Here is a 57,671-nt window from a genome sequence, read left to right on the forward strand (position 1 = left end):
GAAATGCTGGCGGATGCGGCTGCAGCGAGCGCAAGACGCGCATCCATCCAGCTCTTGAAGGAGCTTTCGGCGGCTGGTGAATCGCTCGTCCCCGAGTCCGTCTTCTCCTGAAGAAGCGGAGCGGAAGTGAGGCGGGGGCACCGAAATCATCAACCGGCTCTTACAAAGGAGAGAAAGGGGGCTTCTCATGGGAAATGCCTCATTCACGGATCAAATGTACGCTTCCTACAAGACCTTGCTGTTCACATTGGCCTACCGCATGCTGGGAAGTGTCATGGACGCGGAGGACATTGTGCATGAAGCGTTTCTGTCGTATAACGCCGCAGATTCCGAACGGATTCATAATATAAAATCGTATCTGTGCAAAATTGTAACAAACCGCTGCATCGACCGTCTCCGTTCCTCCCAGAAGAAGCGGGAGCTTTATGTCGGCACATGGCTGCCTGAGCCGCTCGTCACCGGGCAGAGCGGCAGTGAGGATCCCTATGATGCTTACGCCCGGCAGGAATCCTTGTCCATGGCCTATCTTTTATTGCTGCAGCAGCTGTCCTGGGTGGAGCGGGCAGTCTTCCTGCTGCGGGAGGTGCTGCAGTATGAATACGATGAAATCGCGGAGATCGTAGGCAAAAGCCCGGCGAACTGCCGGCAGATTTTCCACCGCGCCAGGCGCAGCATTAAACCACCATCAACGCAGCAGGAGATGGGAAGTTCTGCGGCAGACCGGCTGCCCAAGCCGCAGAATGATCAATTAGCGGACATGGTCAATCAGTTTGTATCGGCATTGACCAAAGGCGACGTCGGCCAGTTAATGCATGCCTTGTCCCATGACGCAGCTCTTTACACGGACGGCGGGGGCAAAGTATCCGCCGCGGTCCTGCCTATCCTGGGTCCCGATCGGATATCCCGTTTCTTTGCCGGTGTATTGAAGAAACTGCAGCCCGGCTTCTCCTACAAAACCGCAATGGTTAATGGTCAACCCGGAATCGTTACGTACGAACATGACAGTCCCGCCAGTGTTTTCACCTTTCTTATCGAGGATATGCGCATTTCCGCCATTTATATCGTCGTTAATCCGGATAAGCTCAGACATATCAGATAGCTTGCTTCGCGGGAAGCCTGGAGCTCCTTCGCCCTCCCGGGATCACAGCCGCCAGTCTATAATTGCTGGAGCATGGCAAGCGGCGGGAAAATCATCTACAATAAGAAAAAAACCATCGTGAAGACTATGGTTTTTTTCTGCAGCCAAGGAGTGAAAATATCCCATGACGATTTCAGGCAGCAATGACAAACGCACAGCAGGCAATCCGATTTTCCCGGGCTGGTATGCCGATCCGGAAGCCCGTATTTTTGAAGGAAGCTACTGGATTTATCCTACCTACTCTGCCCCGTATGGGGAACAGGCCTTCTTCGACGCCTTTTATTCCAAGGATCTGGCAGAGTGGACGAAGGTTGACGGAATTCTCAAAATGGCCGATATTTCCTGGGCGTGGCGCGCTATGTGGGCGCCTTCCCCGATTGAACGCGGGGGCAAATATTATTACTATTTTGCCGCCAACGACATTCAGAGCGATGACGAATTGGGCGGGATTGGCGTTGCCGTAGCCGATAAGCCGGAAGGACCGTTCCGCGATGCGATCGGCCGGCCGCTGATCGATAAATTCCATCACGGCGCGCAGCCGATCGATCCCCATGTCTTTATCGATGAGGATGGCAGCGCCTATCTGTATTATGGAGGCTGGGGACGCTGCAATGTGGTCAAGCTGAACGAGGATATGATCAGTCTGGATACATTCGGGGATGGAGAGGTGTACAAGGAAATAACGCCGGAATTGTTCGTCGAAGGGCCGTGCATGATCAAGAGGAACGGCAGCTATTATTTCATGTGGGCGGAGGGCGGCTGGGGACAGCCGGACTATTCGGTCGCTTATGCGGTCTCGTCATCCCCGACCGGCCCGTTCGAGCGCGTAGGGAAGATTTTGCAGCAGAATCCCGATGTCGCAACAAGCGCAGGGCATCATGGGATGATCCAGATTCCAGGGCAGGATGAATGGTACATCGTTTACCATCGGAGACCGCTGACGGAGACCGACGCCAATCACCGGGTCGTCTGCATCGACCGGATGTATTTCAACGAGGACGGCACCATCCAGCCGGTCGCGATTACCTTCGAAGGGGTTCAAGCCCGTCCTTTGCCGGAAGATTAATAGCGTACTCCTGACAAACCCATAGGAAACGGAGATCAAGCCTAATGACCCCAATGACAGACCAGCAGTTTACGCGGATATCCCGTGCTCTTGCGGAGCCGCGGCGTTATCAGATGCTCAGGGAAATCGGAGCCAGCAGCGTCCCGTTACCCTGCAGCGACCTGCACGAAACCCACCGTGTCAGCGCCGCGACGATCTCTCATCATATTAAGGAGCTTGAGACGGCTGGCCTGGTGGAGATCATCCGCGAAGGCAAGTTTATGAATCTCGTTCTCCAGCGCCATGTGCTGAGAGATTATTTGGAGCGGTTGTCGGAGATATAGATGCATGAAACGGCATCCCTTGGGAGAGACCTTGGACAATCTGTCCGATGAACTTCCAAGGGGTGCATTTTTATGGCGAGGAGCCAAGAGGGGTTACAATTTATGGGCAAAATCGTTTAAGCGGTTTGTCATTTCCTGGATTTCTCTGATAAACGCCGATATTTCCTCTGTCGATACTGCCTGCTCCTGGCTGATGGAAGCCACCTGGCTGATAGCGTCCCCGATCTGCTGTGTCACTTCCTTCAGGGACAGCAGCGTTTGGCGGATATTCCTGGTCGAATCAATCGTTTCCTGGGACAGCTTGCGGATCTCGCCGGCGACGATGCCAAAGCCCCTCCCCTTGTCCCCCGCATGCGCTGCTTCAATCGAAGCGTTCAAGCCGAGCAAATTCGACTGATCGGCGACATTTTTAATAATCGACACGACCTGATCCGTCTTCTCCACATTCTGGCTCCCCTGCTGCGACAGCACAAGCAGCTGACGGTTGAGATCGGCTATGATGTTGGAGCCGCTGACAGCCTTGGCGATTCTTTCGTTCGCTTGGGACAGGGCAACCACGATATGGTTCGAGAGTTCGATCAATTCGCTGTGCCGTCGAATTTGGACGGCCAGTCCGCCGATAACGACGCCTTCGTCATTGTGAACCGGAAGAGCCGTGCCGGTGAACTCGAAGCCGTAGAAGCTGGCCGGGACATCTCCCTCGAAATATTTGTTTTCCAGAATGGCGGCCGCAAGCGGCTCATCCGGATTCAATTGCTGACCGACGCCGATATGGAGGTCGATATTTTCCCCGGGATAGTAGGCAATGAATTTTGTAAGATCGCATACTGCGATAGACATATCCGCGGGCACGGCGGCCTGTATGACAGGCAGCAGCGCAACGAGGCTTTCCAGCGAGTTGACTTTGTTGTTCATCTATTCAGTTCCTCTCTTTTCTAAACCGCATCTCATTCTTCCATTAATTAATATCGTCGGGAACCCTCTCAAACATAATACAGCCTCTCGGAATTTCCCGCAGTCTCCTAACTAATGCTTTTGGACCTATACATTGATGATATTTTCCGCCAAATCAGGCCCTCAAGATCCATTGATCTTGGGGGCCTTTTATTCCTAATAAATAAAACACAATGCGTTGACGGTCAATTAATGCTTTGGACCTATAATTTTGAAGGAGGACATCTATGCCAAATGGTTCATTCTGAAAGGATGCAGAGGAGATGCGTATGAATTTTATAAAAAAGATTTTCCTGAAACGGCTGCAAACCAAGCTGATGGTGCTGGCTTTACCGGTCCTGCTGCTCATCACCCTCTCCTTGTCGTGGATCAGTTACACCTTCGCCAAGTCTATGATTGTGAACGAAATCGAAAGCAATATGGACAGCCGTCTCGAGGAAACGATGCAGGGGATTGAGAGCAAGCTCACAGCTCATATCCGAATTCCGCAAACGTTGGCCCGCATCGTGGAAGCGAACGGCACGGATATGACGGAGGAGGCCTATCGCAGCATTCTGCTGAATTTGCCGGATCTGAATACGGACACGCTTGGCGTCGGCGTATGGTACGAGCCGAATCGGTACAAGGCCGGTAGGGAATATTTTGGGCCGTATGCTTACAAGGATGGCGATCAGACGGTATATACGGAGGAATATATGAATGCGGACTATGATTACCCGCATTGGGAATGGTATCAGAACGCGACCGATACAAAGGAGAGCGTTGTATTCACGGACCCGTATTATGATGAGACGACGGACACGACGATGTTCACAGCGACCGTACCTTTCTATGACAGGCAAAAAAAGCTGCTTGGGGTCACCACCGGGGATATCAGTCTGAACAGTATGCAGGCGATGATCCGGGATATCCGCGTAGGCAGCAGCGGGCAGGCGTTTCTGGTGGACAAGCAGGGAAATCTCATTGCCGGTCGTAAAGAAGGCGGCACGATGCAATCGGATAATATCGATAACGCCAATTCTACTTTCGCCCAATTAAGGCTGGAAATAACTGAACGCATGTCTCAGCGGGATCACGACGGTGTATATCAGGGGACATTCGAAGAGGGAGAAGGACCCGTTGCGGTCTATTACAAGCAAATTCCGGAAACCGGCTGGATACTGGCACTGGCAGCCCCGGAGCGGGAATTGTATGCGCCGCTGAAGGAACTCCTGAACAGGATGCTGATTGTCATCGCCATTGCGCTGCTGGTGATGGGCGGCGCGGTTATTTGGTTCAGCCGCTATATGACCAAGCATATCGGGCAGATGAACCGGCTCTCGTCCAGATTATCGGCCGGTGATTTTACCATGCGGCTGGACATCCGCACGGGAGACGAGCTGGAGCAGATGGGGGATAATTTCAACCGGATGGTGGCGTCGCTCAAGGAAACGATGCAGAGCATTACGCGAAGCTCGGGCGAAGTGGCCATTCATGCGGAACAACTGCATGCGGGAGCAGCGGAAACGGTCAAAGCAACCTTCGAAATATCCGGCTCCATCACCGAGGTTGCGGAAGGAACGGAGCAGGAAGCCTTGATCATCCGGCAATTGAAGGATATGTCCGATGAGATCGCAGGCGGCATGGGGCAAATTGCCCGAAGCGTGGAGGAAGTCAGCGCTTCGGCAGATACGGCATACCATACAGCGGCAAAGGGCAACGAAGGCGCCTACGAGCTGATCCGTCATATGCAGCGCATCCATATCGCTGTGGATGCTTCCGCAGGGAATGTTGCCCGGCTTGAGGAGAAATCGAAGCGGGTGGAAGAGGTCGCTTCCCTGATTGCCTCAATTGCCGGGCAAACCAGCCTGCTGTCGCTGAATGCGGCAATCGAAGCGGCGCGCGCCGGCGAGGCGGGCCGGGGCTTCGGCGTTGTCGCCAGTGAGGTGCGCAAGCTGGCGGACCAGGTGGCAGACGCAGCGGTGCAAATCGGGACAACCATCATGGAAATCCGGATGACAGTTGCCGAAACGTCCGCATCCATGAAGGATAGCGTTGCGCTTGTAAATGCCGGATTGACAACGGCAGGTTATACGGGACAGTCATTCGATCACATTACGGAGTCGGTGGAAGTCGTGAACCGGCAAACCCTTGAGGTATCCGCCGCAGTGGAGCAGATGTATTCCGCCATGGGAAGTATGACCGCATCGATGGACCAAATGAACGGCTTGACCCAGGGGACAGCCGCCCGCTCCGGCAATGTGGCCGCGGCTGCGGAGCAGCAGTATGCCACGATGGAGCAGATGTCCGCATCGGCGGATATCATTTCGCGGCAGGCGCAGGAGCTGAGGGAACTTGTGATGCAGTTTTCATTCGAGTGATTCCCATACAGAGCATGATGAGGCGGGGCCTCTGCTGCTCTGTATTTTTTTATGTATAAGCTTCACTCACTCTTGTTCATGTCTATAAAAGCGAAGAAACGAGCTGCGCCGCTGCAGGAACGCGACAGCCGTTCTTCTTGTTGTTGATTTTCAATCCAAATAGTCATTGGGATTTATTATGGCTAAAACCTGATGGTCTTCCCATTTTCCATTTATCCTGACATTTTTTTGAGCGATTCCTTCTTTATGAAAACCTGCTTTTTCTAATACCCGAATGGATGCCATATTATGGGGCATGGCACCTGCTTCTATCCGATGCAGCTTTAAGTCATGGAATGCATATTCAACAATTAATTGAACAGCTTCCGTAGTATAGCCCTTGCCGTTATGCTTTTTGTCTAAATAATAACCGACAAAGGCACTCTGAAGAGCACCTCGAAGCACCTGAAAGAGGCTAATTGTGCCAATCAGCGTATCGTCATTATTCCTGAAGATTCCAAAGAAATACTCTTCGTCTTTATGCCTATTTTCAGCATATTTTTCGATCTTCCTGATTTGACCTTCTATCGTATAAAAATCACGATCACGAGGCATGGAGAATTTTTCGAAGAAATCACGATTATCCATTTGTAATCTAAGGCTTTCTGCCGCATCATCCGTATTTAGCGGTGTCTGATATAAACGTTATCGCCTTTCGTCATGAAATCATCTCCCAAATTTTGATTATCAGGATGCGTAATTCAACTCTTCTAAATTTATATTCGAGATTATGATCCGCTGCCCTGCACATAAATAGAATGGACTGCCTTGGCTGCATCCCGGGGCTTCACATAATATTAACATATAAATCCTCGACATTATGCAACACTTGGCGCCTGCACAACGTTTGAGTCTATGAAACGTTCCATAAATTAGAAGAGGTGATAGAGATGACATCCAAGAAAAAAATGCTGGGTCTTTCCGCAGCCGTCGTGCTTTCGTTGTCTTTTGCCGGACAAAGCTTTGCCGCATCGACAACCTTTACCGATCTGGATAAGGTAGCTGCCAAGGATAAAATCATTTCCCTGCAGGCAGGCGGATTCGTATCGGGCGTGAGCAGCGACCAGTTTCTTCCCGCCGCTACGCTGACGGCTTCGCAAGGTATTCAAATGATCGTCAAAGCGTTTGATTTGAATATCGATACCCTTCGTTTCGTCAAAATGCCGCTGGCAACCGACTACTACAAAAATGCGAAAAATGATGCCTGGTACGCCGATACTTTGATTATCGCGGCAAACAGCGGCTTCGATCTGCCGGCCGATCTCGATCCGAGCAAGAAATGGACGAAAGAGGAATTCGCCCACCAGCTGATGCTGGCGATGGAAGGGCATTTCCCGCTGCCGATGATCAATGTCAAAACTGTCGATATCAAGGACCAGGACGATTTCACCGTAGAATATAACGGACCGATCCAGCGTTCAATCGTTCTCGGCATTACGTCGCTGGATGCAGAGGGGAACTTCCATCCCAAAGCGGAAATCACGCGCGCTGAATCCGCTGAGATGATTTATAACGCGATTGAATACGTTAAAGCTCATCCGGCCCCGGCGCAGCCCGAAACTTCGGCCCAGATGGAAACGCCAAACGAAGGATAATACACGCCGGGAGTTACCTGTCCAGGTCTCCCCGAACCATGAAGCAAACCCATAAGCAGGCAGGAAATCTCCCCGGGGATTTCCTGCCTTTTCAATTTACACTGCCGTTTTTTATGCTCCCCAAAGCACTGATAAAGTCGGGAAATCATATGCTGATGGTATATGAAGGGGAAGGCGATTATCATGGGGAAGGTGGAGGAGCGCGAGTGATCCATTATGCCGCAATCGGGGATTCACTGACTGCCGGAGTGGGGGGACTGTTAGGCGGTGGTTTTGTTCCGAAATATGGATGGCTGATTCAGGAGAGATTGGGACAGCCCGTTTATTACGACAAAATGGGAATATCGGGAGCAAGGATGCCGCGTATTCTATCGGTTGTAAGACACGATCCCAAGGCGAGGGCCATCCTGGGGAACGCTGATATCATCACTCTGACAGTCGGAGGCAATGATATGGTCGATGCAGCCAGAGCTTTCGCAGTCCACCGGAACGAAGAGGTGTTCAGTGAGGCCCTGACGAGCTGCCGGAAGAATTTTGCGGGTATTCTCGCGGTCATCAGGCAGCTGAAGTCCGGCTCCAAGCCTTATCTGATCCGCGCGGTCGATCTGTATAATCCCACACCCTCCCAGCCCGAAGCAGGGCTGTGGGTCAGGCGCTTCAACAGCCAGCTCGAAAGCTTCGAGGACGGGAATCTCAAGGTCGCGAATATTTACAACTCGTTTCTGGGAAGGGAGCGGGAGCTCTTATGGCTGGATCATTTTCATCCCAACGGGCGGGGCTACAGCGTAATCGCGGAGGAGTTGGATAAGCAGGGGTATGGGCCGTTAGCATGAACGGAGTCCCTTTGGGGGACTCCGTTGTCATTACGATTTCCCCCAACACCCAGCTGGAGGCCGCCACAATTTGGAAGCGGTTTCAGCTGGATGCCGCTGCCGCGAAGCTGACGATCGTTTATTTCTTTGTGATGGCGGATTCCTAATTCTGCAGCCCTCCCGCCGGTTTGCTGTAAACCGTTCGTATGACCAGTTCGGCCAGCAACAGCAATAGCACAATAGATCCGTAGACGCTGACCGTATAGCTCTTCTCGTAAGCGAGACCGAATCCCTTGGTGCCAATGAAGGTAAACAGGTGGATAAACATATTGGTAAAGCAGAAGGAGTAGCTTCTGCACATCCACTTCCGGTGTTTGTCGACCCGCATTCTTCTGATCTGAACCACCGCCGTGACCGTCATGGCCGGCCACAGGACGTTCAGGAGGTTGAAGGCCATGCTGGCCGCCTTGCCTCCTGTCGCTGCCGGAGCCATATAGCCGGAAGTGATCACGACGGCAAAAACGGCGATCAAGTAGAAGTACCCGTTGAATCTATGGAGCCTCCTGTGCTTGTACACGATTCCCTGCGAGAAGTTGATGGCTCCCGACACCATGGCCGCGCACGCGAATGCCACATGAACATACAAGACGTTTAACCAGACCGAAACGTTAATGGGATGCTTGAGATTTGTTTTATGGCTTAGAAAGGATTCTGCCCGGGGATCAGCAATGAAATTGACGTACAGAACGTACGCGATAAAGCCTGCCGCCACAATCAGCATGAGCCGGTACAATCGCTTCGTATTGGGCATTCCGGACACCTCTGTGCTATTATTTAGGGAAACAGTCTGCATCGTGAAAGGGTATGAGCCATGCGCAAGGGCGAACAAACAAGGCTCCGGATCATCATGAAGTCCGCCGAGCTTTTCAACCGGAAAGGATACGCGGCTACGACCATGCAGGATATCATGGACGAGACCGGCCTGACCAAGGGCGGGCTGTACCGCAGCTTCTCCGGCAAGGATGACATTGCCGTTGCTGCGTTTCAATACGCGGGCGAGGTGCTCTGGCGGCTGTTCTCCCAGGCGACCGAGAACTGCGAGACGGCAACAGAGAAGATTATCGCGATGTGCAACGTATACAGCGACACCGTGAACAATCCTCCTCTGCAGGGAGGCTGCCCGTTTCTGAACACCGCCGTTGAGGCCGATCATTCTTTTCCCCTGCTGCGGGACCATGCGATCGATGCATACGGGCATACCCAATCCTTTATGCAAGGCGTTCTGGAGCAGGGGGTATCTGCCGGAGAATTCCAGCCGGATATGGATACCGAGGCACTCGCCTCCTTCATCTTCTCGGCGATCGAAGGCGCCATAATGGCGAGCCGGCTGACCCGGGACAACAAGCATGTCGCCTTCGCGACGAAACAGATCGAAAGCACACTGCGCTCCTGCGCCCGGACGTGAACCATACGGCATAACCGTAACGGCGGCGGTCCAGGGCTTCTGAATACGCTGCTGCTATTCCTTAGGGAAGAAAGAAACATGGAGAAGCCGCCAACTTCCGGCGTCAGCCGGTTCTTAGTGGCCGGTTCTGCGGATTCGTTCAGTTCGCTGCCGTACGCTTGCCCGATACCTTGGAAGCAGGCAGCAGGCCGGCCCTGGCTCTGCCCGACATTTCGTCCCCCAGCACGGTCACCTCGAATTTCAAGTTCAAACGCATCGGCTTCTTCACTTTCAGCGACCAGCTTAAGAGGCTGCCAGCCACGACGGGATCGATGAACTCGACTCTCTCATCGCCCTGCACGGCCGTTCCGCTCACACGTCCACTGTCCCCGGAGATGTTCAACGTGACCGGGAGCTTTCCGATTGGCGTGGCAACGATTACCTCCCACCTCCCGACAAACACGGTTATTCCGGCATTCTCACGGGCAGTTGGCCCGTTTGTGGAGATGATCCCGTCTCCGGTATCGAGAATGCCGGACGTATTTTCCGGCTCCCGCTCATCCGCCCCGAATGCCGCTGCTTCGAAATCCGAAGATTCCATAATGGGCTGCATGCCGACCGGGCGCCAGACCGTCCCTCGCTTCTCGTATTCGAACATTTTCTCCACTTCGTGTGCGATTTGCGGCCCCAGCTCGCGCTCGACGATGTACAGCGCCACATCGAGACCCGAAGTCACGCCTCCGCCCGATACAAGATTGCCGTCATCGACGACGCGGGCATGCACGGGGATAGCTCCCGTCGCTCCCAGCGCCGCCATGCCCAGATGGTGGGTTGCGGCACGGCGGCCCTCAAGCAGCCCCTGCATGGCGAGCAGCAGCGAACCTCCGCACACTGCTGCGACTGTCAGTCCCGGAACCGACAAGGCAGCTTCTATCTTGGGGACCAGCTCCGTCTGCGACGCCCTTCGCAGCAGAGAGACGATTGATTCGTCCCCTTCCCCATACACAGGCCCGGCCGCTCCGGGGACAACGATTATCGCCGCGGCTGTCGGATCGATCGCCCCGGATGCGGAAATTTGCAGGCCGTTGATCCCGCTGGGAACGGATCTCGGGCCTTCAGCCGACACCAGCTCGGCGCGAATCGCGCCTCCCGTGTACCTTCCTGCTTCGGTAAATACCTCGTAAGGCGCCAATGCATCCAGCAGGTCAAATCCGTCAAACAACACAATTTGCACAAGCATTTGTATCCCCTCCGACTAATTTTGGGACCGGACGGTACGGTCTCTTTTTAGACTACGCCATTTTGACATCATTGGCAATCGCTTCGCGCTGCATTTGTATGGACATTTGATGACATGGGTTGATGTTGAAAAGCCAAGGAAGATCGGAGGGGTTGGCGTTGTGCAGCAGCGATGACGGCAAGAGTCCGGGGTGAAAAATCGTTGATCGTAACTTTCTAAACTGTTTGAAGATATTATTCAATTGTTTTTAATTGCGCAGGGACTATGATTAGGATATAAACACCATAGGAGGGTGTGTTGCAATGAACAGAATCATTTTAGAAAAGGAAAGGATGAGGGTCACTATCGCTGACGGACTGGCTCGCGTATCCGATGTTGTAAGCGATAACAAATGATTGAACGTGAAAGCGCTTCATTCAGTTTCATCAGTGAACGGAAGTCCCGGCAGGGATAATTTAAAAACAAAGATGATCATACAGGGAGGCTTTTGGCCCATGAAGTTTTATAAGAATAGAAAAGTAAAGAAATCTTTCCTTTCGCTAGTTGTCTTATCCCTTGCGATATCTTCCAGCCTGATACCGGGCGTGGCGGGGGCGGCGGACAATACGGCGTCTGAAGCTTTCAACACAAGCACGGGCACGCTCGATGTGGACTATGCTTCATACTTGTCCAAGCACGATGTGGTATACAATGCGCCGATCACCGATCCCAAAGGGGCTTTGACCGTAGGGAACGGCAAGGTGGGCGGAATGGTCTGGGATACAGCCAACGGACTTACGATGCAGGTTTCGGGAGTGGACGCTTCGCAGGAAGGCTTCGCTTCGCAAGGCCTGGTTAATTTATATACGAATCCCGGTTTGAATACGGGCTACTCTGCGTATAAACAGAGACTTTCCTTGTATGACGGCCTCTTGACGACCGAGTACGATTCCAACCGCAAGATTACGATCATGGGATCGCCGAATTCCGAGGTGATGGGCATCCATGTCGAAGACAGCCGTGTGGGCCTGGCCAGCGTTTCGCTGGATCTGAGCCTGTGGGATGTCAGCAACTTCGGCGGAGGCGACGTGAAGAATATCAACGCATGGAGAACGGTCACGACCTTCGCCGATCCGACTGTCGTCGGGTTCAGCAGAGGGCAGGCCGACCCGGATCATTTTGGCTACACGATGGCTGCGACGGTCGAAGGGGCGGACTTCACGACCCAGACTGTGAATGGCAGCAAGGTAAGGCTGAACATTAAGCCTACATCGAGCTATACGATCTGGATTTCCACGGCCAGCCGGCTCAATGCCCCGGAGTATGACTCGATTGCCGAAGCCAAGAAACAGTTAACCACGGTCAAGGCTGCCGGGTACGATACCACCTTGGCCAGCTACAAGGACTGGTGGCATGATTTCTGGTCCAAATCCTTCGTCCAGTATTCCAACGCTTCAGGCGATGCCGATTATATGGAAAGCTTTTATTATCTGAGCACGTATATCATCGCCGCAGGCGCATTCGGCAACTATCCGTTCCACTTTATCAACGGCGTATTCAGCGCCGTGGAAGACAGCGACAGCGGAAAGTGGAGCAACGCGTACTGGTACTGGAATCAGAGGGATATTTACCATTCTTTCCTCGCCTCCAACCATGCGGATATGGTGGAAGTCTTCAACAATTTATACAGCCGCAATTTCGATACGCTGAAGGCATACACGCAGACCAGGTACGGCATCGACGGCATCTGGGTTCCGGAGACGATGGGCTGGAACGCAAGTGCCGCAGGCACGATCAACAGCGACTACACGCAGGATACGCTATCGACCGCATCGGAAGCGGCGATGAATATGTATGCGCAGTACAAGTATACGAATGATACCGATTACTTGAAGAATATCGCGTATCCGTTCATGCGGGAGGCGGCCAAATTCTATGCGGCCAAGCTCTCATTCGACGAAACAACGGGCCAATACTTTATGGAGTCCTCAAATGTGCATGAGCAGCATTGGGACGTGAAGAATGCCATTACCGACCTGGCGGCTGTACGGGATCTGTTCCCGGCGGCAATCAAGACGAGCGAGGATTTGCAGCTGGATGCGGATCTCCGCCTCAAGTGGCAGGACGTTCTGGATAATCTTGTCCCATACCCGCTCGATCCGAACGACCCCAACCAGTATTTGCCGCATGCTCCGCCGTTGTCCCAGAACCGGAACAATGAGAATTCCATATTGGAGCTGGCGTGGCCTTATAACGTAAGCGGCATCGGCTATCCGGACTATCAGAAGCTGCTCAACGGATATAATAACCGTCCATACAAGTACACGTCGAACAACGTTTGGGATCCGGCCCCCATCCAGGCAGCCCGGCTCGGATTGGGAGACGAAGCTTATTTGGGTATGAGAATGATGCTTCAACGGTACCAGCAGTATCCGAACGGACGCACGACGAATACCAACGGCGAGTATGAGTACATGGGCGTGCACCTTTTGGCCATGAACGAATCGCTGCTGCAAAGCTATAACGACAAGATCAGAGTTTTCCCTGCTCTGCCGACCGACGCTGCTTTTGTCAGCAAGTTTACATTGTCGGCCAGCGGCGGGTTCCAGGTAAGCTCCGAGAAGGATAGCGACGAGATCAAATATGTCGGGATCAAAAGCCTGTACGGCAACCCGGCAACTGTAGTCAATCCTTGGGGCACGGAAGCGGTGCAGGTCAGAAAGGTTTCCGACAATTCTGTCGTCACGACCTCGTCAAGCGGTGAATTTACGTTCAATACGGATGCGGACACCGTATATGTGGTAGAACGCACCGCCAAGCCTTTGAGCAATTATACACATGCCAAACTGACTGGGACTGCCAATGAAGGCGTAAAATCCTTAAGCGGCACAAGCTCCAAGCTGGGGCTTAGCGCTGCGGGAGGCCGCGTTGCCATTACGACTTTTTATGCGGACGGCTCTTACGGAGGAACAGATGAGACATTGGCGCCGGGGAGCTACACGACAGCACAGCTGATGACGGCGAACATACCGAATAACTGGGCGTCATCGGTACGGGTAACGGCCGGCTACACGGTTGCTGTGTACGACAATGACAACTTTACAGGAACCAAGTGGCTGTTCACCTCGGATACGGATTTTCCGTCCGGAACCAATCCGAATGCCAACGATAAGATGTCATCGGTGAAAATCTATCTTAGCGACGGCAGCACAAAGGTTGAAGCCGAGAGCGGCACATTAAGCAATCCCGCGAACAAATATGCGGATGCTGCGGCTTCGGACGGCCATGCGGTAAAATTCGAGGAGACCGGCGATTCGTTAACCTTCGAGAACTCCGGTTCGGCCTCCAAGATCATATTTACGTATGCCACAGCCAGCGACCCTGGACAGATCAGCCTCTATATTAATGGTGTCTTCAGCAAGCCTATCAGCTTCCCGACGAACGGCGTATGGCAGGGAGGTTATCCTTCCTTGACGGTGCCGGTAAATATTCCGGGAGGCGCAACCGTCAAATTCCAGCTGGATGACGGGGACAGCGCTGTCAATCTCGATTCCCTCTCCTACATATCCATGGATTTGAGCGGGGTAGGCGTGGATGTAGCTTCCAATCTGATAACAGGCACTACGGTCGATATGCAGTACAGCCTTGATTCCACGGATGGTCTCAATGGCACATGGACGACGGCTACGGCCGGCAGCACGACGGTTATGTTCCTGGGAGGAAAAGTATATATCAGGGATATAAGCGATCCGGGACATTTTGCCCTGATTGCAACGGTACCGCCGTTCAGCGGACCGAAGTACGAAGCCGAGAGCGGCGCAAGAACCGGTTCGACCAACGTAGCCTCGGATTCCAAAGCTTCCGAAGGCAAAGTCGTGGATCACTTCTCCAATAACGGAGATTCCGTATCCTTGTCCAATGTTGCGACGGGCTCGCGGCTGATTATTGCGTACTGCACGGACAATAATCCGGGCAGGCTCAGCTTGTACATCAATGGAGTGGACAGCGGGAATATCACTTTCCCGACTACCCACGGCTGGAATACCAACTATTCCACGGTCACGGTCACCAAAGCCATTCCAGCGGGCGCAACGGTCAAGCTGCAGCTGGACAGCGGAGATTCGGGAGCCAATATTGACTATATGATTGTGCAATCGCAGGATTTGACCGGCGTAAGCCTGAACACGGCGACCAGTCAAATTACAGGCACGAATACGTTCCTGGAGTACAGCGTGAACTCGACCGACGGCAGGAACGGCACATGGACCGCGGCCAAGGCGGACAATACGCCGGTTGTCATGGCGCCGGGCAAGATTTTTGTCAGAGAAGCGGCTAACCCGAACAACTATAAGCTGCTGCAGACCATTATCGGACAAATGTACGAGGCGGAGAACACCACATTAACCAAAGTAGACGCTTCTTCGGATGGAGCGGCTTCCGGCGGCAAAGCGGTTACCGGCTTGTCCACACCGGGCAGTTCTTCCATGGTCTTCACGAGCACGGCCAAGGGCGGGCAATTGGTTATCGGATATACGACAGCCAATGCGAACAGCAAGCTGAGCCTCTATGTCGACGACAAGCTCATCAAGAGCGTCGGCTTCCCTACCACCGGCGTCTGGAGCGGAGCGTATGCCGTCGTGAAGACGAATGTCAGCATTCCGGCTGGATCAGCGGTTAAATTGATGCTCAATAACGGAGATTCCGGATCGAACATCGACTATTTTATCGTTCAGCCTCTGGATAATTTCAACGGTGTGAGCGTAAATGTGGGGGCAGGTCAAATTTCCGGCACAACTGAGGATATGGAATACAGCCTGGATTCCACAGACGGCAGCGACGGCAGCTGGGCTGCGGCAGGTACGGGAACTACGCCGGTTGCATTCGTCCCGGGCAAGATTTATCTGCGAGTAGTGGACAATCACAGCATCAACAGCCTGCTGGCAACAGTGGCAGCGCCGGCTCCCGCACCGACAGTAACAGCCAATGTTTACTACGGCATGGAGCAAGTCAAGCTGGTGGGAGCAGCGACAACGATGCAGTACAGTCTGGATGGAGGCTCTAACTGGTCCAATGTTACGGCTCCGATTGCTGCAGGCACGGCTACGCTTGATTTGTCCGCAGCGCCGAATGACGATCTCCGCGTCCGGACAGCAGCGACATCAAGCGCTCTTCCTTCGCTGCCGACCGGAAAGCTGAACATACCGGTAGATCTGGCGCTGTTGAATGTGAAAATCGCCAATGCCGATTCACTGGTATCCGCAGCTTCGGTCGGAACGCTGTGGGGTCAATATTCGCAGGGAGCAGTTGATGCCCTCCTGCTGGAGATCGCGAATGCCAAAGCGGCGGCTGCGAGCGTGGACGCCACCCAGGAGCTGGCGGATCAGGCAGCCAATGCACTGGATACCGCCGTGCAGACTTTCACGGCAGCCGTGAACACGACGGCATCTATTGAGGATCTTGCCCTGTTGGGAATGAAATATGGCCTAACATCCGCAAGTCCTGACTGGCAGCTGGTCAACAGGTACGATTGGAACAGCGATCATAAAATCACGATTGTTGATCTTGCGGTACTGGCCTCCAAGATCGGGCAATAACAGCAGTTGTTACAGCTTGGGGAAGCGGCCAAGCATGACGCTTCCCCGGGCTATCTTTCCGCGAGAGGATGAATCTTAGTTCATGACATATAAATTGCGATCCATAAGTATGCTCTTCATTCTGCTGGTTTCCCTGGTAAGCCCGGGTATCGCGCTGGCGGACAGCACACCATCGTTTTCGCTTGCGATTACAAATGAAAGCCCGGCTCTGCAGGAGGAATTCCAAGTCAGCGTAGCGGCAAGCCAGGTCACCGATATGTACGGTTATGAGATCAATGTAAGCTATAACCCCGCTCTTCTGGAGTTCAAAGGCGTGGAGCCATTGGCTGGAGGCTACTCCATTACACCGATTGTCAGCGGCAGTACGATTCAAATCGCGCATACGGAAACAGGAAGCACGCCGGGGCAATCCGGCAATCCGACGCTGGCCAGGCTGACTTTCAAAGCGATTGGCACAGGGTCCGCCCAAATCGGTCTTGCGGGCTTGACGCTGGTGGATTCACAATTTGCCTCGTCCGAGTTTACAAGCGATGCCCAAGTGGTTGCCGTTATCAACGATCCGTCGACTCCAACGGACCCGACAGATCCAACAGATCCAACAGATCCAACGGACCCGACCGTTCCGGATACAACGGATCCGGGGGACTCAACAGATTCGCCGGCCAGTGCACCTAATTTGATCAAGCCGGTATCTGTACTGGATAAGGCTACGGGCATCGCGAGCTCTTCCGTCGATGCGGAAGCCTTGAATAAAGCGATTGCGGCCGCAAAAGCCGACACAACCGGCAAAACTCCGGTAAGCATCGTGCTAAATGCGGAAGGCGCTCAAGGCTATGTGCAAACCCTGCCGGTCTCCTCGCTGTCCAACGAGTCGAATCCCGTCTCGATCGAAATCAGTACCCCTCTGGCGACGCTTGTTGTTCCAAGCAGCCTGTTCCAGGGAAGCGCGCTGACTTCCGGTGACGTAGAGTTTCATCTGGGCCAGCCTGCTGATGGGCAATTGAATGACAGCATCAAGCAGCAGATCGGCGGTCGTCCGGCAATTGAATTGAAGGTCCTGTCCGGCGGCGAGACCGCTGAATGGAATCATTCGCAGACGCCGGTTACCGTGCGCATTCCTTACAAGCCAAGCGCGGAAGAACTGAAGAATCCCGAGCATATCGTCGTCTGGTCTATCGATGATGCAGGCCGGACTCAACCTGTAACCAGCGGAAGGTATGACCCCGAATCCGGGCAGGTCACCTTCACCGCTGCACAATCGGGTACGTATGCCGTGGCATTTGTGCAGAAAACATTTGGCGATATCGCTGCTCTGGATTGGGCGAAAACGCAGATTGAAGTGCTGGCCTCAAAAGGCATTGTCAACGGATTCCCGGATGAATCGTTCGAACCGGACAAACCGGTTACCCGCGCAGACTTCCTGGTGCTGCTGATGCGGATGCTGGAGCTGACAGGGCAAACAGGAGCTTCATTTGCCGATGTGCCCGAGAGCGCTTATTATAGTGAAGCCCTGCTGACGGCCAGAGCACTCGGCATTGCCGACGGCACCGGCGATAATCTGTTCCAGCCCATGAATCCGATCACCCGGGAAGATATGGCGGTATTGACGGAGAAGGCGCTGAAAGCGGCGAACAAACTCCTGAAAGAAACGACGGCGACAGGCCTGGATGACTACCAGGATAAAGATGCCGCCGCCACTTACGCCAAGGAAAGCTTCGAGTATCTGATCAAGAGCGGAATCATTCACGGCTATAACAATCAAATTCAACCCAAATCGGCAACAACCCGCGCGGAAGCGGCGGTCATGCTGTACAACATTTATAACGCAGTGCAATAATTGCGCCGATAGAGCGGGATTATCGTAAGCGTACGAAGAGAGAAGAGGATGTTGCGCTCTTCTCTTTTTTCGTTAGTGATTGGGCATTCGGATCTTCCAGGGCTCCGGGAGATCCGTTTTCCACGTTCATTTTCGCGCGCAGCGGGGTTGATATGCCCGGTTTGGATCTTGCGGCGCGATCAGAAAATAATTCGACTAAAAAGCGATAATTATACATGTGCTAATGTCGGGGACGGCTGTATAATAGGCGTAGCCGGAAGCTTTAGAAAGACAAAGGCAGGAAGCCTGAGGCAATATTGAAAGCGGATTCAAATCCGAATATGAGCTCAATTGCGGGAGAGGGTCGATTGACTATGATTAAACCGATTAAAGTGAGGAATGCGAATGATATCGAACAAATCAACCGCATCGTGTCCAGGTATCCGTTTGATATTTGGATACACAGCAAAAGCGGCATGGCTGACGCCAAATCGCTGCTGGGCATGTATGTGCTGAAAATCAACGAGCCGTTATTCCTCGTCGTTCCGGACGAGGCGGAGGTTGGGCCGTTGTTCGCGGAGCTGGAGCCTTATATTGCGTTTGATTGACGGGACAGCAGTGGACTCGTCGGTCAGGCACAATTCGATTCTGGAACGCATCTCCAATCTTGGCATTTTACGTTTTTCCACGATTCAAGTGAGGTTGACCCTCTTTTTCACTCTTATCCTGTTTGCCTCCATCGCGACTGTCGGTGTGGTGAATTACCGGCAATCCAGCGCAGCGCTCAATGGCAAAATCGAGCTGTATTCCAGGCAGGTGATCGGACAGATCGGCGCAAATCTTGATCTGGAGCTGCAGCATATCCAGTTTGTCATGGAGGATATTATATCGGGCGAAGATGTGCAAAGCGGCTTGGCCGGCCTGAAGACATCCGGCGGTCAGCAGTACACGCTGACCAATGCCATCAACAAGACGATTTCCCACAAGCTGTCCATGCTCACTTACATCTCCAGCGTCACAATTCGCGTAAACCGGCAGACGACGCTGGGTACATACAATTCCCTGGATAAGGAGCAGCTGGATTCGATTATTCAAAGGACTGAAGGCGGTACAGACTATCGCTACTTTCTCATAGACGACAAGGTGAAAGGAAAAGCGTTTCTCTCCATAAGCAAGCCGATCCGATCGGCAGTCAACGGGGAATCGCTTGGCGTTATCGTCATCACGCTGGAGGAAAATCATATCGCCAGGCTTTATGAAGGGACCGATCTGGGCCAATCGGCAGAGATTTTTATTCTGGATGATCAGGGCAGCGTCATATCAAGCAGAAACAAGGCCCGATACCCGGTCAACCGTCCGCTCCGGGATCGGGAATTGGCGCAGCGGGTGGCAGGCGGAAGCTCGCCGGACGGCGAGGCTTACTTCGGAGAAGCATCGGGCGTCGAATCGCTTGTTGCGTATACGCCTGTGGCGGCCAGCGGCTGGAAGGTGGCGGCTGTCATTCCGAAATCGTTCATTCAGGCGGAAATCAATGATCTGAGAATAACGATGCTGCTGATCGGCGCAGCCTGCCTGCTCCTATCCGCGCTGATCGCTTATCTGATTTCGCTGGGCGTATCCATTCCCGGACGAATGCTCAGGGCGCAGATGAAACGGGTGAACGACGGAGACTTGAATCTGGCCTGGGCGGATCCGCACAAAGACGAAATGGGCGCAATCTCGGCAGGCTTCAATGAAATGGCCGGAACGCTGAGGACGCTGCTTGCGCGGGTGGCGGCATCTTCGGATTATTTGCGGGAGCAGTCAGGGATCGTCTCAGCCGTATCCGGCAGATTCAGAGGAAATCAGCAGCAGTTCGTCGAGGTGATCAAGCAAATTGCTGACGGATCCAATCAGCAGGCGGGCGATGCTGCGGCCAGCGCGGAGAGTATGAACGATTTGTCCGGAAATATCAGTGATATCGGGGAAGGAATCGATACGATTTCCGAATCGATCGCCGATATCGACGCCATCTGCGCCGGTGCCCAGCAGTCGGTAAGCCGGCTGAACGATAAAGCGGCCGCTTCCCATTCCGCCCTGCTGCTTGTGCATCAGGACATTGGTTCGCTGGACGCGGAGCTCGGCCAAATTAACGAAATTACCCGGCTTATTACCGGTATCTCGAAGAAAACGAATATATTGGCTATCAATGCCTCCATCGAAGCCGCGCGGGCCGGGAGCGCGGGCCGGGGCTTCGCCGTTGTGGCGGAGGAGGTCAGGCAGCTGGCCGGGCAGTCGCGGATCGCGTCGGAACAAATCGGCGACATGGTTTCCGCAGTTTTGAACCGCTCTCAAGCAACCGTCAGGGAGGCCGGTCGGTCGGTGAATATGATGAAAGAACAGCTTGAGGCTGTTGAGGAAACGGACCGCAGCTTCGTCCTGGTCAAGCGGCAGCTGGAGCAAATGCTGTCACATGCGGCGAATGTCCGCACCGCTTCCGGGCGGCTGCAGCATTCGCGGGATGGCGCGCTGCATGCCATTGGAAGCATCGCGTCCATTGCCCAGGAAACGGCGGCGGCTTCCGGGGAAGCATACGCCTCCTCGGAAGAGCAGATGCATCAGACGGAGACGCTCGCCAATATGGCGCAGGAATTGGAACAAGCCTCTGTAAAACTTGCCGAAGCGATCGTGAAATTTCAAATACCGCAGGACAACGAGGTGAAACTCCATGTATAAGCTGCTGATTGTGGACGATGAAGCGCTGGTTCGCGAAGCGATCCAGGATGGCATGAACTGGGAGGCCATGGGACTTGAATGCGTAGGGTCCTGCGAGGACGGCATCGAAGCGCTCGAGTTCGTCGAGCGGGAGAATCCGGATATCGTGATGACCGATATCGGGATGCCGTTCATGAACGGCATCGAGCTGACGCGCGAGCTCTCCGTGCGTTACCCGGATGTGAAAGTGATCATCCTGACCGGGTACGATGAATTCGAATATGCCCAGCAGGCGCTGAAGATGCAGGTTGCGGACTATATACTGAAACCGGTTACAGCCGCCGAGATGGAGGAAATTCTGCTGCGGCTTGGCGAGCAGCTGGACAATGAGAACCGGCATAAGCGGGACTACGAGAAGCTGAAGCGCCAGTTGAAGGAAAGCATGCCGCTGCTCAAGGAGCGGTTTCTGGAGCGGCTCGTCACTTCATCGATGACGGCGAAGCAAAAACGCGAAAGCTGCAGTTATTTTCAAATCGTCTGGGACCAGTCATTCCTGATCGAGCTTGCGATCGATGTCGACGAGCTTATTTTGAAGCATCCGGCTACTCCGTCCGACGATGAGCTGTTCCGGTTTGCCATTTATAACATCGCCAAAGAATTAACGGAGAAGAGTGCCGGTGCGGAGGTGTTCCGCGACAGGGAAAACCGCGTGCTCATCCTGCTGTCCGGCACCGATCCCGAAGCGCTGTGCGAGGCAGCCGGGGCAGCGGCGGAGGAAATCCACACTGCGGTCACCACCTATTTGCCCGTGAAGGCTTCTATTGGAATCGGCCATACCTGCAGGCTTGAGGATCATGTCGCCCTGGTTCACCGGTCGGCGTTGTCCGCTCTGGATTACCGCTATGTTATCGGCACCAATGAAATTATCCGCATCTCCGATATGGAACGGCGCAAGCGCCCGGAACTGCTGTCCGCGGTCACCTGGGAGCATGAGCTGATCACGAAGCTGAAGACGGGTACGCCGCAGGAAATGGACGAATGGATCGCCAAGCTGTTTTCGACCTTCCGCAAGCAGCTTGTCCCCATAGATGTCTGCTATATCTACCTGCAGCGGTATGTTCTTACCTTGATGCATACGCTGTATGAAATGGAGAGCGATACCGGCAGGGTGTTCGGGGAAGCGGCCAATCCGGTGGCGGAAATCAGCAGGCTCGCGGCATTGGACGAAATCGAAATCTGGATGAAAGAGCTGTGCGGCAAAGCGGTGACGGTCATCCGGGGCATGCGGGAGGATCACAGCGTGCTGCAGATCGAGAAGGCGATGGCCTATGTCAGGCAGCATTATACAGACCCGGATCTGTCGCTGAAAACCGTATGCAAGCATGTGTCCATGAGCGCCAGCTACTTCAGCACCCTGTTCAGGATGAATACCGGCCGGACCTTCGTGGAATATGTGATTCACGAGCGGATGGAGAAGGCGAAGGAGCTGCTGAAGCTGACCTCCATGCGAAGCTACGAAATCGCTTACGCCGTCGGCTACAGCGATCCGCAGTATTTCAGCAGCGCATTCAAGAAGCATGCCGGGGACACGCCGACGGACTTCCGCTTCAAAATGACGGGGAATGAGGGATGAAGCTGGGCCTCTTCTCGCGATTCCGCAGCATCCAGACGAACATGGTGCTGGCCTTTGTCCTGCTTATCCTGATGACGATTCTGATTATGAGCGTCGTCTCTTATTATTTGTCCAAGGACGCCGTGCAGTCCAACGCGCAGACTTATACGACGGAGCTTGTGAAGCAAGTGAACAACAATATCAAGTCTTATGTGAACGGGATGAAATATATTTCCGATATGGTGGACGGCAACCCGTATGTGCAGCAATATTTGTCGCAATTCAAATACGAAAGCCTGACAGAGGAGCAGAAAAGCAAACAGGCCGTTGCGGACTTTCTGGAATCGATGGCCGTATCGCGCGCCGACATTTCTTCGGTGAGCCTGTTTGGCTACAACGGGCAGTTCGTGACGGGAAGCAAAGGGCTGGAATTGAACCCGTTCATCGATATTACGAGCCTCAGCTGGTACCGTGGCGCCCGGGAGGCGGGAGGCTCGTACGTGATTTCTCCCTCGCATGTGCAGCCGGTGTTTAAGGACCGGTATCCCTGGGTCGTTTCCCTGAGCATGGAGCTGGTCAGCAAGGACGGCGGGACGAAGCTTGGCGTATTCCTGATCGACCTGAATTTCAGCGTGATGAACGACATGTTCCAGGATATCCGGCTTGGCCAGCGGGGTTATCTGTTCATCGTCGATTCCGAGGGCAAAATCGTGTACCACCCGCAGCAGCAGCTGATTTACAGCAGCCTGAAAACGGAGAAGATCGCCGAGGTGCTCCAGATCAAGAATGGCACATTCATCAGCGACGAGGGCGGCAACAGCAGGATGTACACCGTTCAGGAGTCTGACTTCGGGTGGAAAATCGTCGGCGTGTCCTATGTCAATGAGCTGGTCGGCAACCAGAATGAGGTGCGGCTTTCTTTTATTTTTCTCGGCTTGATCTGCATCGTGCTGGCGATTGTCATTTCCCTGTTCCTGTCGCAGCGGGTCAGCCAGCCGATCAAGCAGCTGCAGGGCTACATGAAAGAGGTGGAGAAGGGCAATTTCGACATTCAGGTTCCCGTTCCGACCACGATTGAGATCGGCAGGCTGGCCCGGGCCTTCAACATTATGGTGGGCAAGATCAAAGAGCTGATGTCGCAGGTCGTCAGGGACCAGGAGCTGAAAAGAAGAAGCGAGATGAATGCGCTGCAGGCGCAGATCAATCCCCACTTCCTGTACAACACCCTGGACTCCATCATCTGGATGGCGGAGAGCAAGAAGTTCCAGGAGGTCGTCCTCATGACCTCGGCGCTGGCGAAGCTGTTCCGCGCGTCGATCAGCAAGGGCGAGGAGCTTGTCACGATCGAAACCGAGCTTGAGCATATTACAAACTATTTGAAGATTCAAAAGATGCGCTACAAGAACAAGCTGGACTATCAGATCGAGATCGGCGATTCGGTCAGGCAGTACAGGACGATCAAGGTCATTTTGCAGCCGATCGTGGAGAATGCGATTTATCACGGCATCAAGATGAAGCGGGGGCCGGGCCTCATTACGATCTCCTCCGAAGAGACGGAGACGGATATTCTGCTGATCGTCGGGGACAACGGGAACGGGATGGACGAGGAGAAGCTGTCCAGGCTTCTGACTCCATTGAATGAAGGAGAGGAAGGCAGAGGCGTCGGCGTCCGCAATGTGCATGGACGGCTCAAGCTTTATTTTGGCGCGCAGTATGGACTGGTTTACAAAAGCGTATCAGGCGAAGGGACAACGGTGCTCATCCGCTTTCCCAAGTCTCCGCCGTTATTGGAGGCAGGCAGAAGATGATTTGGAAGCATAAGCGGACACTGGCGATTGTCGGGCTGCTTCTGATTATTGCGGCAGGCTTGGCTGGCTGGGGGGGCTGGCTGTCGCAGCGGAAACCGCTGGATATCAGGGTCATTATTAAATCGACGGACGCTTCGATCGAGTTCTGGCTGGTGCTGATCGACGGGGTTCGCGAGGCAGCGCAGGAATTCGACACCAGCGTCCAGATTACCGGCTCCAAAACCGAAACGGATGTCGACGAGCAGATTGCGCTGGTGGAGCAGGCGATCCGGGACCGGCCCGATGCGATTGTGCTGGCTGCGAACGATTTTGACCGGCTTGTTCCCGTTGCCGAGAAAGTCAGGCAAAGCGGAATCAAGCTCATCATTGTGGACTCGGGCATCAACTCCGGTGTCGCGCACAGCAGCGTGGCGACAGACAATGTAATTGCCGGCAGGAAGGCGGGCGAAGCGATGCGGGAGCATATCTCGGGGAATGCGAAGGTCGCGATTATCAGCTATGTCAAAAATGCCGCTTCGCATATCGACCGGGAGAAAGGCGTCCGTTCCATTCTGGGCGGCAATGCCGGTCTCGACCTGCTCGACACCTATTATGTCGAAGGCTCGGAGGAGAACGCCTACTTGATGGCAAGGAATATTTTGCAGACGCAGAAGGATGTCGTGGGCATAATCGGGCTGAACGAGCCTACAACCGTCGGCGCGGGCCGGGCGATTCAGGAGCTCAAGCTCAAGGACCGGGTCAGTCTGATCGGATTCGACAGCTCCGTCAACGAGATCAAGCTGCTGGACGAAGGGGTGATGAAGGCGACCGTCATCCAGCGGCCTTTCCAGATGGGTTATTTGAGCGTTAAGACGGCTGTGGACGCGGTCAGGGGGAAGAAGGTGCCGAAGATGATCGATACCGGCTCTCTGGTCATTACGAAACAGAATATGTACGAGGAGGAAAACCAGAAGCTGCTGTTTCCCTTCGTCAACAAATAGCGTATTATACGGGGCCTCGGGGGCCCTGTTTTTTTTGCTCTTGTCCGGGGCGCAACCTCCAAAATTATTCGACTCTTACAGGAAGAAATCACATGTTAGCCTGCAGCCGGACCGTGTAAAGTTAGCTACAACAGCAGGAACAAGAGTTTGAGGGAGGTGGAAAGATGGAACAGACCATTGTGCGCATGGAAGGAATCGAGAAGCATTTTGCCGGCGTTCACGCGTTGAAGGGCTGCCGGTTTGAGCTGCGGGCCGGTGAAGTGCACGCGCTCGTCGGTGAGAACGGGGCAGGGAAGTCAACGATGATGAAGGTGCTGACCGGCGTTTACCGCAAGGATGAGGGAAGCATCTTCTATAAAGGCGAGGAAGTGCAAATCGCCGATACAAGGTCCGCCCAGAAGCTGGGGATCGGCATGATCCACCAGGAGCTGAATCTGGCTCCCCATCTGACGGTGGCGCAGAACATATTTATTGGCAAGGAGCCGCGCAAGGCGATCCGCTTGTTTCTGGATGACAAGGAAATGAACAGGCAAACGGCTCTCTTGCTGAAGCAGATGAAGCTGGACATCGATCCGACGACGCCTGTGGCGGAGCTTACGGTGGCCAAACAGCAAATGGTGGAGATCATCAAGGCGATTTCCTACGAATCCCAGGTGCTGATTATGGATGAACCGACGGCGGCGCTCAGCGATTCCGAAATCGACGAGCTGTTCCGGATGATCGCGCAGCTCAAGGAGAAGGGCGTCGGTATCGTCTACATCTCGCACCGGATGGCGGAGCTCAAGCGAATTACCGACCGGATTACGGTTATGCGCGACGGCACTTATATCGATACGGTCCAGACGCCGGATATCAGCATCGACCAGATTATCGCCATGATGGTCGGCCGGGAAATCTACCAGCCGGTCAAGCCGGACCGCAAGGCGGAGAAGGCGCCGGAGACGGTGCTGGAGGTGCGCGGTCTTTCGCGGAGGAACGTCCTTCACGATTTAAGCTTCTCGCTGCGCAAAGGGGAAATCCTGGGCGTCGCGGGACTGGTCGGCGCAGGCAGAACGGAGATGGCGCGGGCGATTTTCGGCGCCGATCCGATTGATGCCGGAGACATCCTGATCCGTGGACGCGAGGTCCGCATTGCCGGGCCGCATCAGGCGGTGAAGCATGGCATCGGGTATTTGTCCGAGGACCGGAAGCATTTTGGCTGTCTGCTGGATATGGACGTCAAAACGAATGTCGGGCTCGCGGCATTGGGCAGCTTTACAAGCGGGCTCGGCTTCATGAGCGACAGGCGAATGGCCGAAGTTTCGGTCAAGGTCGTCGAGGAGCTGCGCGTGAAGACGCCGGGGATCAATCAGAAGCTCAAATTCCTGTCCGGAGGAAACCAGCAGAAGGTTATTATCGGCAAATGGCTGACAAGAGACTGCGATATTCTGATTTTCGACGAGCCGACACGGGGCATCGATGTCGGAGCCAAAAGCGAGATTTACAAGCTGCTTGAAAGTCTGGCGGCGGAAGGCAAATCGATTATCATGATCAGCTCGGAGCTGCCGGAAATTCTGCGGCTGAGCCACAGGATCATCGTCATGTGCGAAGGAAGAATTACGGGAGAGCTTATTAACGATCAGCATGCTTCGCAGGAACAGATTATGACGTATGCGACCAGGCGGATCGGCTAGGCTCGGACAGGAGGAGATATTGGGCTATGAAGGATACGGTAATGGTATCCCCGAAACCGAAATTTGCGTTTAAATCGGGGCTGCAGCAGTTTTTGGCTTTCGGCAGTTTGATTCTGATGATTGTTTTTTTCTCACTTGCATCCAGCAACTTCTTTCATTTTTCCAACATGGTTGGAATTCTGCTCTCAACCGCGGTAATCGGCGTGCTTGCGCTCGGTTCGACATTCGTCATTGTCACCGGCGGGATCGATCTGTCGGTGGGAACGGTGATGACGCTGTGCGCAGTTATGACCGGGGTGTTTATTACGATGTGGGGGCTGCCTGTGCCAGTCGGCATTATCGGCGGGCTGCTCACCGGAGCGCTGTGCGGATTGATATCCGGAGTCGTCATCGCGAGGCTCGGCATACCGCCCTTCATCGCGACGCTGGCCATGATGATGATCGCAAAAGGGCTGGCGCTTGTCATCTCGGGCACGAAGCCGGTTTATTTTACGGATACCCCGGTGTTTATGGAAATTTCGCAGGGTTCACTGCTGGGCGAGTTGATTCCCGGCTTCGATATTCCGAATGCAGTGCTCATCTTCTTCCTCGCGGCGGTGATCGGCAGCATCCTGCTTGCCCGCACGATTGTCGGACGGTATAACTTCGCAATCGGCAGCAATGAAGAAGCAACGCGCCTGTCCGGCGTCAATGTCCGCAACTGGAAAATCGTGATCTATACGATTACCGGTCTGTTCACGGGTCTTGCCGGGATCCTGATCGCCTCGCGTCTTAACTCGGCTCAGCCGTCGCTTGGTTCGGGCTATGAACTGGAAGCGATTGCGGCCGTGGTTATTGGCGGCACTTCGCTCAGCGGAGGCAAGGGCACCATCGTGGGCACCGTCATCGGCGCATTGATTATGAGCGTGCTGACGAATGGTCTCCGCATCTTGTCGGTGCCGCAGGAATGGCAGACGGTTGTCGTCGGCTTCGTTATTCTGCTCGCTGTCTATGCGGATATTCTGCGCCGGCGCAAAGCTTGAACCAATGCTTGAACAGCAGGGCGTTCTTCCGCGAGAGAGGCGCGGGGGAATGGAAAACAGCAATCATACTATGGCATAAAAGGGGAAATGAAGATGAAAAAGAGTTTGTTTGTTTTGTTGGCAGCGTTCGTATTAGTCCTCACCGCCTGTGGTTCGAATGGTAACGGAGGCAACGGGAATGCAAACGGCGGCAATGAGCCGGCTCCGGCAGCAGACCCTGCGGCCACTAACACCGATAACGCGAATGCCGGCGCCAATGCGCCTGCGGAAAAAATGTATATTCCGCTCGTTTCCAAAGGATTCCAGCATCAGTTCTGGCAAGCGGTTAAACAAGGCGCCGAGAAAGCCGCTTCCGAATTTAATGTAGAAATCACATTTGAAGGTCCGGAGACGGAATCGCAGGTGGATAAACAGCTGGAGATGCTGCAGGTCGCGCTGGACAAAAAACCGAGCGCCATCGGCTTCGCCGCTCTCGACAGCCAGGCATCGATTCCGCTGCTGCAAAAAGCCAAGGATGAAGGCATTCCGGTTATCGCCTTCGACTCGGGCGTGGACAGCGACATTCCATCCAGTCTTGTCACGACGGACAACGTTGCCGCAGCAGGCACGGCCGCAGACAAAATGGCTGAGCTGATCGGCGGAAAAGGCGAAATCGCGATAATCGCCCACGATCAAACCAGCCGAACGGGGATTGACCGCCGCGACGGATTCGTGAACCAGATCAAAGCAAAATATCCCGACATCAACATCGTCGACATTCAATACGGCGGCGGCGACCATCTGAAATCAACCGACCTGGCCAAAGCGATCATGCAGGCTCACCCGGATCTGAAGGGCTTCTTCGGCACCAATGAGGGATCTGCAGTCGGCGTTATCAATGCGGTAACCGAAATGAAGGCCGAAGGCAAAATTACCGTAATCGGCTACGACTCCGGCAAAGCGCAAATCGACGCGATCAAAAGCGGCCTGATGGCTGGCGCGATTTCCCAAAATCCGGTCGGCATCGGCTACGAAACGGTCAAAGCGGCGGTAGCTGCAGCCAAAGGCGAAACAGTTGAAGCCTTAATAGACAGCGGCTTCGTCTGGTACGACAAAACGAATATCGACAGCGATGAAGTGAAAGCTGTTATTTACGAGTAATACCGAGGCATCAAGATTCGTCCCGATACCGGTCATGTAATGAAAACAATCGCTCTCCACTTGGTTATTCAGACCAGGCGGGGGGCGGTTTTTTATTTTACGAGACGTATCGGCTTGTATAGTAGGGCCGAAAAGGCAGCCCCGGCACTAACCCAGCGCTTGCCAGGCTCAACTGGCGTCTCCAGTGAGGAAAAACCTTCTTGTATGCACATCAGCCGCTGTAATCGGCTCTGCAAGCCGGAAAAACCTCACTGCAGCACTAATCCGGCTCTTGCCAGGCCCAACTGGCATCTCTAGTGAGGAAAAACCTTCTTGTAATCACACCAGCCGCTGGAATCGGCTCTGCAAGCCGGAAAAACCCCGCTACAGCACTAATCCGGCGCTTGCCAGGCCCAACTGGCATCTCCTTCTGAGGGAGCTATAGGAATGACTTTTTCAATGTTCGAGCGAGATTGCTTCCGTCCACGACGACCGCTTTTACCGCTTGGCCCAGTGTGAACAACCCCAGGGGAGCTCTTAATGAGGAGGCTTGGATCGGCATTTTAACCGTTGTTTCATTAAGTCCAAGCTTCTTCAATTCATCCGACTTGATATCGACTATTTTCTATGAACCGGACACTTGCTGCCAAGCTATAGCGTGGAAGCAAAAATAGCAGCCCACGCTTAATCTCCAATGATGAAGAACATGCGAAGGGCGCCGATATTAACGATTATTGCTTTTGACGGCCTGTACGACACGATCCATTCTGTGGTCGAGCAGGTAGCCGATTTCAACCAGAGCCGGGTTGTTGAATACCGCCAGAAAGGAAGAAGGGCGGTCATAAGCGATGATGGCGCCGCCCGGATTGCCATTATCATAAAGACAAACATGGAACGGCACATAGAGGCTGGCCCGGATATCGATGGAAAGGATTTGCTCGGCCACGATCCCGTTGCCCACAATATACAGACAGCAGCGTTTGATTCCATTATGAAGCGACGTCAAGCGGCCCTGATTCACCTTGAAGAAAATCATCAGCCCATGCGGGCCGGCCATGGTCTGGAAGGCTGCCTTCACTTTGTCCCAGGGCGCTTCGGCTTCGATGAGCGCGTTCTCGATGACCGGGTCCCAACGTCCCAGCTCCCGCTCGAAGGCGGGCATAAGATCCTCATAACTGAGCCCCGTAGGGATATCCTCCCGCTTGATCAGGGTATCGGTAACTATTTTGCCGCTGTATGGCATGGGAATCCTCCTCTTCATTTATCTGAAGGCGGCTGTCGTCTCAGCACAATACAGGGTATGCCCGGACTTCCTGAATTGGTGCCTGCTCTCCTTGAGGGGGCTGCACAGGCCATTCTGCTGACGATACTTTTCCTATATTATGGCATATGGTAAAATTTAACTATTCCCAATAAATCGGAGGTTATTCATGCTCAGAGAGGCAGAATAGCGGGATCTGGCGAGGTGCCAAGGGGTTTAAGAGTATCTGGATTAGATAATTCGCCACAATTTATCCCTTACATATGCATAATAAATCCCGTTTTCTTCCCTTTCACGAATCCGGCCTGCTCGTAAAACCGATGTATTTCTTCTCTGTGGGAACCCGTCATCAGCATCAGCTTATAACAGTTCCTTTCCACGGAAATCTCTATCGCTTTCTCCAGGGCCATACGCCCGAACCCGTTCCTTCTATATGCTTCATGTGTGACGACATTTTCTATCAATCCATAGGGTCTTGCACTTCGGGTCAGGTTCCTGACAATGACAAGGACGCAGGAAGCGGCGATAACTTCATTGTGCTCGACCACTATGATTTTCATATTCTCGTCCTTCAGGATATCCTGCCAAAGATCAGCCAATTCCTGATCTCTTGCCAGCTCCGGATCAGCCGGCTGCAGAAACTTATAAAGCAGCAGGAGCTCTTCCAGTTCATCTTCCCGAATGAATCTGCTTAGGGTGGTACTCAATTTGCCTGCACCTGCTTTCCATGAGGGTTGAGATCATTGTATAACATCACAGGTGTTTTCTTCATTATCATTTTGCGGATGGCTTCTAAGAGAAAAGGATCAAAATCAATCCCTATAAGCTACCGGCAGCGTTGAAGACACAAAACAAAAGAACCGCAGCACGAGATCAATAATCTCGCTTTGCGGTTCTTAATTTTCCTGCCCGTTACAGCCAGGCTCCATTCTTTCCTTCGTGACTGTTCTACACGATTACAGCCATCAAGGCTTCGCCGGCAGCTTATTCGCTTCGCGGATAAGCGAGAAGTACTGGTCGGCCAGAACGGCTTTGTACTCGGGCCCCAGCGAATCGGAAATTGCCGCGACATCGGTTGGCGTCAGGCTCCAGGCGAGCAGTCCCAGGGACACAAACAGCGGCGATTTGCCGTCCCATTTGGCTTTGGCGTCCTCCAGAATACGCTTGCCGTCCTGCACGGTGCTGATGCCCTGAATGATCGATACGGGAAGGCTGCCGTTCACGATTTCAACGCCATAACGATCCTCCCAGCTCAGGAACAGGCCGGCCGCATGATAGTTCTGCTGGTAGGCGTCGGCTACTGATTGGCTGAGCGGAATGTTCTGGCCGTCTACCCGGTTCAGCACATACGGTACCGTCATGCCGCTTTTCTTCAGATAGGTGTAGGACTGCTTCAGGAATGCCGGCAGCGTGGACTTGGGCCATGCATCCGGATAGAAATATCCGGCTCCCGAAGGACCGGCAATCAACTGATCGTTCATGGTCGCTGTCCGGTTGTAGTAGTCCAGCATAGCCGGAGCTCCGTCAACCAGCAGCGGGCTTGAGGTCCAGTTGATCGGCACTTGGCCGCGGCCCGGATCATCCCATAAAATCCGCATGCGATGCTGGTTGTATTGGAAATTATCGCCTTCGCTGAAGGTGTAGGTGACGTAGATTTTGTTCTCCAGCTTTGGCTTCTGCGGTTTCTGGTCAGGGGTATAGGACTTGGCCTGAGCTGCGGAAAACACGGTCAGGTTGCTGAACCAATCTGCCGCAAGCACATAAACACTATGGTTGGATGTGACTTCAACCGAGCTGAATTCGCCCTCGACATCGTTGCTGAACCATCCCAGGTAAGGAGTCCCGGGCTGTACGTCCGACAATATCTTCTCGAACAGCGCTTTCTGCTCCGGAATATTGGAATCCAGCCAGAACACCATTGCCTTGTTCGCCACCGCGTAATCGCGGAGATAGCCGTAAGGCTCCTTTTGCTCCGAGGATGGCGGCTCTTCATTGCCTGCCAGTACTTTGTATTGATTCCACATGTCCACGGAAGCGGTCAATTTCCCGGTTCCGGCGGGCACGGCGAATTTGTAGACAAAATAGCGGCCGTTATCGGCAAAACGATGCCCTTCATTTCCTGCGGAAAGCTGCGAGCTCTGGGCGTCATAGAGGAACGGCTCCTCCTCCGGCGTGCCGGGAATGAACTGTGCGATGACCTGGTCATCGGCCTTCACTGTCACCTGATGCACAGCCGCACCCCAGCCATCCTGGGTAAAGGCGTCTTCAAAACGCAGATAAACCGCCTCTTTGCCCAGCAGGGATGACAAGTCCAAATCATAGGCTTGGCGGTTATTGCCGTCGCGTTCCTGGGTGGTATCCTCCGCCAGCACTTTGAACGAAGCCGGAAGGCCGGGAGGCAGCTTGACGGATGTATCCGGGCTCAAACCGATCAGCATACGGTGGGTCGCCTGTTTCCACAGATTATCGTACTGCCAGGTGTAGGCGTCCAGCCGGTCCTTGAATTTGCCCTGAAGATCATCGAGTACCTTCAGATTGTAGGGAGCCCCCGTCAAATTGGCTGCGAGTTCGGGGCTTGCGACAATCGCATTTTTCAACCCGGCCAGCGTCGTTGCGACATTGATGCTGTCCGGCACTTTCGGATCATAGACAATGATGCCCTTGATTTCATTTTTGAATTTGAGCACAATGTCCCAGTAATCGTCACGTACCTTATAGGGGACATCCAGATCGTTCAGCCATGCGAATTTGCCCTCCTCCTTGTTCTCCAGCAGGTAGACACGGGGCTCCGCACGGTTTACCACTCCCTGCAGGGTGGCCATCATCAGCTTGATATCCCCGGGAGCGTCATAGACATCGGCTACCTCCAGCTGCTTCGCCTTCGCGAAGGATGGAAGCGCTTGCGAATTTGGCCAGTTGATAGAGCCTGAGGACGGAGGCTTGGCTGCCGGTTCAGCAGATACAGCGATGGACAGAGAGAACAGACAGATTAGAGCAAGGCTTACGCTGGTTAATTTTCGAATCATGAACAAAACACCTCAACTTTATGCTGATTTGGCGAAGCGCTTGAAGAAGAAGCAGGGCTTGAGCAGCGCAGCGGCTGCTTTTTGCATGAACGGTTGAACGTGACCGTCGCGTACTGAGGCCTGATTATTTGTAATCGCTCATCTCCTCTCTGGTCGAGACATAATACATATTAAATATATTATACTTAATAATTTCAAGTCATTCGACAAAACCTCCCAAGAAATAGGGCTGAATAAGGCTTAATTAGTTCAAATGACGGAAGAGCCGAACTATTTTTTTCCAAAAAAAGCTTGTTTAAGTCCTGCCTGGACCATGCTCATGCAGTTGCGTTATACCAATCTAGGATATAATATATATTACAAATATCTGAAGTCTGGTGATAAAATGAGCACGGCTGATCGAATACCGCTTTACCAGAAAGTCCAGGAGTATATTCGCGAGCTTATTGATTCCGAGGGGCTGAAGACCGGGGATCGTATTCCGACGGAGAAGGTGCTGATGGAGCGCTTCAATGTCAGCAAGATCACGGTGGTCAACGCCTTATCCGGACTTGCGAATGAGAAGATTATTAACCGCGTGCCCGGAAGAGGCAGCTTCGTCAGTGACCGGGAATCGCAAATTCAGCTGGAGGCCGCCGGCGCCCATGAGGATCAGATGGTTGAAACGGTTGGATCCGAGGCCGGTCTGCGCTCGCGCATCATCGGTTTTGTCATGCCCTCCATTGACGATTACTTTGCCACCCGTCTGATCAAAGGCGTTCAGAAGGCGCTTGGCGAGAAGAATTACCGGATGATGATCCTGCTTTCCAACGGCGAGCTTGAGGAAGAGAAGGAAGCCATCAAGGCGCTTAAGGACATCGGTGTCGAAGGAATGCTGGTTTTCCCGGTAGATGAGGAGCAGTACAACGAGGAAATTATCGGGATGAAATTCAGCGGTTTTCCCTTTGTGCTGGTGGACCGCTATCTGCCTGGCGTGGAAACCAACTATATCGCCGCCGACGGCAGGATGGGGACGGGCCTTGCGGTGGATTACCTGTGGGAGCTGGGGCACCGGGAAATTGCGATTTGTTCGGATTCTCCGCTGCAAACGGTTACGGTACAGGAGCGGATCGAAGGGTATATGAATGCGCTTAAGAACAAGGGGGCGCTTATCAACCCCGCTCACATTATTACCGGGTTTCAAGTAGAGAGCCTGAAAGACGCGGAAACGCACCCGTTATTCCGCTATATCCGCAACAAGATGGCAACGGCTTACATTACCCTTAACGGCAGGCTTGGGGTGCAAATTTACCAAATGGCCGGTCAGGCCGGTCTAAGTGTTCCACGGGACTTGTCGATTGTAAGCTTCGATGATCCGACGGCGATCGTCGAGGAATTCAGCACGTTTACGCATATCAAACAGTTTGAGTATGATATGGGCTACCGCGCGGCGGACAAGCTGCTGGAAGTCATTCATGCCGGTGAAGGCCGCGTCGGCAAATACAGCAAAACCTTGATTGAGCCTGAGCTCGTTATCCGTCAAACGACCGGCCCGAATGCTTCCTCATAGCTTCGCGGAATCAACGTAATTTAAGACCTCTTCCCATCGTGGAAGTGGTCTTTTTTTTATTTATTCGAATCGATAACCGATACTTCTAAGGCTTTTTATAAATTAAAATAATTTTAATATATTGAATATATATAATATTTATATTATATTGGGATGGAGAGTTCGTTTAGAAGCATTTGGAATCTGCATTTTATGCTGCGGTACATCCAATTTCATCATGACATCGCCCAAGGAGGCCAACATGCCATACGAAACAGTGAAAACAAACCGATTAAAATCCATGCTGGAACGGCTGCAGGCCCATATCTATGAACCCGTTGCGGATTTGCGGGTGAGCGCTTGGGTCACGCCGGAGCCGGTCTCCTATGAGCAGCGGATGTCAGGAGCCCAAGTAGACCTTGCTCAAGGCGACCGGTGGGGCAGCCTGTGGGACTGCGCCTGGTTCCGCTTCACCGGTCAAGTGCCGGAGAGCGCCAGGGGAGCCAAGGTTGTCCTGCTCATCGATGTGAATGGCGAGCTGTGTCTGGTCGATGAGGAAGGCTCGCCGGTGCAGGGGCTGACCAATATCAATTCGGAATTCGACTACGAGCTTGGCCTTCCGGGCAAGCGGGTGGTGCATATCAGCCCGGAATCCGCGGGATCGGAGGCCATAGATATTTGGGCCGACGCGGGCTGCAATGATCTGTTCGGCCGGTACCGCAGCGGCACGCTGAAGGAAGCCGTCATCGCGGTCTGCCGCGAGAATGCCCGTCAGCTGTACTATGACGTGGAAGTGCTGCTGGAGACGGCGGAGCTGCTGCCTGCCGGAACGGCGCGCAAGGAGCGTCTGCTGCGCGTGCTGTACGATGTCTCGCTGCTGCTGACCGAGCTTACGGATGAACGCATTGCCAAGGCGCGGGACCTCCTGGGCAAGCAGCTGGCGAAGCGCGGCGGCGATCCGGTATTGACCGTCAGCGCGGTCGGCCACGCGCATATTGATCTGGCCTGGCTGTGGCCCATCCGCGAGACGATCCGCAAGGGGGCAAGGACATTCTCGACGGCGCTGCGGATGATGGAGCAGTATCCGGATTATATTTTCGGAGCCAGCCAGCCCCAGCTTTACGACTGGATGAAGCGGCATTATCCGAAGCTGTATGCGCAGATCAAGGAGCGCGTACAGGAAGGACGGTGGGAGCCGCAGGGGGCGATGTGGGTCGAATCGGATACGAATGTGCCAAGCGGGGAGTCGCTGGTCCGGCAGATTCTGTACGGCAAGCGCTATTTCATGGAGGAGTTCGGCCAGGAGATGAAGACGCTCTGGATGCCTGACGTGTTCGGCTATACCGCCGCTCTGCCGCAAATCTTGAAAAAATCCGGCGTCGATTCGATGATGACGCAGAAGCTGTCCTGGAGCACCTACAACCGTCATCCCCATCACACCTACATGTGGGAAGGCATAGACGGCTCCAGGGTGCTGACGCATATGCCTCCGGAGGATACCTACAACAGTCCGGCGGCGCCGCGTTCCATTCTGAAGGCGGAAGCGCAGTACCTGGATAAGAACCTTTCGGACAACTGCCTGATGCTGTTCGGTATTGGCGACGGCGGCGGCGGCCCGGGGGAAGAGCATCTGGAGCGGCTTGCCCGCGAAGGCAATCTGCTTGGCCTGAGTCCGGTCGTTCAGGAAACCTCGGCGCAATTCTTCGAGAAGCTGAGCGTAGATACGGAGCGTTACCAGACCTGGAGCGGGGAGCTCTACCTGGAGAAGCATCAGGGCACGCTGACCAGCCAGGGCCGCAACAAATGGTACAACCGCAAGCTGGAGAAAGCGCTCCGCGAGCTGGAGTTTGCTGTTGTGCTGGCGCAGCTGAACGGCCAGGCTTCCGCTCCGTCAAGCGAGCTGGAGGAAATCTGGAAAGAAGTGCTGCTCTACCAGTTCCATGATATTCTGCCAGGCTCATCGATCAAGCGGGTCTACGATGAATCGCTTGAGCGGTATGCGCTGCTGCTTGCGCGTGTGGAGACGCTGATTGCAGAGGCTTACTCCACGGTTGTGGCGGGGAGCGCTCCGGCGGTAGCGGTAGCGGCGGCCCATAGCGCTGCGGGACCTGCAGCCATCTTCAATTCCCTTCCATGGGAGCGCGATGAGTGGCTGAAGCTGAGCGGGCAATGGGTATCCGTCACTGTGCCGGCAATGGGCTATGCGCTTGCCGAAGCAGGTGCTGACGCTTATGAAGCCCGCTCGGGCAAGCTGCGGACATCGGCAGAGGAGCGCCAGGTGGAGAACGGGCTGCTTTCCGTGACAATCGGGGAAGACGGCGCTATCGTATCCATCTGGGATAAAGAGCATCAGCGGGAGGTGGTCGCCCCGGGGCAGCGGGCGAACGATCTGCGCATCTACCACGACGACGGCGATGCCTGGGACTTCCGCCAGGATTACCGCCATACCGGAGGCGCTCCGCTTGCGCTTGAAGAAACGGCTGCATTCAGCGACGGACCTGCGGCAGGCCTGATCCTGCAATACCGGTACGGGCAATCCACTCTGACGCAGAAGCTTGTGCTTACCGAGGGGAGCCGCCGGATTGATTTTGTCACGAAGGTGGATTGGAAGGAATCCGGGCGGATGCTCCGCACATCATTCCCGGTCGATGTCCGCTCGGACAGTGTCAGCTGCGAGATCCAGTTCGGTTACCTGAAGCGCCAGACGCATCGCAATACGATGTGGGATTATGCCAAAGACGAGATTTGCGCCCACCACTGGGTCGATCTCTCCGAAGCGGATTATGGCGTTGCGCTTCTGAATGACAGCAAATACGGCTACAGCGCAGCGGGCAGCATTCTTGATCTGAATCTGCTGCGCAGCCCCTCCTATCCCGATCCGGAGGCAGACCGCGCCGTGCATGAATTCACCTATTCGCTTTATCCCCACGGGGGCAATCATGTTCAGGCCGAGGTCTACAAGCGCGGTTATGAACTGAATGTTCCCGTGCGTGCGGCAGCCGTACCGGCAGGTCAAAGAGGACAGCGGCAGTTGTTAGAAGGAACTTCGCTGCTTGCGCTGGATCATCCGAACGTCATGATCGAGACGGTCAAGCAGGCGGAGGATGGCAATGGCATCATCGTACGCATGTATGAAACGGCCGGCACAAGGCTGAAAACCAGGCTGACAACCGGCTTCGCGTTCTCGGAAGCCTGGTCGACGGACTTGATGGAGACTAATGGCGGGCAGCTTCATCCCGAGGACGGGAAGCTTGCGCTTGCCTTCGTACCGTTCGAAATCAAGACGTTAAGGCTTACGGCTAACTGACGCTTAATGGAGTAGCAAACGATCAATGAACGGCGGGAAACATCCCTGTTAAGGATACGGGGTGCCGGAAAACCGGTGTGCGGCGGTTGCTGCGCGCCGGCTATCCCAAGACGCACCCCTTAAATCCAGGAAGGAGGCTGACGACGATGAAGGATTCCCTGCTGGGGAAACGAATTTGGCGTCATAAATTATTTTATCTGTTCATGCTGCCCGGTATCGTCTGGTTTTTTCTGTTCTCTTATGTTCCGTTATATGGCATTCAGGTGGCGTTCCGCGATTTTAATTTCATGGGGGGGTTCACCGGAAGCCCATGGGCCGGGATGAAATACTTCCAGCAGTTCTTTGATTATTACCAATCCGGAACGATCATCCGCAATACGATCATCATCAGTCTGATGAAGCTGTTGATCGGGTTCCCCATGCCGATTATATTAGCCATTCTTCTGAACGAGGTCCATAACCGCAAATTCAAAAAAGTTGTGCAAACGCTTTCGTATTTGCCATATTTTGTATCCTGGATTGTTGTGATCACCCTCATGCAGCGGCTGCTGACTCCATACGGAGGACCGGTCAATGACATGATTACCACCGTTTTCGGTACGAGTCCGATTCAGTTCATGAATAATACGTCATGGTTCTACCAGGTGGTCCTCGGCTCGGATATCTGGAAGAATATCGGCTGGAACTCCATCATCTACATGGCGGCGATCTCGGGGATCGACCAGCAGCTGTATGAGGCGGCGAAGATCGACGGCGCCGGACGATTCCGCCAAATGTGGCATGTCACGCTGCCGGGCATCCGCAATATTGCAGTGATTTTGTTAATTCTGGCCACCGGGAGCCTTATGAATGCGGGTTACGAACAGCTTCTGCTTCTGAATGGCCCTGCCACAACGGCCATCGGCAGCGTACTCGATGTGCATGTCATCACCGCAGGTATTTCGGAGGGCCGTCTCAGTTACGCCGCAGCGGTTGGTCTGTTCCAGAGCTTGATCGCACTGATTCTGGTTGTAACGGTGAACCAATTAGCTCGTAAATACAGCGATGTATCCCTGTTCTAAGGAGTGATGTGAGTTGAGTCAACGGAGGTTTTCACTATTCAGTCTGTTCAATTACGTCATTCTGGCGTTGATTGCGTTTACGATGGTTTATCCCTTTATTTATATTCTCGTGTACTCGTTAAACGACGGCAAGAATTCCATGCTTGGTGCGCTGTACTTCTGGCCGCGTCAATTTACGCTGGATAATTATGTGCAGGTGTTTGATAACCCTTTGATCTGGCAGGCCTATAAAATCACGATTGCACGCACGCTGCTGGGGACGTTCCTGCATGTGGCACTCTGCACCTTGATGGCCTATGCCTTATCCAAAAAGTCACTGCCGGGCCGGACCTTCTTCACCTTTTATATTTTTCTTCCGACCATCTTCAGCGCAGGGTTCATTCCTTATTTCATTACCCTTCAGAAGCTGCACCTGATTAACAGCTTCTGGGTTTATGTCATTCCGATGCTGTTCAGCTTTCTGCATATTGTGATCATCCGGACCTTCTTTCAGGGAATCCCGGAGGAGCTGGAAGAGTCGGCGCGTATTGACGGATACGGGGACTTTCAAATTTTCCTGAAGATTATTCTTCCCTTATCCGGTCCTGTTCTGGCGACAATTGCACTGTTCATCGGGGTTGCGCACTGGAATGATTGGTTCACGGGCGCCTATTACGTAACCGACAAGAAGCTGATTCCCGTTCAGACTTTGCTTCAGCAATTGCTGACCGAAGCGGAAGCGCTCTCATCTTCCATGCAGCGTTCGCAGCAGCAGGGCGGGCAGACCATCAGCACCAATGCCGGAGCCACTCCCGAATCCATGCGTATGGCCCTCTTGGTCATAACCGTCTTTCCCATCTTGTGCATCTATCCGTTTTTGCAGCGGTATTTCGTCAAAGGCGTCATGATCGGTTCGGTAAAAGGATAGAAAGCTATGGATAAGCGTTCCGATCCGGAACTTTATCATAAATCTCATTAATCAGGAGGGTTTGCATGAGAAACAAGAGGTATGGAAGTGCAAAAGCACTGCTGGCCGTAGGCTTGATTGCGGGAATGATCGCCGGCTGCAGCAATTCCGGCGGTAATGGATCGACAAATGGAAATACAAATGCCCCATCAGGCGGGAATAACGGCGGGGGTAATGAAACGGAGCAAGTAACGGTCTCTATTCTTCATAACTGGAATGGTTCTACGGGTGCCGATACGGACATGACGCCCGTCAGCGAGTACATCAAAGAGAAAACCGGGATTACGGTGAAATGGGAGTATACAAAAGGCAGCGAAGTAGAAAAGGTGAATACGATATTCACCACGCAGGAGCTTCCGGATATTTACACCGGACCGGCTTGGGGCGGGGAGCTTGACGGCATTATCAAGGCGGCCAAGGAAGGCCAGCTGGTCGATTTGACCGATAAGCTGGACAAATATCCGAATCTGTCGAAGGCCGTCGCCAAAGAAAATGTCCCTCCTGCTTTGTATGACAAAGCCATCGGCGGAATCAACGGCAAGAAATATTTGCTTTATCAGAATCAACCCGCCACGGACGAGGATGCGACCGACTGGCTGTACGGCTTTTATGTCCGCAAGGATGTGGCCGACAAGCTTGGGGTGGATCCGCAATCCGTCGTGACGAAGGATGACCTGTACAATTTTCTGAAGAAAATCAAAGACGCCAACCTGCAGGAGAATGGCATGCCTGTCATGCCGCTTGGCGGATTCAGCAACGGCTGGGCCGTCGGGATCGGCAATACGATGTTTTATGGCAGCGATTATCCGGTCAAAGCGGACGGGACATTCGAGCATATTTTCTTCACGAAGGCTTATGAGGACTATACGCTGTATTATCGCAGGCTGATTGCCGAAGGGCTGCTCGACCCGGAGACCTTTACCCAGACAGACCCTATCGCCAAAGAAAAAATTACGCAGGGCCGCGTCGCCGTGCTGGCCGCTCACTATCCGGCAATCCTTGACGCGTCCAAGGAATATTTGAAAACGCATCCAGGCAGCGAGTATATTCCGCTTGGTCCATTGGAGCGGGCGGGAGCCGAGCCTGACCGGCCTGCTGATCTTGGGATTCAAGGCAACAATGTAACGGTGATCACGAAAAAGGCTAAAAATGTGGATGCCGCTCTGCGCCTGCTCGAGTATCTGGCGTCTGACGAAGGTACGCTGCTCGTTCGTTATGGCGTTCAAGGCGTACATTGGGACATGGTAGATGGCAAGCCGGTGGCGAAGAAAGAATGGTTCGATAAATTTATGGCAGATACGACAGGCAAATTGAAGAAAAACGAAGGCCTTACCGACGGCTTCGAATCGCTTGGCGGGCAGGACCGTACGATTTCCCTGGGAGCCGGAGATATTTGGGCAGACCAGGACCGGATCGCCATTATGGACAAAGCGCGCAAGATTCTCCGTCCTAACGGAATCAGCGTCATTTCGGCCTATAATCCGGGGGATGCCGTGAGCAATTCACCGCAGTGGGAAACATTGAAGCCGTCTATGGATCAGATCGGCGATGTCTGGAAAACGGCTATTTTCGCCAAATCCGATGATGCGGCGCTGAAGGTTATTAACGATCTTCGCGGGCAGATGAACAAAACGGGTTACCCGGAAGCGATTCAATATGCCAATGAACAATTAAAGGGCAAAGAAATTGTGAAGCTGCAGATGCCGAACTAATCGAATCGATCCAAGGAGGGAATAGCATGAGCCGAGGAACGAAAGCAAATCCCGAATGGACCGGATTTCAGGAATCACGTCCTTACGGGCCAAAATATGATTTGCGCACTGATTTTGTCATGGTGTACGGGATATCAAACGACCTGCCCGAAAGAATCGAAGGGTGGAAGAAGGCGGGCTACACGATCCACCTGATGACGGGCGTTTCGTGGGGGCAGTATCAGGATTATTTGTACGGCCGTTATGACGGGCGCGATCACTGGGACGAGGCGCAGGCCGAGCGTGGAGGAACGCATCTGCTGCATGGCAAGGATGTGCCTTACATGGTGCCCACAATTTCGTTTGCCGAATATCTGGCCAGCCATATCAAGAAGGCCATTGACTGCGGCGTGGAAGCCATCCATATGGAGGAGCCTGAATTTTGGGCGGCCGGCGGCTATTCGGAGGCGTTCAAGCGGGAATGGCTTAATGCTTACGGGGAGGGGTGGATTCCGCCCCATTCCTCGCCCGACGCCCAGTACCGGGCGTCAAAGCTGAAGGCTGCGGTTTATTACCGGGCGCTGGACCGGATTTGCAGCCAGATGAAGGAATATTCGCTTGTCACCTATGGCCGGACCGTACGATTCTATGTGCCGACCCACAGTCTGATCAACTATACGCAGTGGCGGATTGTCAGTCCCGAGGCGCTGCTGGTATCCATGCCTTCCTGCGATGGCTTCATCGCCCAGATCTGGACGGGAACGGCGCGGACGCCGAATGTGTATCAGGGCGTCCGCCGCGAGAGGACCTTCGAGACGGCTTTTCTGGAGTACGGCATTATGCAGGAGTTGACTCGCGGTACGGGGCGGGAGATGTGGTTCCTGCACGATCCCATTGAAGATAATCCCCGCTACAGCTGGAGCGATTACCGGAAGAATTACCGCTCGACTGTTGTCGCTTCGCTGCTGCATCCCGGCGTCAGCCAGTATGAAGTATGTCCATGGCCGCGACGGGTATTCGAAGGCAGTTATCCAACCGAGGACGGCACAGGCAAAGAAACCATCCCCGGCAGCTACGCGACGGTCCTGCTGACCGTAATGAGCGTGCTTCGGGATATGCATAATCACGAAGAAGCGGAGGCGGGCGAGGCCTATACCTCCGGGGTCGGGCTGTGTCTGGCCAATTCGGCCATGTATCAGCGCGGGGAGGTGCTGGCTCCCGGCGAGGAAGAGGCAGCAGCGTTCAAATACGACGGCACGACAACCGCCGATCTGCTGTCGCCGCCCCAGCAGGAGCTGCTGGACTGGTCGTCGTTCTATGGGCTCGCCCTGCCGCTTGTCAAGGATGGAATCCCGCTGCGCCCGGTGCAGCTGGACAATATCCTGACCTTCCCCGGCTACCTGGAGGATTACCGGGTACTGCTGCTCAGCTATGAGTTCATGAAGCCTGAGCATCCCGGCATTCATCAGGCGATTGGGCAGTGGGTCAGAGAAGGCGGCGTGCTCATCTATGTCGGCGATGGCTCGGATCCTTTCCACGGGGTCCAGGAATGGTGGAACAATGCCGCCAGCCGCAAGCGGTATGAGCGTCCGGAGCAGCATTTGTTCGAGTCGATGGGGCTTGGCCTTGATCCGCTGGAGGGTGAGCATTCGGTTGGCAGCGGCGCGGTGCTGGTTCACCGGATTGATCCGGCCAGCCTGTCCAGATCCGGAGAGGGTGCGAAGCAGGTGCAGGCAAGCGTCCGCCGGGCCTTGGCGATTCGCGGTGAAGAGGGGCAGTACAAGGCGAGGGGACATTTGCAGATCAGACGCGGCCCTTATCTGATTGCCCATCGGCTGGACGAGACGAATACGGCTGAGGATATCCGTTTCGAAGGCCGGTATATCGATTTGTTCGAGGCGGAGCTGCCCGTTCTTCAAGGGGTAGCGCTGAAGCCCGGAGAGGACTGCCTCCTCTATGATTTGAGCTGGACGAGGGAAGGGAGCGGCGCTGCGGAAATTCTTATCAGCTCGTCGCAAATCCGGGATGAGCGGCTTGAAGCGAACCGTCTCACCTTCTTCTCCGAATCCCCGTCCGATATGACTGTCAGTACGCGGATTCGGATGGCAAATGAGCCGGTGCGTGCAGTGGCTGGCGGGCAGCCGGCCGAGTGGAGCCGGGATGCAGAATCCGGAACCGTGTTGGTCCGTTATCCGGGAAGTCCGGAAGGTGTTGAAGTCACTCTGGAATGGTAGCTCATAATCAGCAATCATGAAATAAAACAAGCCGTATGAACGATTGCGTTCATACGGCTTGTTTTTTTGTTCAGCGTTCCAGAAGTACAGGTTTGCGTCATGCCTTTTCCCTGCCTCTTGAAAGCTCAGAGGGAAGAGGTTTGTATTAATCATAGGACCGCGAGAAGTGGACAGCCCTGCATGACATCCGTGGTTCATGCATCCGCAGGTGGAGGGGCAGCAGGTTAATATCAATCCGGAGGTGGACTTCATCTATGGCGGGAAAGACTATACTTTGTTCATGGAACCGCCAGATTTTAAAAAACGAAAAGAGGAAATTTATGTCGAGCAGTGCTATTTATCTGATTATTATTGTCATCATTATTTTGCGTCTTGGCAGGGAGAGGGAAGTCCAGCCGTCCCGCATGTGGATTACTCCGGTATTGTACGCTTTCGTTATCGCTTCCGGCATGGTCCAGTCTTTTCAGCCAAAAGCTTCGACATTTCTTCTTTATCTGCTCTGCCTGATCATCGGACTGGCGCTCGGGATATGGAGAGGAAGGGTTGAAATTGTCCGTGTAAACCCGGCAACAGGCAAAATAACCTCGCAAAGCACTGCTGCCGGCATCGCGCTTTTCGTCGGTGCCATGGTGCTGCGGCTGCTGGTAGAGTATTGGGGAAAAGGACATGCTTTGGTATTATTGAGTAACGCGCTGCTGTTGATTCCTCTTGGCAGCGTTTGTGCACGGCGATATATCATTTATTCAAGATACAGGCAAATGGTCAGCCAGCACAGATAACAAGCGCCCTGACCAGCGGCGGGGAATGAGGGAAGGAAACAAGATGGAAACAGTACAACGGCATTCGTGGTTTCGCAGACAGTCTCCTCAGCGCCTGAGGGTCGTGCTCCTTAGCCTGGTCATTGTCATAGTCGGATTCCAGACGACAGACAGAATATTCTCCATTATTCTGGTCAATATCCTGCTGTGCCTTGCACATATAGCCGTACTCTGGATACCCGACCGGCTGGTCGGAACTGACCGGAGACGCATAGTCATTGTCTTTGTGCTCTGGATCGCGATGGCGGTGCCGTGGGGCGTTTTTCATAACGTAAGCATATCCATTTCGCTGCTTTTCTATCTCATCGCCTATATTGCGCTGCGGCTGCCTTCCTCCAAATCCTCTCTGCTGGCTGCAGGGGTTATTGCGGGGGATGCAGCCATCATGCTTTGGACAGGGGAGCCGTATGATTTCATCTGGATGTACTCCATTTTTCATGCGGCGATCTATATCTTTGTATGGGGCGACCGGGTGAGAAGGGAGGCCGAGGACGTCAGCAAACGGCATTTTCGCGAGCTGGGCGAAACGCACGCGAAGCTGGAACGGACGCATCTGGAACTGCGGAAGGCGCATGGGGAGCTGGAGCAGGCGCATACGCAGCTGGAGGAGGCTGCCGGCCGTTCCCTTCGGTATGCTGTGCTGGAGGAGAGGTCCCGGATCGCGAGGGATATTCACGACAGTATCGGACATGGACTGACCTCCGTCATTGTCCAGCTTCAGGCGATGCCGTATGTGCTCCGGACTAATCCGGCGGAAGCGGATCAAATGGTGGCTACCGTACTGGATGTAGCCAGGCGCTGTTTGACGGAAGTGCGCAGCGTTGTCCATCAGATGGCTGCGGATGAGGGGCTGCCGGGATTGGCAGGCTTAAAGAACCTGATCGCGCAGGTACGCAGTCACAGCAGCTTGCATATCGCGCTGGATGTCTCCGGCCCAACCAGCCGGTGGAAGCCGGATATATCCGAGCTGCTATACCGTGTGCTGCAGGAAGCGCTGACCAATGTGATCCGTCACTCGGGAGCCTCGCGTGTCGATATCGGGATAAGCGAGGGGTCGGGGGAGCTGATCATGACGGTGAAGGACGATGGAGCTTATACCGGGGAACCGCCGCTCGTGCCGGGCTTTGGTCTGTCAGGGATGAAGGCGAGATGCGAGCGGGAAGGAGGCATATTCGATATCCGGGCGAGTATGCCCCACGGTGTGATTGTTGCAGTGAGAGTGCCGCTTGAGGGCAATCCGGTTGGAGGTGGAGGGGAATGACAGACGAGCTTATCCGGGTCGCCATTGTCGACGATCAGCATCTGGTCAGACATGGACTCGGCTTTATCATCAACGCGCAGGAAGATATGGAGGTGGCGGGCGAGGCTGCCAATGGACGGGAGGCGGTACTATTGGCGAACCGTACCCGTCCCCATGTCCTGCTGATGGATGTGCAGATGCCGGAATATGACGGCATCGCCGCTACCCGCGATATTTTATCGTCGCTGCCGGAGAGCAAAGTGGTCATCCTGACCACCTTCGATCTGGAGGAATACGTATATGACGGCATACGGGCCGGAGCTGTCGGCTATTTGCTGAAGGATGCCGCTCCCGATGAGCTGGTAGACGCCATTCGGGCCGCCTACCGCGGTGAAGCGATATTCCGCACGGCAACTGCGGCGAAGGTTATTGCCCGGGCGGTCGGACCGGCCGCAGCTAATACAGCCCAGTCCCAGGCGCAGCTTCTGGAGCCATTCACAGAGCGGGAGCTTGAGGTGCTGCAGCAAATGGCCTACGGCCTGCGCAATGAAGAGATTGCCGGCAGGCTTCATATCGGGGAAAGCACGGTCAAAACCCATGTCCACCGGATTTTGCACAAAATTGGAGTGGATGACCGGACGCAGGCCGTTGTCTTTGCGATACGCAACCGTATTGTGCGTTAACTGCTGCAGACGGACTTCTCTCAACAACGAGGCAAGCAGGTTCAGATGCCAAGCTCCATCGTATAGATCTCATTAGCCGGGCTTCCGGATAATCTGCCGGTTACGAAAGACGAAAGGTTATAAATGGCTTAAAAAATGGGTCTTCTACAGCTGGCAAACAGCTGTGGAAGGCCCTTTTGTGTACTTATAGAATGTTTCACTCCGATAACTCTCTATAAGGGTTGAGGGAAGAAACTAACGGCGCCGCCATAAGGACGGCAACAGCCGTTTCTTCTTGGAATAAATCGCTTTTTTCAACCCGGCAGCAGCCCGGCTTTATTTCCTTCAAGCTATCCGGGACAAAAGAGTCGTTCACGCACTTTCCACTTCATCAAGCGACGGCATGCCGTCCTGGGCGCCGAACTTCATGACAGACAAGGAGGCTGCCTTGACGGCGAAATTCAGACTTGGCTCAAGCTCCCGTCCGCTTGCGATGGCGAAGCCGAGCGCGGCATTGAAGGAATCTCCGGCGCCGGTGGTATCGACCGGCTTGACCCTCCGCGCAGGCACGGTAATGATGCCGTCCCCATTGATGCAGGATATGCCGGCTTCGCCTCTGGTGACGATCAGCGTATTGCCGTAGCGGGACTGCCATTTGCTCATTTGCCTGAACAGCTCCTCCCCCGAATCGATGGAAGAGCCGCTGTAATGGGCAAATTCGGTCTCGTTGGGCGTGAAGATATCCGCGAGCTGAATCCATTCATCCGGCAGCGGGAGAGCGGGTGCCGGATTCAGCACGATTGTCACACCGGCTGCAGCGGCAATGCGCATCGCGCGCTCCACCGCGGGCAGTGGAATTTCCAGCTGGACGAGCAGGATATCCGCGCTGCGGATGGCTTCCGCATGCGACTCTACCATCTCGGGATCGCACAACCCGTTGGCGCCGGGGATGATGACAATGCAGTTGTCCTCCTGCGTATGCATAATTGTGGCTGTGCCTGTAGAAGTGTCGTGCTTCACGGCGATTGCCGGCGTGCTGACGCCGAACTGTTCCATCCGGCTAATGATTTGCGCGCCGAACATATCATCGCCCACGGCTCCGATCATCGTAACGGCCGCGCCCAGCCGTGCGCACCCGACAGCCTGATTGGCCCCTTTGCCGCCGGATATATAATGGATTTCCTTGCCGGGTAGAGTCTCCCCGATGACCGGCAACCGATCCAGAGAAATGACAAGATCCATATTCAAGCTGCCCACAACTACAATGCTTGGTTTTTTCATTCGGTCTGCCCCTTCCATATTGGTCATGTAACTTTTGGCCCTTGCTCTGAAATTAATGATAACGTTTACTTACTATATCATGACCGCTTGGCCGGCGTATATTAGGCGGCCTGATAAGAACCGGCTGCGTTCAGGGGCATTTTTTTGCAGGCTAAGACATTCTTGCGCCTTACGATTATAAACCTTGCAGGGGGAAGCTGTTAAATAGCAGATCTCTCCAGCCGGAGGGTTTTCCGGGAACTGCCGGTATTGCCGTGTTTGCGGTGAATCCCCTGCAGCCCGCTTTAATGTGCAAACAGCAGGAAAAAGTCCTATGCTCCTTGGGAGCTCCGGCAAAAAAAGACCATTGTCGGTGCAAGACCGGCTGTACTAATGTTTTCCTTGTGCATGGACGGCTTGTGTACAGCGCTTACTATTCGATTGATTAAAGGGAGGAACAACATGTTCAGGACTGGAAAGATCAGAAAAGCAGCGATCATGCTGCCGGCAATCGCTTTGGCCTTGTCACTCGCGTTAACGGGCTGCGGCAGTTCAAACAGTAACAGTGAAGGAGAGACTCAGGGAGCTGCCCAAAGTGAGAAGCCGCTTGAGGTTAGCATCATGACCATATTGCTCAGCTCCACGCCTACGGCCGACGACAACCCTCTTAAGCTTGCAATTGAGAAAGCAACCAACTCCAAGATGAATATTCAATGGGTATCCGGCAATAATTACGCGGACAAATTGAATGTTACGCTGGCTTCGGGAGATATCCCGAACATCATCCTGATCAATGATCCGTTTACCCCTGTCTTCCGCAATGCGGTCTCTCAGGGAGCTTTCTGGGACGTGACGCCTTATATTAAGGATTACGCCAATCTTAATTCGAAGATATCGGAGACAGCATGGCAGCTGACCAAGATGGAGGATGGAAAAAATTACGGCGTTCCCCGCCCTCGCCCCGAGGAAGCAGACAGCTTCTTTGTTGTCCGGAAGGATTGGCTGGACAGCGTGGGGATGAAAGAACCCGCGACGATGGATGAGTTTTATCAGGTTTTGAAAGCCTTTTCAGAAAAGAATCCAAGTAAAACCGGCCAAAAGGACATCGTGCCCTTCGCGGCATACTTGAATTCCCCTCTTGACATGGGAGCCTTGAATCAGGTGGAAAACAGCTTTACAGGAGTAAATGGCAAATGGAAATATATAAATGATCAGCTGGTAAATGTAAACTTCCTCCCTGAAATGCGCAAAGCAATTGAATTTGAAACCAAGCTGTATAAAGAAAAGCTGATTCCCGAGGATTTTGCGTCCTTAAAGCTATCGCAGGTCGGAGATATGTTTAAAGCCGGAAAAGCCGGGATGATTGTGGAGAAGGCGGGAACCATGACCGAATACTACAATACGCTGAAAAAGGTGGACCCGAGCTTCAAGGAAGCAGACTTTTACCCGCTGACGAGCATCGACGGCTATAATCCCAAAGGCACCGGCTTCTCCGGGATTCTGGCTATTCCGAAATCAGTTCCGGAAGCCAAGATGAAGCAGATTCTGGGGCTTGTCGACACATGGATGAACGATGATGTGTTCGCTATCCAGCAGTATGGCTTTGAAGGTCAACATTATAAGGTGGAGAACGGCAAGAAAATCATCGACAAGGAGGCGCTGGACAAGGACGGGGCTTCGAACTTCAACCAGATCGTCTATGTGGCCGACCCGTATGCAAGCTCCACCAAAATCAATTTTCCGGATGAGGTCAATAAGCTCTATGCATCGATCCAGGACGAGCGCGCAAAAACCAGCGTAGCGGATATCGCCACTGGCCTGTACTCTCCGACAGCGCAAACCTTCCTTCCTGAATTCGATAAGAAGGTAACGGATCTCAAGACCAAAATCATTCTTGGCAGAGAGCCAATGACCGCCTGGGACGACTTCGTGACGAAGATGAAGGATGACCCGGATATGGTCAAATTGAGCCAGGAACTGACGGAAGCGTACAAACAGCGTATCTCCAGCAAATAACCCAAACGGGACAGCCGGCCCGGCAAGCCGTCCGTCCCTCATACTATTCTGATCATAATGAAGCAAGGAGGAATCAATATGTTTGATTTGCAATCGTTCATGGATCCTGCGCCAGAGTACAGGGTGCATCCCTTCTGGTTTTGGAACGGAGAAATGGCCGATGATCAGATCCGTCTGCAAATTCGCGAGATGGCGGAGAAAGGACTCGGCGGCTTCTTCATATGCGCCAGGCAGGGCTTGAAAATCCCCTATTTATCGGACACCTGGTTCCGCAAGGTGAAGGTGGCCGTTGAAGCGGCCAAGGAGCACCGCCTGAACGTATGGCTGTATGACGAATACCCGTATCCCAGCGGCATAGCCGGGGGAGAGGTCGTGCTGGAGCATCCTGAAGCCAAGCACTACACCCTTGTCCATCGGACGGAGCGCGCTTCGGGCGGGCAGCATCTGGCGCTGGAATTGCCATGGGCCCGTATCCTGTATGCGAAGGCTGTGCCGCTCACCCCTGCAGGGGAGCATATCTGGAATAAAGCCGTTGATGTGCGCGGATCTATCGGAAATTATCAATCGGAACCGATTTTCCAGAAGGCCGGCTTGACCGCTTATAACCAGAAGCGCTTCTTCACCTACCGGACGGTGCAAAAAATGGATTGGACGGCACCGGACGGAGAATGGGAAATCATCATCGTCCAGGAGGAAGAGATCGAGGATTTCAAATACTACGGCACCTTCGTCGATCCTTGCAACAGCGAAGCGATGGCTGCTTTCATCCGTCTGACGCACGATAAGTACGCCGAACATTTGTCCGAGTATTTCGGCGGCACCATCAAGGGGATGTTTACCGATGAAATCGGACTGCTCGGAAGCATCCCATGGTCGCCCCAATTGGCGGAGTTTTTCCTGGAGCTTAACGGCTACGATATTCGCGAGCACCTGGAAGCGCTGCTGTTTCACGATGCAGAGCAGGCGGCGCGGATTCGCTACGATTATTATCAGGCTGTTCACCTGCTGCTGCTGCAAAGCTATCATAAGCAGGTCCATGACTGGTGTGAAACCTACGGGCTTAAGTATGTGACGGAGGTTCCTTCCGTCAGAGCCACAACCCAAACATACAGCCACGTGCCCGGAGGAGACACCGCCCACGAGAAGCTCGGACGTTCGCTCGACTGGATATTGGAGCGCAATGCCGTCAATTTCCGAAGCAACGCCAAGATGGTCAGCTCCATCGCGCGCCAGTTCAAGCGGGAACGCAATCTGATCGAATGCTTCCACAGTGTAGGGTGGTCCATGACGCTTCAGGATGCCAAGTGGATGATCGACCGGATGGCTGCGATGGGCACGAATTTTTTCAATTTCCATGCGTTCTTCTACACGCTCGACGGTTTGGCCAAGCATGATGCCCCGCCCTCGCAGTTTCTGCAAAATCCGTATTGGGAGCATTTCCGCCAGTTGGGGGACTATGTGGGAAGGATCAGCTACGTAATGAGCACAGGCGAAGCGGCTATTTCAATCGCCGTTCTGCAGCCGACGACTTCTCTCTGGACGCATATGGGCAATCCGCTGCATGGCTTCGGCTATGGGGGCCGGCAGCCGGAGGAGAAACGGCGTCTGGAGGATTTGAAGCGCTGGTGGGGAGGCATATGCGATGGGCTGACCAAAAGCGGCAGAGACTTCGACCATCTGGATGCCGGGCTTCTTGCTCTTGCGGAGCTGGACGGAGGAGAGCTTGTGCTCGGCAGCGCCCCGTTATTCGGCGCTGGTTGTTCCGCCGCTCACGAACCTGGAAACAAGCGCATGGAACAAGCTTGAAGCCTTTATTGAAGCGGGCGGAACGGTGCTCAGCTTAGGTCAGCTGCCTTATGAGAATATAAGCGGGGCGCCATGGGACGGGGAGAGCATCGGGCGCGCATTCGGCTTGCCTGAGGGGAGGATCGGCGAGCATTTCTGGAGCGGGCTGTCCGGCAATTACGGCCATCAAAACCTGCAGTGGAGCAAAGGCCCTCTGGAGGCGTACCACCTTGCCTGCCCGGCGTCCCTGGACGTGAAATCCGGCGTGGAGCAGCTTGCGGAGCTGCTGAACAAGCTTCAGCCTGCGCCGGTCAAGCTGCTGCCTGCTTGCGGCGATTGGGGGCTGCTGCTGCAGACCCGGCGCCTGTCTCCCGACACGGCGCTCGTCTTCATCAGCAATCAGGAGGAGGCGAAGCGGGACGTTGTTTTGCAGGCGGATGGGAGCCTATGGGGCAAAGCAGCAGATGGGGATGCTTACGGCGTACAATTCCAGTTCCTGTCGCTCGATGACGGCTCTGTGAAGCCTGCAGCAGGTGAATGCCGTGACGGCCAATGGATCTTGCCGGTCAAGCTGACCGCTTACGATTCTTGTATGGTTATGCTCCAGCGGGTTCCATTTGTGAATAACGAACAGGAGAAGGCAATCGCCGGAGACCAGCCATGGAAGCTGACGGTGGATGCTTCAGGGGAGTGGCAGATCAGGCCGCTGCAGGATAACACGGTACGGCTCGACACCTTCCGCTTGAGCGTGCATAACGGTGGGCCGGATGCGGCTGCTCCTCTGATTGAAGCGGACAATGTGCCGGTGAAAACCTTTATTGATCAATGTGCGGATCTGACTGCCTCCATGCCTTTGCCTGTGAATATGGGGCAATTATTCGGAACACCGCAGCGAATTGCGATGGCTTATCCGCTGGCTGGCCGCTACAGTGTGGAGGTCGAGATGCTGGAAGTCCCGGATGCCGTTCGAATCGTCATGGATCAAGGGGCGGTCTCGGGGGAATGGACGATCAGAGTAAACGATAATATTTTGAATGCATCGTGCTTTGAGAGCGTCTTCCTGTACGATCACATGAATATAGGCTGCGACATTACAGCCTATCTGCAGGCAGGCATGAATTCGATCAGCGTCGAGGTCGAGCTCGGACATGACTGGGACGGTCTGGTCGATGCCATCTATTTGACAGGGAGCTTCGATGCCGGCTTTAACGGCAGCCGGGTTGTGCTCGGCCCTCCGGTTGAACGGTTGTCGGCGCTTAAGGCAGGCCCATATCCGGGCCATCCGTTCTTTGCAGGCGTAATGTCGTTTCAGAAGACGATCGGCCTGCCGTCCGATGCCGGCTCCAGCCCGTTCGAGCTTTCGTTCAACGATTTGGATCCTCAATTCCACGAGACTGCCGAGGTGCTGGTCAACGGGCATTCGCTGGGCGTATGCACATGGATGCCGTACCGGTGGAGCGGAGAGGCCGGGCTGCTGCAAGAAGGTGAGAACCGCATAGAGGTTCGTGTTACCACGACGCTGATCGGACTGCTGGAAGGGAAGTATTTCGATTATGCCGATCATAGCTTGAAACCGGTGCAGACCCTGTAATGGCTGGAGGCTGCCCGATTAATCATCCGAGAAAGGAGAAATGTCATGACAACTTTAAGCCAGCAGCAATCTCCGCCGCAGGGCGCATCAAGCTTCCCTTTATCGCGGCAATCCCGTTTAAGAAAACTGTGGAAAGACCTGCAGCGTGATAAGTATCTGTACCTGCTGGCCTTGCCGGGTCTTCTTTTCTTTCTGATATTCAAGTATTTCCCATTGGGCGGAATCGTGATTGCCTTTCAGAATTACTCCCCGTTTGCGGGAATAACAGGGAGCGAGTGGGCCGGGTTGGAGCATTTCAGACGATTTTTCTCCAATCCCGAATTTATGCTCCTTTTCCGGAACACGATGGCGATTAATCTGATGAGCCTGATCTTTTTCTTCCCTCTGCCGATCATCCTTTCACTCATGCTCAATGAAGTGAGGAACATGGTCTACAAGCGGGTGGTTCAATCCGTCGTCTATATGCCCCACTTTCTGTCATGGGTGATTATCTCCGGCCTCACCTTCCTGCTGTTTGCCACAGGCGAAGGTCTGGTCAACAAGGTGCTGGAGGCAATTGGAGGGGCCAGGATCGACTTTCTGACCAATGCCGACCTGTTCTGGATTATGCTGACGCTCCAATCGATCTGGAAAGAATGCGGCTGGGGTACAATCCTCTTTCTGGCGGCCATGGCAAGCATTGATCCAGGGGTGTATGAAGCGGCGCGCATGGACGGTGCCAGCAGAATCAGACAGATGTGGCATGTTACGCTGCCGGCGATCCGCAGTGTAATCGTTGTCCTGCTGATCCTAAGGCTTGGCCATATGATGGACGTCGGCTTCGAGCAGGTGTTTCTCATGTACAATGGCGCGGTATCGGAAGTGGCGGAGGTATTTGACACTTACGTGTACAGGGTCGGAATCCAGCAGGGACAGTTCAGTTACAGTACTGCGGCAGGCTTGTTCAAGTCGGTTGTCGGATTGACGCTGGTCCTGGCAGCCAACTGGCTGTCCAAGAAAATGGGTGAGGATGGCGTATATTGACAAGACTCCATGAAAGCACCCGAAGCCTTACAAGGAGGGGTACAATGAGAACCGGTCTGGGAGATCGCATGTTTAGCGTAATGAATGTCGCATTGCTCGGCTTGATTGCCGTTGTGTCTGCCTTTCCTCTGTACTATGTGTTTGTTGTTTCTTTTACCGATCCCACGGAATACGTAACCAAAAACTTTGTCCTGTTCCCGACAAAATGGTCGTTTGAGTCCTACAAATTCCTGTTTTCCACAGGCGCCTTTACACATTCCATCGGCGTCAGCGTGTATGTCACGGTGGTGGGAACAGCCTGCAGCCTGGTGGTGACTGCAGCATTTGCCTATACGCTGTCGCGCAAAAGATTGCGCGGGAGGCAGATTATTTTGCTGCTAATCCTGCTTACGGTCCTGTTCAGCCCGGGCATTATTCCTAACTATCTGATTGTTCGTGAATTGAATCTGATTGACAGTCTCTGGTCGCTGATTCTTCCGGCACTGGCCAGCGGATGGAACGTGATCCTGATGAAAAATTTTTTCGACAATATTCCAGCCGAGCTGGAGGAGTCGGCGGCAATGGACGGCTGCAACGATCTGTCGATCTTCATCCGTATTATCCTGCCGCTGTCGCTTCCTTCGCTGGCCGCCTTCGGGTTGTTCTACGCGGTAGGGTACTGGAACCAGTTCTTCAATGCCTTGATTTACATTAACGACGCGTCCAAATGGCCGATGCAGGTTATGCTGCAGAATATTCTGCTTAACGCCAACAACAGCGAGCTGAGCACGGATGCAACGGCGATTGCCCCGCCAACGGAAACGCTCAAAATGGCGGCTGTCATCGTTGCCACAGTTCCGATTCTTCTTGTTTATCCGTTTCTGCAGAAGCACTTTGCCAAAGGTGCGATGGTAGGCTCGGTCAAAGGATAAGCCAGGAGCCGGGTCGGTCGGCTATAAAGGATTCCATCTTTGTACTGTCGAAATGGGTCATATAAAAACGAAATTTTGGAAGGTGAACTCTCCTTGACAGGATTCTGGAAGCCACGACTCGGTAAAGCTAGTAAATTTAAATCGAAAAGCCGCTTTTATCGCAGAAATCTGGTGCTGATTCTGCTTGTTGCCAGCTTCCCCGGTTTGATTATCGGCTTCTGCACCTACTGGATCGCGACTGATAAATTGGAGGGAGAGCTGCAGCGTCTGCATATCGATCAGATTGATCAAGGGGCCGCGGTCATTGACGATCAGCTGAATTATCTGGAGCTTACGATGTCGCATTGGGCGTTTGACCCCAAATTTGAAGACGAGAAATTGAAAACGCTTAACATCGGCTATGATTTCGAGCAGGTGAAGGATTTGTATCGAACCCTGCTCCTGATGGAGGGAACCCATCCTTTTCTGCAGAAGGTGCAGCTGTTTCTCAATGAACCGCGGCCGGTTCTCTTCTCGACGGAAAGGTTCACTTATATTGACCAGCCTGGGGACGCCGAGATCTACAGCACGTTGTTAAACCAGAAAAAGTCGGCTTTCTGGACGAATCAATATGGTACCGAGGATACCATTGCTCTTGTCAACAAAATACCCGGAGGCAGCCTCAAGCCATTCGGCATGATCATTGCAACAATCAACACAAGCAAGCTGATTCAGTCTCTGAAGACGCTGACTCCAACCCATGAGGGAGTGACGCTGTTGTTGAATAAGAACGGGGGACTGGAGATGTCGACGAGCGGGAAGCCGTTCTCAAGGCTGGAAGAGGCGCTGAAGCAGGAATATGAAGCGCACAGCTCCAGTTCGGAATCTTTTCTGTTTCCGTACAAGGATAAGAGCTATTCCGTTTCCTACGGCCAGTTCAATCGTCTCGGCGCAACCTGGGTGTACATCTCGGCGACGCCGCTCAGCTCTATTGTCGCCCCTGTCGTGATGGTATCCAAATGGATCCTGTACATCAGCTTGACGGGTCTGACCATTGCTCTTCTGATGTCGTCGTTTGTTTTGCGGCGCATTTATTCACCGGTGGAACGGCTTGTGGCCTTGTTGACCGGAGGCAAGGGCTCCGAGTACAGCGATGAGTTCGATATGTTCGAGGTGGAATGGAAGCATCTGGCCAGTGAGCGGGAGCTGCTTCACTCGAAGCTGAAGGAACAGCTTCCGGTTCTGCGCGAAGGGTTCTTCCTGCAGCTGGCACAGGGCTATTTGTTTGCTCTGGGCGAAAACGAGATAAAGGGGCGAATCCGGCATTATGGCTGGGAAAATGATAATGTGCAGTATGTAGCGCTCATGTTCCGTTTGACCGGGTTCTCCGGTCTTGAGGGGCGATTCTCGCTTGGCGATGAGGATCTGGTTACCTACGCGACGGCCAACATCGTCGACGAGCTGGCAAGAAAGCAGTATGAGCAGGCGGAAGTGATCAATTTCCACAACTTCTCTATCGGCTTGCTGCTGGCACTGCCGAGCGACCAGCCTGTCAAGTGGTTGAATGCCGATCTGGATCTCTTCTGCCGGGAGCTGATGCGGACCATTAATCATATTATCAGGATGCAGGTGACGGTCGCGATCAGCAAATCAGTATACAGCGTCAAGCAGATTCCGCATATTTTTGAGGAAGTCAGACAGGCAATGGCATACCGCGAGCTGATCGACGACGACAACCAGATACTATGGACCGAGGAGCTGGCGAAATCAAGCCTGCTCATGGAGTGCAGTTATCCGTTCTCCCTCGACAAAGAGATCATCAACGCCATCCGCAGCGGTCTGGAGGAGACTGCGGGCGAGTTGATCAGCCAGTTCATGGACGATTTGTCAGCCAACGGCTCGACTGAATTTTATATTCAACAGGGCATGCTGCAGCTGCTCGGCAGTATCCGTTATGCTGCGCTGCAATCCGGCATGAACCCCGTTCGACTATTCGGGAGTGTCAATCTCTTCGATGAACTGGCCGGGATCAAGGAGCGGGATGAAATGCAGAAATGGTTCCGG

Annotated in this window: 41 protein-coding genes and 1 pseudogene (2 of these 42 cut by a window edge); 34 read left to right on the top strand and 8 right to left on the bottom strand. The window is 53.9% G+C overall.

Annotated features, from left to right (window positions below):
• From ACFOLF_RS23065 to ACFOLF_RS23080, 4 genes are all read left to right on the top strand, one after another.
• Positions 1-111 carry the final stretch of a phytoene desaturase family protein gene (locus tag ACFOLF_RS23065; RefSeq protein ID WP_210038753.1) on the top strand. Its footprint begins 1,203 nt before the window's first position, so 111 of the gene's 1,314 nt are visible here — the last part of the coding sequence; its start codon lies beyond the left edge, outside the window; it ends in the stop codon at positions 109-111.
• 76 nt (positions 112-187) lie between these two features.
• On the top strand, positions 188-1,099 hold the full coding sequence (locus ACFOLF_RS23070) for an RNA polymerase sigma-70 factor (protein WP_210038754.1): 912 nt from the start codon (positions 188-190) through the stop codon (positions 1,097-1,099).
• Between the two features lie 163 nt (positions 1,100-1,262).
• The gene (locus ACFOLF_RS23075) at positions 1,263-2,204 is read left to right on the top strand and encodes a glycoside hydrolase family 43 protein (RefSeq protein WP_210038755.1); all 942 of its coding nucleotides are present in this window, start codon (positions 1,263-1,265) and stop codon (positions 2,202-2,204) included.
• A 44-nt stretch (positions 2,205-2,248) separates the two neighbouring features.
• On the top strand, positions 2,249-2,527 hold the full coding sequence (locus ACFOLF_RS23080) for an ArsR/SmtB family transcription factor (RefSeq protein ID WP_210038756.1): 279 nt from the start codon (positions 2,249-2,251) through the stop codon (positions 2,525-2,527).
• A gap of 93 nt (positions 2,528-2,620) precedes the next feature.
• On the opposite strand, the gene ACFOLF_RS23085 is transcribed toward ACFOLF_RS23080, so the two are convergent.
• Positions 2,621-3,442: a methyl-accepting chemotaxis protein gene (locus tag ACFOLF_RS23085; RefSeq protein WP_210038757.1), complete on the bottom strand. Its 822-nt coding sequence runs from the start codon at positions 3,440-3,442 to the stop codon at positions 2,621-2,623.
• A gap of 308 nt (positions 3,443-3,750) precedes the next feature.
• On the opposite strand from ACFOLF_RS23085, the gene ACFOLF_RS23090 reads away from it, so the two are divergent.
• The gene (locus ACFOLF_RS23090) at positions 3,751-5,841 is read left to right on the top strand and encodes a methyl-accepting chemotaxis protein (protein WP_210038758.1); all 2,091 of its coding nucleotides are present in this window, start codon (positions 3,751-3,753) and stop codon (positions 5,839-5,841) included.
• Between the two features lie 150 nt (positions 5,842-5,991).
• Here the strand turns inward: ACFOLF_RS23090 and ACFOLF_RS23095 are convergent.
• Positions 5,992-6,542: pseudogene (locus tag ACFOLF_RS23095) on the bottom strand (GNAT family N-acetyltransferase).
• A gap of 228 nt (positions 6,543-6,770) precedes the next feature.
• On the opposite strand from ACFOLF_RS23095, the gene ACFOLF_RS23100 reads away from it, so the two are divergent.
• Genes ACFOLF_RS23100 through ACFOLF_RS23110 form a run of 3 tightly spaced genes read left to right on the top strand, consistent with a single transcriptional unit; the run spans position 6,771 to position 8,454 of the window.
• Positions 6,771-7,475: an S-layer homology domain-containing protein gene (locus tag ACFOLF_RS23100; RefSeq protein ID WP_210038759.1), complete on the top strand. Its 705-nt coding sequence runs from the start codon at positions 6,771-6,773 to the stop codon at positions 7,473-7,475.
• Between the two features lie 38 nt (positions 7,476-7,513).
• Complete coding sequence (locus tag ACFOLF_RS23105) at positions 7,514-8,308, top strand: GDSL-type esterase/lipase family protein (RefSeq protein ID WP_210038760.1); 795 nt, start codon at positions 7,514-7,516, stop codon at positions 8,306-8,308.
• Positions 8,305-8,454 carry a hypothetical protein gene (locus ACFOLF_RS23110; RefSeq protein WP_210038761.1) on the top strand — a complete coding sequence of 50 codons (150 nt, stop codon included), beginning with the start codon at positions 8,305-8,307 and terminating at the stop codon, positions 8,452-8,454. Before ACFOLF_RS23105 ends, ACFOLF_RS23110 begins: the two co-directional genes overlap by 4 nt.
• Here the strand turns inward: ACFOLF_RS23110 and ACFOLF_RS23115 are convergent.
• On the bottom strand, positions 8,451-9,098 hold the full coding sequence (locus tag ACFOLF_RS23115) for a DUF2306 domain-containing protein (RefSeq protein ID WP_210038762.1): 648 nt from the start codon (positions 9,096-9,098) through the stop codon (positions 8,451-8,453). The genes ACFOLF_RS23110 and ACFOLF_RS23115 overlap by 4 nt on opposite strands.
• A 60-nt stretch (positions 9,099-9,158) precedes the next feature.
• Between ACFOLF_RS23115 and ACFOLF_RS23120 the strand changes: the two genes are divergently transcribed.
• Positions 9,159-9,752 carry a TetR/AcrR family transcriptional regulator gene (locus ACFOLF_RS23120; protein WP_210038763.1) on the top strand — a complete coding sequence of 198 codons (594 nt, stop codon included), beginning with the start codon at positions 9,159-9,161 and terminating at the stop codon, positions 9,750-9,752.
• A gap of 139 nt (positions 9,753-9,891) precedes the next feature.
• Here ACFOLF_RS23120 and ACFOLF_RS23125 read toward each other — a convergent pair whose 3' ends face one another.
• Entirely contained in the window at positions 9,892-10,971 is a 1,080-nt protein-coding gene (locus ACFOLF_RS23125; RefSeq protein WP_210038764.1) for a DJ-1/PfpI family protein, read from the bottom strand.
• A 494-nt stretch (positions 10,972-11,465) separates the two neighbouring features.
• On the opposite strand from ACFOLF_RS23125, the gene ACFOLF_RS23130 reads away from it, so the two are divergent.
• From ACFOLF_RS23130 to ACFOLF_RS23175, 10 genes are all read left to right on the top strand, one after another.
• Entirely contained in the window at positions 11,466-16,544 is a 5,079-nt protein-coding gene (locus tag ACFOLF_RS23130) for a glycosyl hydrolase family 95 catalytic domain-containing protein (RefSeq protein WP_210038765.1), read from the top strand.
• Positions 16,545-16,626: 82 nt separating this feature from the next.
• Positions 16,627-18,381 (top strand): S-layer homology domain-containing protein, encoded by a 1,755-nt coding sequence (locus ACFOLF_RS23135; protein ID WP_210038766.1) that lies wholly within the window; start codon positions 16,627-16,629, stop codon positions 18,379-18,381.
• A 353-nt stretch (positions 18,382-18,734) separates the two neighbouring features.
• The gene (locus tag ACFOLF_RS23140; protein ID WP_210038936.1) at positions 18,735-18,968 is read left to right on the top strand and encodes an HPr family phosphocarrier protein; all 234 of its coding nucleotides are present in this window, start codon (positions 18,735-18,737) and stop codon (positions 18,966-18,968) included.
• Entirely contained in the window at positions 18,955-21,075 is a 2,121-nt protein-coding gene (locus ACFOLF_RS23145; RefSeq protein WP_210038767.1) for a methyl-accepting chemotaxis protein, read from the top strand. The genes ACFOLF_RS23140 and ACFOLF_RS23145 overlap by 14 nt, the downstream gene beginning before the upstream one ends.
• On the top strand, positions 21,068-22,687 hold the full coding sequence (locus ACFOLF_RS23150; protein ID WP_210038768.1) for a response regulator transcription factor: 1,620 nt from the start codon (positions 21,068-21,070) through the stop codon (positions 22,685-22,687). Before ACFOLF_RS23145 ends, ACFOLF_RS23150 begins: the two co-directional genes overlap by 8 nt.
• The gene (locus ACFOLF_RS23155) at positions 22,684-24,474 is read left to right on the top strand and encodes a cache domain-containing sensor histidine kinase (RefSeq protein ID WP_210038769.1); all 1,791 of its coding nucleotides are present in this window, start codon (positions 22,684-22,686) and stop codon (positions 24,472-24,474) included. Before ACFOLF_RS23150 ends, ACFOLF_RS23155 begins: the two co-directional genes overlap by 4 nt.
• Positions 24,471-25,454, top strand: coding sequence for a substrate-binding domain-containing protein (locus ACFOLF_RS23160; protein WP_210038770.1), 984 nt, complete (start codon positions 24,471-24,473; stop codon positions 25,452-25,454). The genes ACFOLF_RS23155 and ACFOLF_RS23160 overlap by 4 nt, the downstream gene beginning before the upstream one ends.
• A gap of 164 nt (positions 25,455-25,618) precedes the next feature.
• Positions 25,619-27,127, top strand: coding sequence for a sugar ABC transporter ATP-binding protein (locus ACFOLF_RS23165; RefSeq protein WP_210038771.1), 1,509 nt, complete (start codon positions 25,619-25,621; stop codon positions 27,125-27,127).
• A 26-nt stretch (positions 27,128-27,153) separates the two neighbouring features.
• Positions 27,154-28,149, top strand: coding sequence for an ABC transporter permease (locus tag ACFOLF_RS23170; protein ID WP_210038772.1), 996 nt, complete (start codon positions 27,154-27,156; stop codon positions 28,147-28,149).
• An 87-nt stretch (positions 28,150-28,236) separates the two neighbouring features.
• Positions 28,237-29,289: an ABC transporter substrate-binding protein gene (locus ACFOLF_RS23175; RefSeq protein WP_210038773.1), complete on the top strand. Its 1,053-nt coding sequence runs from the start codon at positions 28,237-28,239 to the stop codon at positions 29,287-29,289.
• 703 nt (positions 29,290-29,992) lie between these two features.
• Here ACFOLF_RS23175 and ACFOLF_RS23180 read toward each other — a convergent pair.
• The 3 genes from ACFOLF_RS23180 to ACFOLF_RS23190 all read right to left on the bottom strand — a co-directional run bounded on the left by ACFOLF_RS23180 (position 29,993) and on the right by ACFOLF_RS23190 (position 33,555).
• Positions 29,993-30,511, bottom strand: a complete 519-nt coding sequence (locus ACFOLF_RS23180; RefSeq protein ID WP_210038774.1) for a DUF302 domain-containing protein — start codon at positions 30,509-30,511, stop codon at positions 29,993-29,995.
• A 275-nt stretch (positions 30,512-30,786) separates the two neighbouring features.
• Positions 30,787-31,236 carry a GNAT family N-acetyltransferase gene (locus tag ACFOLF_RS23185; protein ID WP_210038775.1) on the bottom strand — a complete coding sequence of 150 codons (450 nt, stop codon included), beginning with the start codon at positions 31,234-31,236 and terminating at the stop codon, positions 30,787-30,789.
• Between the two features lie 258 nt (positions 31,237-31,494).
• Positions 31,495-33,555 carry a GxGYxYP domain-containing protein gene (locus ACFOLF_RS23190; RefSeq protein ID WP_210038776.1) on the bottom strand — a complete coding sequence of 687 codons (2,061 nt, stop codon included), beginning with the start codon at positions 33,553-33,555 and terminating at the stop codon, positions 31,495-31,497.
• Between the two features lie 385 nt (positions 33,556-33,940).
• Between ACFOLF_RS23190 and ACFOLF_RS23195 the strand changes: the two genes are divergently transcribed.
• The 9 genes from ACFOLF_RS23195 (at position 33,941) to ACFOLF_RS23235 (ending at position 47,063) form a co-directional block, all read left to right on the top strand.
• Complete coding sequence (locus tag ACFOLF_RS23195; RefSeq protein ID WP_210038777.1) at positions 33,941-35,104, top strand: GntR family transcriptional regulator; 1,164 nt, start codon at positions 33,941-33,943, stop codon at positions 35,102-35,104.
• A 241-nt stretch (positions 35,105-35,345) separates the two neighbouring features.
• A complete protein-coding gene (locus tag ACFOLF_RS23200) occupies positions 35,346-38,390 on the top strand; it encodes an alpha-mannosidase (protein ID WP_210038778.1) in 3,045 nt (1,014 codons plus the stop codon).
• A gap of 146 nt (positions 38,391-38,536) precedes the next feature.
• Positions 38,537-39,451 carry an ABC transporter permease gene (locus tag ACFOLF_RS23205; RefSeq protein WP_210038779.1) on the top strand — a complete coding sequence of 305 codons (915 nt, stop codon included), beginning with the start codon at positions 38,537-38,539 and terminating at the stop codon, positions 39,449-39,451.
• Between the two features lie 13 nt (positions 39,452-39,464).
• Positions 39,465-40,358, top strand: coding sequence for a carbohydrate ABC transporter permease (locus ACFOLF_RS23210; protein WP_210038780.1), 894 nt, complete (start codon positions 39,465-39,467; stop codon positions 40,356-40,358).
• 65 nt (positions 40,359-40,423) lie between these two features.
• On the top strand, positions 40,424-42,109 hold the full coding sequence (locus ACFOLF_RS23215) for an extracellular solute-binding protein (protein WP_210038781.1): 1,686 nt from the start codon (positions 40,424-40,426) through the stop codon (positions 42,107-42,109).
• 26 nt (positions 42,110-42,135) lie between these two features.
• Entirely contained in the window at positions 42,136-44,322 is a 2,187-nt protein-coding gene (locus ACFOLF_RS23220; protein WP_210038782.1) for a hypothetical protein, read from the top strand.
• Between the two features lie 320 nt (positions 44,323-44,642).
• Entirely contained in the window at positions 44,643-45,101 is a 459-nt protein-coding gene (locus tag ACFOLF_RS23225; protein ID WP_210038783.1) for a CcdC protein domain-containing protein, read from the top strand.
• A 43-nt stretch (positions 45,102-45,144) separates the two neighbouring features.
• Positions 45,145-46,401 carry a sensor histidine kinase gene (locus tag ACFOLF_RS23230; protein WP_210038784.1) on the top strand — a complete coding sequence of 419 codons (1,257 nt, stop codon included), beginning with the start codon at positions 45,145-45,147 and terminating at the stop codon, positions 46,399-46,401.
• Positions 46,398-47,063 (top strand): response regulator, encoded by a 666-nt coding sequence (locus tag ACFOLF_RS23235; protein WP_210038785.1) that lies wholly within the window; start codon positions 46,398-46,400, stop codon positions 47,061-47,063. The genes ACFOLF_RS23230 and ACFOLF_RS23235 overlap by 4 nt, the downstream gene beginning before the upstream one ends.
• A 351-nt stretch (positions 47,064-47,414) precedes the next feature.
• On the opposite strand, the gene rbsK is transcribed toward ACFOLF_RS23235, so the two are convergent.
• A complete protein-coding gene (rbsK, locus tag ACFOLF_RS23240) occupies positions 47,415-48,323 on the bottom strand; it encodes a ribokinase (protein ID WP_210038786.1) in 909 nt (302 codons plus the stop codon).
• Between the two features lie 441 nt (positions 48,324-48,764).
• Here rbsK and ACFOLF_RS23245 point away from each other — a divergent pair, with 441 nt between their 5' ends.
• The 6 genes from ACFOLF_RS23245 to ACFOLF_RS23270 all read left to right on the top strand — a co-directional run.
• Positions 48,765-50,318: an extracellular solute-binding protein gene (locus tag ACFOLF_RS23245; protein WP_210038787.1), complete on the top strand. Its 1,554-nt coding sequence runs from the start codon at positions 48,765-48,767 to the stop codon at positions 50,316-50,318.
• A gap of 78 nt (positions 50,319-50,396) precedes the next feature.
• Complete coding sequence (locus tag ACFOLF_RS23250) at positions 50,397-52,124, top strand: glycosyl hydrolase (RefSeq protein WP_210038788.1); 1,728 nt, start codon at positions 50,397-50,399, stop codon at positions 52,122-52,124.
• Positions 52,042-53,694 carry a hypothetical protein gene (locus ACFOLF_RS23255; RefSeq protein WP_210038789.1) on the top strand — a complete coding sequence of 551 codons (1,653 nt, stop codon included), beginning with the start codon at positions 52,042-52,044 and terminating at the stop codon, positions 53,692-53,694. The genes ACFOLF_RS23250 and ACFOLF_RS23255 overlap by 83 nt, the downstream gene beginning before the upstream one ends.
• Before the next feature lie 45 nt (positions 53,695-53,739).
• The gene (locus ACFOLF_RS23260; protein WP_210038790.1) at positions 53,740-54,717 is read left to right on the top strand and encodes an ABC transporter permease; all 978 of its coding nucleotides are present in this window, start codon (positions 53,740-53,742) and stop codon (positions 54,715-54,717) included.
• Positions 54,718-54,761: 44 nt separating this feature from the next.
• Complete coding sequence (locus tag ACFOLF_RS23265) at positions 54,762-55,628, top strand: carbohydrate ABC transporter permease (protein ID WP_210038791.1); 867 nt, start codon at positions 54,762-54,764, stop codon at positions 55,626-55,628.
• A gap of 93 nt (positions 55,629-55,721) precedes the next feature.
• Positions 55,722-57,671, top strand: partial view of an AraC family transcriptional regulator gene (locus ACFOLF_RS23270; protein ID WP_210038792.1) — the 5' portion only. It continues 381 nt past the right edge of the window; the window shows 1,950 of its 2,331 coding nt (coding positions 1-1,950); it begins with the start codon at positions 55,722-55,724; the stop codon falls past the right edge of the window.

Origin of the sequence: Paenibacillus sepulcri (genome assembly GCF_042647105.1) — a bacterium.
GTDB lineage: Bacteria > Bacillota > Bacilli > Paenibacillales > Paenibacillaceae > Paenibacillus_Z > Paenibacillus_Z sepulcri.

Excerpts from the sequence above, each read along its gene's own strand:
- ACFOLF_RS23070 (WP_210038754.1), top strand. The coding sequence starts at position 188 with ATGGGAAATGCCTCATTCACGGATCAAATGTACGCTTCCTACAAGACC.
- ACFOLF_RS23075 (WP_210038755.1), top strand. The coding sequence starts at position 1,263 with ATGACGATTTCAGGCAGCAATGACAAACGCACAGCAGGCAATCCGATT.
- ACFOLF_RS23080 (WP_210038756.1), top strand. The coding sequence starts at position 2,249 with ATGACCCCAATGACAGACCAGCAGTTTACGCGGATATCCCGTGCTCTT.
- ACFOLF_RS23085 (WP_210038757.1), bottom strand. The coding sequence starts at position 3,442 with ATGAACAACAAAGTCAACTCGCTGGAAAGCCTCGTTGCGCTGCTGCCT.
- ACFOLF_RS23090 (WP_210038758.1), top strand. The coding sequence starts at position 3,751 with ATGAATTTTATAAAAAAGATTTTCCTGAAACGGCTGCAAACCAAGCTG.
- ACFOLF_RS23100 (WP_210038759.1), top strand. The coding sequence starts at position 6,771 with ATGACATCCAAGAAAAAAATGCTGGGTCTTTCCGCAGCCGTCGTGCTT.
- ACFOLF_RS23105 (WP_210038760.1), top strand. The coding sequence starts at position 7,514 with ATGAAGCAAACCCATAAGCAGGCAGGAAATCTCCCCGGGGATTTCCTG.
- ACFOLF_RS23110 (WP_210038761.1), top strand. The coding sequence starts at position 8,305 with ATGAACGGAGTCCCTTTGGGGGACTCCGTTGTCATTACGATTTCCCCC.
- ACFOLF_RS23115 (WP_210038762.1), bottom strand. The coding sequence starts at position 9,098 with ATGCCCAATACGAAGCGATTGTACCGGCTCATGCTGATTGTGGCGGCA.
- ACFOLF_RS23120 (WP_210038763.1), top strand. The coding sequence starts at position 9,159 with ATGCGCAAGGGCGAACAAACAAGGCTCCGGATCATCATGAAGTCCGCC.
- ACFOLF_RS23125 (WP_210038764.1), bottom strand. The coding sequence starts at position 10,971 with ATGCTTGTGCAAATTGTGTTGTTTGACGGATTTGACCTGCTGGATGCA.
- ACFOLF_RS23130 (WP_210038765.1), top strand. The coding sequence starts at position 11,466 with ATGAAGTTTTATAAGAATAGAAAAGTAAAGAAATCTTTCCTTTCGCTA.
- ACFOLF_RS23135 (WP_210038766.1), top strand. The coding sequence starts at position 16,627 with ATGACATATAAATTGCGATCCATAAGTATGCTCTTCATTCTGCTGGTT.
- ACFOLF_RS23140 (WP_210038936.1), top strand. The coding sequence starts at position 18,735 with ATGATTAAACCGATTAAAGTGAGGAATGCGAATGATATCGAACAAATC.
- ACFOLF_RS23150 (WP_210038768.1), top strand. The coding sequence starts at position 21,068 with ATGTATAAGCTGCTGATTGTGGACGATGAAGCGCTGGTTCGCGAAGCG.
- ACFOLF_RS23155 (WP_210038769.1), top strand. The coding sequence starts at position 22,684 with ATGAAGCTGGGCCTCTTCTCGCGATTCCGCAGCATCCAGACGAACATG.
- ACFOLF_RS23160 (WP_210038770.1), top strand. The coding sequence starts at position 24,471 with ATGATTTGGAAGCATAAGCGGACACTGGCGATTGTCGGGCTGCTTCTG.
- ACFOLF_RS23165 (WP_210038771.1), top strand. The coding sequence starts at position 25,619 with ATGGAACAGACCATTGTGCGCATGGAAGGAATCGAGAAGCATTTTGCC.
- ACFOLF_RS23170 (WP_210038772.1), top strand. The coding sequence starts at position 27,154 with ATGAAGGATACGGTAATGGTATCCCCGAAACCGAAATTTGCGTTTAAA.
- ACFOLF_RS23175 (WP_210038773.1), top strand. The coding sequence starts at position 28,237 with ATGAAGATGAAAAAGAGTTTGTTTGTTTTGTTGGCAGCGTTCGTATTA.
- ACFOLF_RS23180 (WP_210038774.1), bottom strand. The coding sequence starts at position 30,511 with ATGCCATACAGCGGCAAAATAGTTACCGATACCCTGATCAAGCGGGAG.
- ACFOLF_RS23190 (WP_210038776.1), bottom strand. The coding sequence starts at position 33,555 with ATGATTCGAAAATTAACCAGCGTAAGCCTTGCTCTAATCTGTCTGTTC.
- ACFOLF_RS23195 (WP_210038777.1), top strand. The coding sequence starts at position 33,941 with ATGAGCACGGCTGATCGAATACCGCTTTACCAGAAAGTCCAGGAGTAT.
- ACFOLF_RS23200 (WP_210038778.1), top strand. The coding sequence starts at position 35,346 with ATGCCATACGAAACAGTGAAAACAAACCGATTAAAATCCATGCTGGAA.
- ACFOLF_RS23205 (WP_210038779.1), top strand. The coding sequence starts at position 38,537 with ATGAAGGATTCCCTGCTGGGGAAACGAATTTGGCGTCATAAATTATTT.
- ACFOLF_RS23215 (WP_210038781.1), top strand. The coding sequence starts at position 40,424 with ATGAGAAACAAGAGGTATGGAAGTGCAAAAGCACTGCTGGCCGTAGGC.
- ACFOLF_RS23220 (WP_210038782.1), top strand. The coding sequence starts at position 42,136 with ATGAGCCGAGGAACGAAAGCAAATCCCGAATGGACCGGATTTCAGGAA.
- ACFOLF_RS23225 (WP_210038783.1), top strand. The coding sequence starts at position 44,643 with ATGTCGAGCAGTGCTATTTATCTGATTATTATTGTCATCATTATTTTG.
- ACFOLF_RS23230 (WP_210038784.1), top strand. The coding sequence starts at position 45,145 with ATGGAAACAGTACAACGGCATTCGTGGTTTCGCAGACAGTCTCCTCAG.
- ACFOLF_RS23235 (WP_210038785.1), top strand. The coding sequence starts at position 46,398 with ATGACAGACGAGCTTATCCGGGTCGCCATTGTCGACGATCAGCATCTG.
- rbsK (WP_210038786.1), bottom strand. The coding sequence starts at position 48,323 with ATGAAAAAACCAAGCATTGTAGTTGTGGGCAGCTTGAATATGGATCTT.
- ACFOLF_RS23245 (WP_210038787.1), top strand. The coding sequence starts at position 48,765 with ATGTTCAGGACTGGAAAGATCAGAAAAGCAGCGATCATGCTGCCGGCA.
- ACFOLF_RS23250 (WP_210038788.1), top strand. The coding sequence starts at position 50,397 with ATGTTTGATTTGCAATCGTTCATGGATCCTGCGCCAGAGTACAGGGTG.
- ACFOLF_RS23260 (WP_210038790.1), top strand. The coding sequence starts at position 53,740 with ATGACAACTTTAAGCCAGCAGCAATCTCCGCCGCAGGGCGCATCAAGC.
- ACFOLF_RS23265 (WP_210038791.1), top strand. The coding sequence starts at position 54,762 with ATGAGAACCGGTCTGGGAGATCGCATGTTTAGCGTAATGAATGTCGCA.